Source organism: Streptomyces sp. AM6-12 (assembly GCF_044327085.1).
GTDB lineage: Bacteria > Actinomycetota > Actinomycetes > Streptomycetales > Streptomycetaceae > Streptomyces.
Map to the genome: position 1 here is coordinate 2,940,798 of NZ_JBIQWN010000001.1, position 57,671 is coordinate 2,998,468.

44 protein-coding genes and 1 pseudogene (1 of these 45 only partly in view) are annotated in these 57,671 nt (G+C 72.4%); 19 read left to right on the forward strand and 26 right to left on the reverse strand.

Translation table 11 applies throughout. The annotated features are described in order from the left end of the window. Positions 1-8: 8 nt before the first annotated feature. Positions 9-1,439, forward strand: a complete 1,431-nt coding sequence (locus ACE4Q9_RS13130) for a M23 family metallopeptidase (RefSeq protein ID WP_397984429.1) — start codon at positions 9-11, stop codon at positions 1,437-1,439. Positions 1,440-1,516: 77 nt separating this feature from the next. Here ACE4Q9_RS13130 and pcrA read toward each other — a convergent pair whose 3' ends face one another. After that, positions 1,517-4,021, reverse strand: coding sequence for a DNA helicase PcrA (gene pcrA / locus ACE4Q9_RS13135; RefSeq protein WP_397984430.1), 2,505 nt, complete (start codon positions 4,019-4,021; stop codon positions 1,517-1,519). Between the two features lie 173 nt (positions 4,022-4,194). Here pcrA and ACE4Q9_RS13140 point away from each other — a divergent pair, with 173 nt between their 5' ends. Next, a complete protein-coding gene (locus ACE4Q9_RS13140) occupies positions 4,195-5,184 on the forward strand; it encodes a tellurite resistance/C4-dicarboxylate transporter family protein (protein WP_397984431.1) in 990 nt (329 codons plus the stop codon). Here ACE4Q9_RS13140 and ACE4Q9_RS13145 read toward each other — a convergent pair. Continuing rightward, positions 5,162-5,515, reverse strand: a complete 354-nt coding sequence (locus ACE4Q9_RS13145; RefSeq protein ID WP_397984432.1) for a hypothetical protein — start codon at positions 5,513-5,515, stop codon at positions 5,162-5,164. The genes ACE4Q9_RS13140 and ACE4Q9_RS13145 overlap by 23 nt on opposite strands. A gap of 347 nt (positions 5,516-5,862) precedes the next feature. Between ACE4Q9_RS13145 and ACE4Q9_RS13150 the strand changes: the two genes are divergently transcribed. Further along, a complete protein-coding gene (locus ACE4Q9_RS13150) occupies positions 5,863-6,948 on the forward strand; it encodes an NlpC/P60 family protein (RefSeq protein ID WP_397987203.1) in 1,086 nt (361 codons plus the stop codon). Positions 6,949-7,090: 142 nt separating this feature from the next. On the opposite strand, the gene ACE4Q9_RS13155 is transcribed toward ACE4Q9_RS13150, so the two are convergent. Together ACE4Q9_RS13155 and ACE4Q9_RS13160 are read right to left on the reverse strand one after the other, a co-directional pair. Then, the gene (locus ACE4Q9_RS13155; RefSeq protein WP_397984433.1) at positions 7,091-7,837 is read right to left on the reverse strand and encodes a LuxR C-terminal-related transcriptional regulator; all 747 of its coding nucleotides are present in this window, start codon (positions 7,835-7,837) and stop codon (positions 7,091-7,093) included. Further along, positions 7,834-9,123: a PspC domain-containing protein gene (locus tag ACE4Q9_RS13160; protein WP_397984434.1), complete on the reverse strand. Its 1,290-nt coding sequence runs from the start codon at positions 9,121-9,123 to the stop codon at positions 7,834-7,836. Before ACE4Q9_RS13160 ends, ACE4Q9_RS13155 begins: the two co-directional genes overlap by 4 nt. Before the next feature lie 221 nt (positions 9,124-9,344). Between ACE4Q9_RS13160 and ACE4Q9_RS13165 the strand changes: the two genes are divergently transcribed. Beyond that, positions 9,345-10,988, forward strand: coding sequence for a PspC domain-containing protein (locus ACE4Q9_RS13165; protein ID WP_397984435.1), 1,644 nt, complete (start codon positions 9,345-9,347; stop codon positions 10,986-10,988). Then, positions 10,975-11,184: a hypothetical protein gene (locus ACE4Q9_RS13170; protein WP_397984436.1), complete on the forward strand. Its 210-nt coding sequence runs from the start codon at positions 10,975-10,977 to the stop codon at positions 11,182-11,184. Before ACE4Q9_RS13165 ends, ACE4Q9_RS13170 begins: the two co-directional genes overlap by 14 nt. A gap of 522 nt (positions 11,185-11,706) precedes the next feature. On the opposite strand, the gene ACE4Q9_RS13175 is transcribed toward ACE4Q9_RS13170, so the two are convergent. The 3 genes from ACE4Q9_RS13175 to ACE4Q9_RS13185 all read right to left on the reverse strand — a co-directional run bounded on the left by ACE4Q9_RS13175 (position 11,707) and on the right by ACE4Q9_RS13185 (position 14,656). Continuing rightward, complete coding sequence (locus ACE4Q9_RS13175; RefSeq protein ID WP_397987204.1) at positions 11,707-12,219, reverse strand: DoxX family protein; 513 nt, start codon at positions 12,217-12,219, stop codon at positions 11,707-11,709. A 165-nt stretch (positions 12,220-12,384) separates the two neighbouring features. Further along, positions 12,385-13,665: a hypothetical protein gene (locus ACE4Q9_RS13180; protein ID WP_397984437.1), complete on the reverse strand. Its 1,281-nt coding sequence runs from the start codon at positions 13,663-13,665 to the stop codon at positions 12,385-12,387. 196 nt (positions 13,666-13,861) lie between these two features. Beyond that, complete coding sequence (locus ACE4Q9_RS13185) at positions 13,862-14,656, reverse strand: class II aldolase/adducin family protein (protein ID WP_397984438.1); 795 nt, start codon at positions 14,654-14,656, stop codon at positions 13,862-13,864. A 141-nt stretch (positions 14,657-14,797) separates the two neighbouring features. Between ACE4Q9_RS13185 and ACE4Q9_RS13190 the strand changes: the two genes are divergently transcribed. Next, positions 14,798-15,265, forward strand: coding sequence for a pyridoxamine 5'-phosphate oxidase family protein (locus tag ACE4Q9_RS13190; RefSeq protein ID WP_397984439.1), 468 nt, complete (start codon positions 14,798-14,800; stop codon positions 15,263-15,265). 29 nt (positions 15,266-15,294) lie between these two features. Here the strand turns inward: ACE4Q9_RS13190 and guaA are convergent, their stop codons facing one another. Next, positions 15,295-16,869, reverse strand: coding sequence for a glutamine-hydrolyzing GMP synthase (gene guaA / locus ACE4Q9_RS13195; RefSeq protein WP_397984440.1), 1,575 nt, complete (start codon positions 16,867-16,869; stop codon positions 15,295-15,297). A 407-nt stretch (positions 16,870-17,276) separates the two neighbouring features. Here guaA and ACE4Q9_RS13200 point away from each other — a divergent pair, with 407 nt between their 5' ends. After that, complete coding sequence (locus tag ACE4Q9_RS13200; protein ID WP_397984441.1) at positions 17,277-17,585, forward strand: chorismate mutase; 309 nt, start codon at positions 17,277-17,279, stop codon at positions 17,583-17,585. A gap of 515 nt (positions 17,586-18,100) precedes the next feature. Here the strand turns inward: ACE4Q9_RS13200 and ACE4Q9_RS13205 are convergent. The 7 genes from ACE4Q9_RS13205 to ACE4Q9_RS13235 all read right to left on the reverse strand — a co-directional run bounded on the left by ACE4Q9_RS13205 (position 18,101) and on the right by ACE4Q9_RS13235 (position 32,943). After that, the gene (locus tag ACE4Q9_RS13205; protein ID WP_397984442.1) at positions 18,101-19,945 is read right to left on the reverse strand and encodes a GMC oxidoreductase; all 1,845 of its coding nucleotides are present in this window, start codon (positions 19,943-19,945) and stop codon (positions 18,101-18,103) included. A gap of 53 nt (positions 19,946-19,998) precedes the next feature. Continuing rightward, entirely contained in the window at positions 19,999-21,627 is a 1,629-nt protein-coding gene (locus ACE4Q9_RS13210) for a succinic semialdehyde dehydrogenase (protein ID WP_397984443.1), read from the reverse strand. A 990-nt stretch (positions 21,628-22,617) separates the two neighbouring features. Then, positions 22,618-24,330, reverse strand: a complete 1,713-nt coding sequence (locus ACE4Q9_RS13215) for a serine/threonine-protein kinase (RefSeq protein WP_397984444.1) — start codon at positions 24,328-24,330, stop codon at positions 22,618-22,620. Positions 24,331-24,452: 122 nt separating this feature from the next. Beyond that, on the reverse strand, positions 24,453-26,213 hold the full coding sequence (locus tag ACE4Q9_RS13220; protein ID WP_397984445.1) for a serine/threonine-protein kinase: 1,761 nt from the start codon (positions 26,211-26,213) through the stop codon (positions 24,453-24,455). 164 nt (positions 26,214-26,377) lie between these two features. Beyond that, on the reverse strand, positions 26,378-28,882 hold the full coding sequence (locus tag ACE4Q9_RS13225; RefSeq protein WP_397984446.1) for a protein kinase: 2,505 nt from the start codon (positions 28,880-28,882) through the stop codon (positions 26,378-26,380). A 169-nt stretch (positions 28,883-29,051) separates the two neighbouring features. Next, a complete protein-coding gene (locus ACE4Q9_RS13230; protein ID WP_397984447.1) occupies positions 29,052-31,004 on the reverse strand; it encodes a protein kinase in 1,953 nt (650 codons plus the stop codon). 229 nt (positions 31,005-31,233) lie between these two features. Further along, positions 31,234-32,943 (reverse strand): glycerol-3-phosphate dehydrogenase/oxidase, encoded by a 1,710-nt coding sequence (locus tag ACE4Q9_RS13235; protein WP_397984448.1) that lies wholly within the window; start codon positions 32,941-32,943, stop codon positions 31,234-31,236. Between the two features lie 281 nt (positions 32,944-33,224). Between ACE4Q9_RS13235 and ACE4Q9_RS13240 the strand changes: the two genes are divergently transcribed. The 3 genes from ACE4Q9_RS13240 to ACE4Q9_RS13250 all read left to right on the forward strand — a co-directional run bounded on the left by ACE4Q9_RS13240 (position 33,225) and on the right by ACE4Q9_RS13250 (position 36,674). Beyond that, positions 33,225-34,433, forward strand: coding sequence for a nucleotide sugar dehydrogenase (locus tag ACE4Q9_RS13240; protein WP_397984449.1), 1,209 nt, complete (start codon positions 33,225-33,227; stop codon positions 34,431-34,433). A gap of 162 nt (positions 34,434-34,595) precedes the next feature. Further along, positions 34,596-35,162, forward strand: a complete 567-nt coding sequence (locus ACE4Q9_RS13245) for a hypothetical protein (RefSeq protein WP_397984450.1) — start codon at positions 34,596-34,598, stop codon at positions 35,160-35,162. A 138-nt stretch (positions 35,163-35,300) separates the two neighbouring features. After that, positions 35,301-36,674, forward strand: a complete 1,374-nt coding sequence (locus ACE4Q9_RS13250; RefSeq protein WP_397984452.1) for an FG-GAP and VCBS repeat-containing protein — start codon at positions 35,301-35,303, stop codon at positions 36,672-36,674. 102 nt (positions 36,675-36,776) lie between these two features. Here the strand turns inward: ACE4Q9_RS13250 and ACE4Q9_RS13255 are convergent, their stop codons facing one another. The 4 genes from ACE4Q9_RS13255 to ACE4Q9_RS13270 all read right to left on the reverse strand — a co-directional run bounded on the left by ACE4Q9_RS13255 (position 36,777) and on the right by ACE4Q9_RS13270 (position 41,467). Continuing rightward, positions 36,777-37,901, reverse strand: a complete 1,125-nt coding sequence (locus ACE4Q9_RS13255) for a GuaB3 family IMP dehydrogenase-related protein (protein WP_037657642.1) — start codon at positions 37,899-37,901, stop codon at positions 36,777-36,779. A gap of 105 nt (positions 37,902-38,006) precedes the next feature. Then, entirely contained in the window at positions 38,007-39,509 is a 1,503-nt protein-coding gene (gene guaB / locus ACE4Q9_RS13260; protein ID WP_397984454.1) for an IMP dehydrogenase, read from the reverse strand. 151 nt (positions 39,510-39,660) lie between these two features. Then, complete coding sequence (locus ACE4Q9_RS13265; RefSeq protein ID WP_397984455.1) at positions 39,661-40,248, reverse strand: sigma-70 family RNA polymerase sigma factor; 588 nt, start codon at positions 40,246-40,248, stop codon at positions 39,661-39,663. A 607-nt stretch (positions 40,249-40,855) separates the two neighbouring features. Then, positions 40,856-41,467, reverse strand: coding sequence for a response regulator transcription factor (locus tag ACE4Q9_RS13270; RefSeq protein WP_003948568.1), 612 nt, complete (start codon positions 41,465-41,467; stop codon positions 40,856-40,858). 380 nt (positions 41,468-41,847) lie between these two features. Between ACE4Q9_RS13270 and ACE4Q9_RS13275 the strand changes: the two genes are divergently transcribed. Then, positions 41,848-42,177, forward strand: a complete 330-nt coding sequence (locus ACE4Q9_RS13275; protein ID WP_397984456.1) for a WhiB family transcriptional regulator — start codon at positions 41,848-41,850, stop codon at positions 42,175-42,177. A 104-nt stretch (positions 42,178-42,281) separates the two neighbouring features. Here ACE4Q9_RS13275 and ACE4Q9_RS13280 read toward each other — a convergent pair whose 3' ends face one another. Beyond that, complete coding sequence (locus ACE4Q9_RS13280; RefSeq protein WP_397984457.1) at positions 42,282-43,184, reverse strand: LysR family transcriptional regulator; 903 nt, start codon at positions 43,182-43,184, stop codon at positions 42,282-42,284. A gap of 80 nt (positions 43,185-43,264) precedes the next feature. Here ACE4Q9_RS13280 and ACE4Q9_RS13285 point away from each other — a divergent pair, with 80 nt between their 5' ends. The 3 genes and pseudogenes from ACE4Q9_RS13285 to ACE4Q9_RS13295 all read left to right on the forward strand — a co-directional run. Beyond that, positions 43,265-43,933: an MOSC domain-containing protein gene (locus tag ACE4Q9_RS13285; RefSeq protein ID WP_397984458.1), complete on the forward strand. Its 669-nt coding sequence runs from the start codon at positions 43,265-43,267 to the stop codon at positions 43,931-43,933. A 63-nt stretch (positions 43,934-43,996) separates the two neighbouring features. Beyond that, positions 43,997-44,770, forward strand: a complete 774-nt coding sequence (locus tag ACE4Q9_RS13290) for an SDR family NAD(P)-dependent oxidoreductase (RefSeq protein WP_397984459.1) — start codon at positions 43,997-43,999, stop codon at positions 44,768-44,770. 57 nt (positions 44,771-44,827) lie between these two features. Then, positions 44,828-45,343 (forward strand): annotated as a pseudogene (locus tag ACE4Q9_RS13295) (ester cyclase); the annotation flags it as partial. Between the two features lie 67 nt (positions 45,344-45,410). On the opposite strand, the gene groL reads toward ACE4Q9_RS13295, so the two are convergent. The 4 genes from groL to ACE4Q9_RS13315 form a co-directional block, all read right to left on the reverse strand. Then, entirely contained in the window at positions 45,411-47,042 is a 1,632-nt protein-coding gene (groL, locus tag ACE4Q9_RS13300; protein WP_397984460.1) for a chaperonin GroEL, read from the reverse strand. 125 nt (positions 47,043-47,167) lie between these two features. After that, the gene (groES, locus tag ACE4Q9_RS13305) at positions 47,168-47,476 is read right to left on the reverse strand and encodes a co-chaperone GroES (RefSeq protein ID WP_004955293.1); all 309 of its coding nucleotides are present in this window, start codon (positions 47,474-47,476) and stop codon (positions 47,168-47,170) included. A gap of 317 nt (positions 47,477-47,793) precedes the next feature. Beyond that, positions 47,794-48,417: a hypothetical protein gene (locus tag ACE4Q9_RS13310; protein WP_397984461.1), complete on the reverse strand. Its 624-nt coding sequence runs from the start codon at positions 48,415-48,417 to the stop codon at positions 47,794-47,796. Between the two features lie 133 nt (positions 48,418-48,550). After that, complete coding sequence (locus tag ACE4Q9_RS13315) at positions 48,551-49,468, reverse strand: polysaccharide deacetylase family protein (protein ID WP_397984462.1); 918 nt, start codon at positions 49,466-49,468, stop codon at positions 48,551-48,553. Between the two features lie 91 nt (positions 49,469-49,559). Here ACE4Q9_RS13315 and ACE4Q9_RS13320 point away from each other — a divergent pair, with 91 nt between their 5' ends. Beyond that, entirely contained in the window at positions 49,560-50,741 is a 1,182-nt protein-coding gene (locus ACE4Q9_RS13320; RefSeq protein ID WP_397987205.1) for a methyltransferase domain-containing protein, read from the forward strand. Positions 50,742-50,748: 7 nt separating this feature from the next. Here the strand turns inward: ACE4Q9_RS13320 and ACE4Q9_RS13325 are convergent, their stop codons facing one another. Together ACE4Q9_RS13325 and ACE4Q9_RS13330 are read right to left on the reverse strand one after the other, a co-directional pair. Continuing rightward, on the reverse strand, positions 50,749-51,744 hold the full coding sequence (locus tag ACE4Q9_RS13325) for an LCP family protein (RefSeq protein ID WP_397987206.1): 996 nt from the start codon (positions 51,742-51,744) through the stop codon (positions 50,749-50,751). 187 nt (positions 51,745-51,931) lie between these two features. Further along, positions 51,932-52,969 carry a LacI family DNA-binding transcriptional regulator gene (locus tag ACE4Q9_RS13330; RefSeq protein WP_397984463.1) on the reverse strand — a complete coding sequence of 346 codons (1,038 nt, stop codon included), beginning with the start codon at positions 52,967-52,969 and terminating at the stop codon, positions 51,932-51,934. Positions 52,970-53,074: 105 nt separating this feature from the next. Here ACE4Q9_RS13330 and ACE4Q9_RS13335 point away from each other — a divergent pair, with 105 nt between their 5' ends. The 4 genes in view from ACE4Q9_RS13335 to ACE4Q9_RS13350 are tightly spaced (at most 34 nt apart) and all read left to right on the forward strand, a layout consistent with a single transcriptional unit that may run on beyond the window. Beyond that, positions 53,075-54,409 (forward strand): ABC transporter substrate-binding protein, encoded by a 1,335-nt coding sequence (locus ACE4Q9_RS13335; RefSeq protein ID WP_397984464.1) that lies wholly within the window; start codon positions 53,075-53,077, stop codon positions 54,407-54,409. Further along, positions 54,406-55,284 (forward strand): carbohydrate ABC transporter permease, encoded by an 879-nt coding sequence (locus ACE4Q9_RS13340; protein ID WP_397984465.1) that lies wholly within the window; start codon positions 54,406-54,408, stop codon positions 55,282-55,284. Before ACE4Q9_RS13335 ends, ACE4Q9_RS13340 begins: the two co-directional genes overlap by 4 nt. A gap of 4 nt (positions 55,285-55,288) precedes the next feature. Beyond that, on the forward strand, positions 55,289-56,188 hold the full coding sequence (locus ACE4Q9_RS13345; RefSeq protein WP_397984466.1) for a carbohydrate ABC transporter permease: 900 nt from the start codon (positions 55,289-55,291) through the stop codon (positions 56,186-56,188). 34 nt (positions 56,189-56,222) lie between these two features. Next, positions 56,223-57,671, forward strand: the 5' portion of a protein-coding gene (locus tag ACE4Q9_RS13350) for a glycoside hydrolase family 3 N-terminal domain-containing protein (RefSeq protein WP_397984467.1). Its footprint extends 915 nt past the window's final position; only the first 1,449 of its 2,364 coding nucleotides appear in the window; it begins with the start codon at positions 56,223-56,225; the stop codon falls past the right edge of the window.

Consider the following 57,671-nt stretch of genomic DNA (forward strand, 5'->3'; position numbering starts at 1 on the left):
AGAAGTTGGTGAACGACCGTCACCCGTCGGGGACCCTGACCACCCCGGCCCCGGCTTCCGACGCCTCCGCGGCGCCCCCGGCGACGTACGGCACTCCGGAAGTCCCCTACGACGACTTCACCACGTACGGCGGCCACGACGCCACCGGTTTCAGCAGCGGCCCCGCCGGGGGTTTCGACCCGGACCCGCTTTACGGCCACCTCCCCGGCGAAACTCACGCCACGGGTGAATATGCCGGCGGCCCATGGCATGCCGACACCGGCCAGACCCCCGCCTACGGCGTGTACGCCCACCAGCAGCAGGCCGGTTACGACACGGGCGCCTACGACAGCACCGCCTGGACCTTCCCCGCGCAGGCCACCGGCGACGAGGTGAGCGGCCAGTGGGACACGGGTGCCTGGATGCACCCCGACCAGTCCGGCGCCGCCGACGCCACTCAGCAGTGGGAGTGGGGCACCCAGACCTTCGACACGGGCGCGTACGACGCCACGCAGTGGAACTCCGGCGGCCCGGCCGCGGCGACGGTCCCCGAGCAGGAGACCGTGCCCTTCGACCAGCAGGAGACCGCGACCTTCGAGGGGTTCGGGGAGCTGGACGGGACCGGCGAACTCGCCGCCGTACCGCATCTGTTGGAGGAACAGCAGGAGCCCGCGCCGGCTCCGGCCCCCTCGGGTGGGCGCGCGGGAGCGCGGGCCGGGGCGCGTTCCCGGCGTCGTACGCCCGCGAAGCGCTCCGCGCTGCTGACCGTGGCCGTTCCCTCGGCCTGTGTGATGGGGGTCGCCGGGATCGCCGCGGCCTCCGTCGGCGCCCTGCACGACGGCGGCTCCACCGACACCACCGCCTCCGCCTCGGACGCGCACGCGGTCCAGCCCTCGATCGCCAACAGCAAGCTGGACACCCAGCTCAGGGGGCTGTCGGCCGGCGCCGACGACTTCGCCGACCGGGCGAGCCGCACCCAGGAGCGGATCGACCTCAAGCAGCAGCAGGAACAGGAGAAGAAGAAGGCGGCCGCGGCGGCCGCGCTGAAGGAACGGCTGCGGCCCAAGTTCGTGCTGCCGGTCCTCCAGAAGGGGCTCAGCGCCTACTTCGGCCAGGCGGGCGTCAACTGGATGTCCGTGCACACCGGCATCGACTTCCCCGTCGCCTACGGCACCACGGTGATGGCCGCGACCGACGGCACCGTCGCCACCAAGTGGAACAGCGCCTACGGCAACATGCTGATCCTGACCGCGAAGGACGGCACGCAGACCTGGTACTGCCACCTCTCCCGCTACGTCGTCGCCCCCGGTACGACCGTCAAGGCCGGCCAGCCGATCGCCGACTCCGGCAACTCCGGCAACTCCACCGGCCCGCACCTGCACTTCGAGGTGCGGCCCGGCGGCGGAGCGGCGGTCGACCCGCTGCCCTGGCTGCGCAGCCACGGGCTCGACCCCACGTAGACAGAGGCACGGACGAAAGGGGCCCGCGCCGGTCGGCGCGGGCCCCTTTCGCCTGCCCGCTTATTTCTCCTGCCCGCTTACAGCTTCTCCACCGGCGCGTACCGCAGCAGTAGCCGCTTCGGCTTGGTGTCGCCGAAGTCGATCGTCGCCTCCGCGTTCGCGCCCGTGCCCTTGACCCCGACGACTGTGCCGAGCCCGAACTGGTCGTGGGTGACCCGGTCCCCGACGGACAGCCCGACCACGGGCTTCTCCGCGGTGCGCCGCGTGGCGAAGCCGGACGCGCCGGAGGCCGAGGAGCGCGAACGGGACGAGGACAGCGAGGCCGCGATCCCGGACGCGGGCCCGGAGGACACCGGCGCCGTCGCCCCCGTGCGCTTCCAGTCCACATGCGTGGCCGGGATCTCCTCCAGAAAGCGGGAGGGCGGGTTGTACGACGGCTGCCCCCAGGCGCTGCGCATCGCGGCCCGCGTGAGGTACAGCCGCTCCCGCGCGCGGGTGATGCCCACGTACGCCAGGCGCCGTTCCTCCTCCAGCTCCTTGACCTGCCCGAGGGCGCGCATGTGCGGGAAGACGCCGTCCTCCATGCCGGTCAGGAAGACGACCGGGAACTCCAGGCCCTTGGCGGTGTGCAGGGTCATCAGGGTGATGACGCCGTCGCCGTCCTCCTCGTCGGGGATCTGGTCGGAGTCGGCGACCAGGGCGACCTGCTCCAGGAAGTCGGCCAGCGTGGCCCCCGCGGCGGGGGCGTCCGGGGCCGCTTCGCTCTCGCCGCGCTCCTGTTCGAACTCCAGGGCGACGGCGGCGAGTTCCTGGAGGTTCTCGATACGGGTCTCGTCCTGCGGGTCGGTGGAGTTCTGCAACTCGGCCAGGTAGCCGGTGCGTTCGAGTATGGCCTCCAGGACCGTGGCCGGTCCGGCGCCGGACTCCACGATGGTGCGCAGGTCCTCCATCAGCGTGTTGAAGCGCTTGACCGCGTTGGTGGAGCGCGCGGCCATGCCGTACGCCTCGTCCACCCGCTTGAGCGCCTGCGGGAAGCTGATCTTCTCGCGCTGGGCGAGGGCGTCGATCATCGCCTCGGCGCGCTCGCCGATGCCCCGCTTGGGCACGTTGAGGATGCGGCGCAGCGGCACCGTGTCCTCGGGGTTGGCGAGGACACGCAGGTAGGCGAGGACGTCCCGGACTTCCTTGCGCTCGTAGAAGCGGACCCCGCCAACGACCTTGTACGGCAGGCCGACGCGGATGAAGACCTCTTCGAAGACACGGGACTGGGCGTTGGTGCGGTAGAAGACGGCGACGTCACCGGCGCGCGCCTCGCCCGCGTCCGTGAGGCGGTCTATCTCGTCGGCGACGAACTGGGCCTCGTCGTGCTCGGTGTCGGCGACATAGCCGGTGATCCGCGCGCCCTGGCCGGCGTTGGTCCACAGGTTCTTCGGGCGGCGGGACTCGTTGCGCTCGATGACCGCGTTGGCGGCGGACAGGATGGTCTGCGTGGAGCGGTAGTTCTGCTCCAGCAGGATCGTCGTCGCATCCGGGTAGTCCTCCTCGAACTGGAGGATGTTGCGGATGGTCGCGCCGCGGAAGGCGTAGATCGACTGGTCCGCGTCACCGACGACGCACAGCTCGGCGGGCGGCAGGTCGTGCTCGCCGGGCGGTACGTCCGGGTCGTGCTCGCCGGTGCCGACCAACTCGCGGACCAGCGCGTACTGGGCGTGGTTGGTGTCCTGGTACTCGTCCACCAGGACGTGCCGGAAGCGGCGGCGGTAGTGCTCGGCGACGTCCGGGAAGGCGCGCAGCAGGTTGACCGTCGTCATGATCAGGTCGTCGAAGTCGAGCGCGTTGGCCTCGCGCAGCCGCGACTGGTAGAGCGCGTACGCCTGGGCGAGGGTCTTCTCGAATCCGTCGGCCGCCTGGGCCGCGAAGTCCTCCTCGTCGATCAGCTCGTTCTTCAGATTGCTGATCTTGGCGCTGAAGGACTTGGGCGGGAAGCGCTTGGGGTCGAGGTCCAGGTCGCGGCAGACCAGGGCCATCAGGCGCTTGCTGTCGGCGGCGTCGTAGATCGAGAACGACGACGTGAAGCCGAGCTTCTTGCTCTCCCGGCGCAGGATGCGCACGCACGCGCTGTGGAAGGTCATCACCCACATGGCGTTCGCGCGCGGGCCGACGAGCTGCTCGACGCGCTCCTTCATCTCGCCCGCGGCCTTGTTGGTGAAGGTGATCGCGAGGATCTGGCCCGGATGCACATTCCGCGCGGCGAGCAGGTGGGCGATGCGGTGGGTGAGCACACGCGTCTTGCCGGAGCCGGCGCCGGCCACGATGAGCAGTGGGGAGCCGGCGTGCACGACCGCGGCGCGCTGGTTGTCGTTCAGCCCCTCCAGGAGGGCCGCCGCGTCGACCGGGGGGCGCGGGGCACCGTCGCGGTAGTGGGTGTCCCGGTCCGGCGGCACGTCGAACTTCCCGCCGAACAGATCCTCCGGAACCGGTTCCGGAGCGTGATCGTCCTCGGGCGGTGGCGGGTGTTCCTCCTCGGGCCCACGCGGGGCCTGGAGATCCGCCAGGAAGCTGTCGTCAAAGAGGCTGCTCATCGCCTTCCGAGTCTAGGGCGCCCCACCGACAACCGGTCCCGCTCCCCGGAACCCGAGGGTAAAGCCGGGGGAATCACGGATGCCGCCCCTGGTTCCGTCCCGTACGGGTGCTTTTGCGCTCCCGCGCGCGTGCCCGTGGCGCCCGGCTCGCGAGCCTGCCTAGCATCGGGCGCATGTCCGGTCTGCGTAGGTGGTGGGCGGGCCAGTCGCCGGCCACCGGGGCCGCCGTGATGGCGACCGCCATCGTGTCGACGGGGCTGCACCTGGTCGGCGCCGAGGCGCTCTCCCTGGCGGCGCTGGCACTGGCAGGCGCCGTCTGGGTGCTTCTGGGCATCGGTTTCGGGCGCCGGCTGGTCCTGGACCGGGGACGCTGGGCGGCCGAGGCGCGGAGCCCGGCGGCGCTCACGGCCGCCGCCGCGACCGCCGTCCTGGCCGCCCGGCTCGCGATCCTGGGCGGGCACCTCCTGGCCGAGGCACTGCTGGCCCTCGCGGCGGTGCTCTGGGCGGTGCTGCTGCCGATCGTCGTACGGCACTGGGACTCGCGCATGCCGGGCGCGGTGTTCCTGTGCTGCGTGGCCACCCAGGGGCTCGTCGTGACGGCAGCGGGGCTCGCGGGGGCCGAGCACACGGCGTGGCTCGCGCACACCGCGCTGGTGCTGTTCTGGCTGGGCCTGGCGCTCTACGCCCTCGCCCTGCCCCGCTTCGACGGGCGGCAGGTGCTGGAGGGGCCCGGAGACCACTGGATCGCGGGCGGGGCGCTCGCCATCTCGGCGCTGGCCGGGGCGGGGCTGCTCACCGCCGGGGACACGAGCGGGCTGTATCTGTGGAACGACGACGACCGCGACACCCTGCGCACGACGACGGTGCTGCTGCTCGCCCTGTCCCTGGCGGCCTATGTGGTACTGCTGGTCGCCGAGGCGGCCCGGCCCCGGCTCCGCTACGACCAGCGCCGGTGGGCGACGGTCTTCCCGCTCGGCATGACGGCCGCGGCGACGTTGTCCGTCATGACCGCCGTGGGGATTCCCTGGCTCAGGGGACCGGGGCACGTGCTGGTCTGGGTGGCGGTGGCGGGGTGGCTCTGGGTGGCCGCCGGCACGGTCGCCGACGCGGTGCGCACGGCCCGCGCCGGGTCCGGCGAGGTCAGGTCCAGAGCACCGCGATGAAGATGTTCGTCGCGGTCAGCGCGCCGACGAGCCCGAACTGCGCCTTGTCGATCCGCTCCTCGTCGCGCTTGACGTAGACCAGGCCGAGGATCACGATCAGCAGCGCCAGCTTGATGCCGATCTTGATGGTGTTGATGTGGGCGCCCTGCGCCTGGTTCAGTCCGACCAGGGCCACACCGGTGACCAGCATGGTCAGCGCGCCGTGCAGCATTCCGGGCACGAACCGCGCCGTGCCCTGGCCCATCGCCTTCATCTGGGTGAGGAAACCGCCGAGCAGCGCGGCGATGCCGATGATGTGCAGGCCGACGAAGAGATGGATGAGTACGTCCATGGAGCGGGAGCCTAACCAGCGCCCCGCGGCCTCCCGTCACCGCCCCCGGTCACGCGCATCCGGCATGAACGCACTCCCATAGCACCTCACCACCCCCTCTTCACCACTTATCGCTCTTTGATCACCACACCGCCCGAAGGTGACGCTTCGCACCTCGCGTCTCGGTCGCATCCGGACGCATGCCGCTCCATCCAGGTCAGTTCCGCACAGTGCGTTACCAACCCGTCACCGTCCGGCCTAGCGTCCTCCCCCAGGCACCCGGCTCTCACCGCCGGGTGCCATCCAATGCAACGGCCACATCGGTCACATCAGTTGCATCAGTCGTATGAAAGGACGTGACGGCAGAGGTGGCAGCGCACCGCAGGCCACGGCAGCACCCGTTCGGGGGTCATACGGCCCGGACGGCGGCCATCCTCGCCATGGCGGGGGCGGCCACCGCGACGGGCTTCGACGGCACCGGACAGGCCGAGCCCCGGCTGACGCCCACGCAGGTGAGGACCGAGGTGGACACCCTGTACCGGGAGGCCGAGACCGCCACGCAGAAGTACGACGGCGCCAAGGAGCAGGCGGACGCGGGCGAACGCCGGCTGAACGCGCTGCGCGACGAGGCCGCCCGCAAGACGCAGCAGCTCAACTCCGCCCGCGACGCGCTCGGCACCTTCGCCGCCGCGCAGTACCGCTCCGGAGACATCGCCCCTGCCTGGCAACTCGCCCTGTCCAGCGACCCGGACCGCTACCTGGACGACGCCGCCCTCGCCGAACGCGCCGGTGACCGGCAGACCGCCGCCGTGTCCCAGGTACGCCGGCAGCTCCAGGAGATCGAGCGGCTGCGCGGCGCCGCCCGCATCGAGCTGACGTCCCTGAAGTCCCATCAGGCGGAGCTGCGGCGGCAGAAGAAGACCGTCACCGGCAAACTGGCCGAGGCCCGGCGGCTGCTGGCCGAGCTGACCCCGTCGCAACGCGCCCAGGCGACCGGCGCAGACGGCACCGATGACACCGACGGCACCGCTCCGGGTAACGCGTCCGGGACGGCCGGGGACGGCCGGCAGGCGTCGACCCAGGCCGGGGGCGTCGCGGCCCCCGACTCCCGCGCCGCGGCGGCCGTCGCCTACGCCTTCGCCAAACTCGGCAGCCCCTATGTCTGGGGCGCGACCGGCCCCCACGCCTTCGACTGCTCAGGGCTCGTCCAGGCCGCCTACCGCTCCGCCGGGGTGTCCCTCCCCCGCACCACCTACGCCCAGATCGACGCGGGCCGACGCGTCTCCCGCTCCGAACTGCGCCCCGGCGACCTGGTGTTCTTCTACTCCGGCATCAGCCACGTCGGCCTCTACATCGGCAACGGCCGCATGATCCACGCCCCCAACCCCTCAGCCCCGGTCCGCGTGGCCCCGATCGACGAGATGCCGTTCGCGGGGGCGACGCGGGTGGTGTGAGGAGCCGGGTGAGGCGGGAGAGTGCGGGCCGTGGGAGGCGGGGGGTGCGGGCGAGGTGGGGGGCGGGCCATGTTGACGCGGGGGTGCGGGTCTGTGCCGGGGGCCTCCGGCCCCGGCTCTACGGGGGTCCGCTCCGCCGGGGTCAGACCAGGCGCCGCGCCGTCGCCCAGCGGGTCAGCTCGTGCCGGTTGGAGAGCTGAAGCTTGCGCAGCACCGCCGAGACATGGGACTCGACCGTCTTCACCGAGATGAACAGCTGCTTGGCGATCTCCTTGTAGGCATAACCACGGGCGATCAGCCGGAGCACCTCGCGCTCGCGCTGGGTGAGGCGGTCCAGGTCCTCGTCCACGGGCGGGGCGTCGGTGGAGGCGAAGGCGTCCAGCACGAAGCCGGCCAGCCGCGGGGAGAAGACCGCGTCCCCTTCCTGGACCCGGAAGATCGAGTCCACCAGGTCGGTGCCGGTGATGGTCTTGGTGACATAGCCGCGGGCGCCGCCGCGGATCACCCCGATCACATCCTCCGCAGCGTCCGACACGGACAGCGCGAGGAAGCGCACCGGCTGCTCGGCGTCCGCCATCAGCGCCGCACACCGGCGCAGCACCTCGACCCCGCCGCCGCCCGGCAGATGGACGTCGAGGAGGACCACCTCGGGCCGGGTCGCGGTGATGACGGTGACCGCCTGGTCGACGTCCGCGGCCTCGCCCACCACCTCGACACCGGTCGTGGCGGTCCGGCCGATCTCCGCCTGGACGCCGGTCCGGAACATCCGGTGGTCGTCCACCAGCACCACCCGTACGTGCCGCCCGCCCGCACCCCCGTCGGCGAGCCCGCCGATCTCGGCCGCCTGCGCCGTCTCCGCCGTGCCGTTCGCCTCGGTCGCGTCGCTCATGCCGTCTTCTCCGCCCTCTCCATCTCCAGCTCGACCTCCGTGCCGCCCCCCGGCACCGCCCGTAGTTGGGCCGTGCCGCCGTTGCGCTCCATGCGTCCGATGATCGATTCTCTGACGCCCATGCGGTCGGCGGGTATCGAGTCGAGGTCGAAGCCCGGACCACGGTCACGCACGGAGACGAACACCGTCCTGCCCTCGACCTCGGCGTAGACCTGCACGGCGCCGCCGTCGCCACCGTACTTGGCCGCGTTCACCATTGCCTCGCGCGCGGCTTGCATCTGCGCACCGATCCGGTCCTCCAACGGGCAGTCGCCGACGACGACCACCTCTATCGGCACCCCGTGCTTGTCCTCGACCTCGGCCGCGTTGCGCCGCACCGCCTCGGCGACCGTGTCCGGTTCGTCCGCCTCGTCCTTGCCGGTGCCCTCCGGCTTGTAGAGCCAGGTGCGCAGATCGCGCTCCTGGGCGCGGGCGAGGCGGCGGACCTCGCCCGCGTTGTCCGCGTTGCGCTGGATCAGGGTGAGGGTGTGCAGCACGGAGTCATGGACGTGCGCGGCGACCTCGGCCCGCTCCTGGGCGCGGATGCGCATCAGCCGCTCCTCGGAGAGGTCCTGGGTCATCCGGACCAGATACGGGCCGGCGAGCAGGGTGATCCCGACGAGGACGACGAGCGCGGCCTGGAGGACGGCCCCGAGGTGGGCGGCCGAACCCTGGAGGACGAAGATCGCCGAGACGCCGGCCGTGACCAGCAGGACACCGGCGGCCGCGCGCACCAGCGTCAAGGTGCGGCGGTGCCTGCCGACCTCGACCCAGCGGGCCCGGCGGGCGTTGTCCGCCTGGCGCCAGACGAGGGCGACACCGGCCGCGACGAGCACGGCGGGCACCAGATACGCCTTGGCCGCGCCGGTCGGATTGACGCTGCTCACGAAGACCATGGACACGATGACCATGAGGAGCAGCGCGACCATCTGGCCCCGGTCCGGCTTGCGGGCCACCAGTCTTCTGCGGCCGCCGGGCGTGGTCTCGGCGGTGATCGGAGACGTCTTCTGTTCCCCGACGCCACCGACACCGAGCGGGACGAAGAACCAGAACGCCGCGTACAGCAGCGCGCCCAGGCCGTTGGCCATGAACAGGCCGACGAACGCGAGCCGGACCCAGATGACGGGCAGCCCGAGATGCCCGGCGAGGCCCCGCGCCACTCCGCCGAGCCAGCGTCCGTCGCCGCTGCGGTAGAGCTTGCGCGGCGGCCGCGGGTCGTCGAGTGGCAGGCTTGCGGCTTCCGGCATGGCATCGATGGTCACACGCCCGGCCGGGGCGCGGCATCAGGGTCGGCCCCCGAGACGCCCCTGATCTTCCCCGGGGCCGGATCGGGAGCCTCGTTCCCGCACCGGCTCCGGCCGCTCCGCGCCGCTCGAACGCTTCCCCGGCCCGCGTCAGGGCCGATTTCAGGGTTCGCCCAGGGTTGTCCCGACTGCCGCCGCGCCGCACCGGCCGTCACCATGGACTCATGACGGATCACGAGCATGCCGCGACGGGTCCGGGACCCGGCGGCCCGCGCCCGGCCCCGGGCACCGGGCCGACGGATGCCGCGCCCGCCGCGACGGAAGGGACGGGCGCGGCCACCGGCGGCGCCGCCCCTCGCGCGCACAGCAAAGACGCGCACAGCACAGAGAAGACGGAGAGGACAGTCGGCGCGGAGAGGGCCGGCAGCGCGGACGCGGGCCCCCGCACCCACGCCGACGCGCGGGAACGGGGACAGGAGCAGGAGCGGGAGCAGGAAGGGGGTCAGGGCCTGGGGCACGAGAGGGGTGCTGGGCGGAAGGAGCGACAGCCGCAGGAATCCGCGCGACAGCCCGGTCCCGCCGGGAACGCCCCCGACCGGTTCCGGCGCGGGCGCCGGTACAAGATGATCGCGGGCGTGTGCGCGGGGCTCGGCCGGCAGGCCGACATGGACCCGGTGATATTCCGGATCACCCTGGCGGTCCTGTCCGCGACCGGCGGCTTCGGTCTCATCTTCTACGGCTTCGTATGGCTTCTGGTGCCGTACGAGGACGAGGAGGAGAACGAACTGCGCAAGCTGCTGACCGGCCGGGTCGACGGCCAGGCGCTGGCCGCGGTGCTGTTCGCCCTGGTCGGCTGCGGGACGTTCCTGACCATGCTGAGAAACGGCGGGGCGCTGGCCTTCGCCGCGGTGCTCTCGCTGATGCTCGCCGGCGCCGGGTACTGGTCGCGGCGCCGCGGCGCCCCCGACCCCGACCCGCTGGCCGCGCAGGCCGCCGCCGACGCACCGCCGGAGGCACAGGCGCCGCCGGTCGCCATCAGCTATCCCTCCTGGTGGCGGGACCCGATCGTCAAGGACGGCACGCATGTCGGCGGCACCGGCTATCTGTGGGGCCCCGGCGACGCCCGGGTCCGGGAGGGAGACCTGCTCTCGGTCGTCGACGTCCGCCTGGCATCCCCCTGGATCCATCCCGGAGCCGCATCGCGGCCGGCAGTCCCCGCGCCCCCGAAGCCGCGCGGACCGCGCTGGATAGGCGGCCCGGTGTTCTTGCTGGCGCTGCTGGCGGGCGGCCTGGGCTCCGGGCTGACCTGGCACACCGAGGCGCTGGGCACCAGCCTCCAGACCGGACTCGCCTGTGCGCTGGCCGTGTTCGGCCTGGGCATCGCGGTCAGCTCGTTCCTGGGCCGCACCGGCGCGGGCACGGTGTTCCTGGCGATCATCACGGCAGCCCTGCTCGGCGGGGCGGCGGCGATGCCCCGCGACATCACCACGCACTGGCGGGAGACGTCCTGGATACCCGGCGCCGCGGCGCAGCTCCGGCCGGCGTACGAGCTGGGGACGGGCCGGGGCACCCTCGACCTGACCCGGATACACCCGGCCAAGGGACGGACCGTCGCCACGGACGCGCACGTCGGGGCGGGCCGGCTGAAGGTGATCGTGCCGACCGACGCGACCGTGCGGATGGACATCAAGGTGGGCGTGGGCGACATCAAGCTGCCGGGTGAACACGGAAAGGACGTGGACGTGCTGGCGCAACAGCACCGCGAGGTGACCCTGACACCGGTCAAGGGCGGAAAGGACAGCGGCACTCTGGACCTCACCCTCCAGGTCGGAGCCGGAGAAGTGGAGGTGGACCGTGCTGCGCCATGAGTTCCGGCCCGGGAAGCTGGTCGCCGGGTTGTTCCTGGTCGCGACCGGGGTGGTGTACGCCGGGGACGCGGGCGGCCTCTGGCAGACCCCGTGGTTCGCGATCGTCCCACTGGTGGCGGGCGGCCTGTGCCTGGCCGGCGTCACGGCGGCACTCAACCGGGCGATACGCGGACGGGACGGGACCGAGCGGGGCTAGGCGGGGCTGGGCGGCGGGAGCTGGGCGACGCTCAAGGGCTGGGCGCGCTGCGGAGTCGGGCGGCGCTGAGAGGTTGGGCGGCGCTGGGAGGTCGGTGGGCTCCAGGACTCGCCGAATAACCGACGGGGCGGTGGCGAGCCACTACGGGCGGACGGACCGCCCCGGCGACACGGCGGCGAACCACTCTGCCTGCGGACAGTCCCATCGACGCCACGGCGGCAAGCCCTCTGCCTGCGGACAACCCGACCCGGCGCACGGCAGGACGGCGACACGGCCGGTGCACTGGCAGCCCGGTACCCAGCACCCACGGACAGCCGGCCCACGGCCGACTCCACAACTCCCGGCCGGCCCAACCCCCGGCCAGCCGAATGCGCGACCCCGGTCGGCCCGACGCCACGACTCAGCGCCGCACCCCGGTCGGCCGACTCCGTCGCCCAGCTCCGAAGCCCCGTTCCGCCCGCTCCCCCAGCCCCCCAACTGCCCGAGCCTCCCCATCCGGCCCCTCCCCCAGCCCCCATCCGCCTACAGATAACCGAAAGTCCGCCGTCGGCTCCGCGCGCGCCAGGCGGCGTCCAGGGAGAGATAGGGGGCGCCGGCGAGGATCAGGGGGAGCCAGGCCATCAGGTAGGCCAGGTCGTTGCCGTAGTAGTAGGGGGTCGTCGCCCAGCTCATGGTCAGCCACAGGCTGAGGGAGATCAGCGCGCCGCCCAGTGCGGCGAGGCGGCCGAACAGTCCGAGGAGGGTGGCGATGCCGACGGCGAGTTCGCCGAGGGCGATGGCGTAGCCGAAGCCGACCGGGCTCCTCAGGGCGAGGTCGATCAGGGCGGGGAAGGCGGCGGTGCCGCGGGCCGCGTGCATGGTGTCGCCGATCGAGCCGGCGCCGGCGGCCTTCATGAAGGTGCTGTCGGTGAGCTTGTCCAGGCCCGCGTAGAGGAAGGTGACGCCGAGGAAGACACGCAGGGGCAGCAGGGCGTAGTGGGCGGCGGTGTCCCGCCAGCCGTTGCGGCTGTTCAGCCGTGTGGTGCGCGTGTCCATCCGGATACCGGTCATCCTGCCCGCCGCCTCTCGCCCGCTGTCCCTGCTGTGCCTGCCCGTTCTCCCGACCATACGTATGACAAGGAGGAGACGCTCAATCATCTCCTGGGGATTTTTCCGGATTTCAGGCGTTCGTATGAGAGGAGGATCGCGAGCGGAGGACGCTCACTCGGTGATCTGGACCGTGTAGCGGTTGGTCGGCACTCCGGCCGCGGTCACCACCTGGACCTCCACCGAGCCGGGCTCGACGTCGGCCGGGACGGGGACGGTCAGGACGGTGTCCGTGGGGTTGCGGAAGCCGCCGGTGACCGGGACCAGCGGGACATGGACGTCGACGGCGCCGATGCGGACGACCATGCGGGAGAGCCGTTCGGCGCTCTGGGCGCCGGGCGGGACGAAGCCGGTGCCGCGGATCTCGATGTCGTCGCCGGTGCGGATCGGCCCGTCCAGGTCGCCGGGTTCGCGGGCGCGGACCACGGAGAGGATGACCGCGCGGCCGCCCTCCGCGTACTTGCCCGCCAGGTAGGTGGCGGCCGAGATCAGGACGACGACCGCGAGTCCCCAGGGCAGGTCGGGCAGTTGGTCGGGGCGGCGGGCGAGCCGTACGGCGGCGAAGACCAGGGCCACGGCGCTGATGGCGACGTACTGGATGTCGGTGAAGGCGCCCCGGCCGGCGTCGTCGGTGAGCAGGTCGGCGGCGCGCGGGCGGTGGGCCGGGACCTTCTGGAGCCGCTGGGCGAGTATGCGCAGGCCCACCACCCGGCGGACCAGGACGGCGATGCCGCACACCACGGCGAGGACGGTCACCACGCCGGCGCCGCGGCCGAGATCCAGGCCCGAGATGAGCGCGTCGCGTTCGGCGTGGCCGGAGGCGGCGGCCAGGCGGGCGGCGAGCAGCAGGACGGCGTAGCCGATGAACAGGACCCAGCAGACGGCGACGGAACGGGAGGTGGACATGCGATGGTCCTCGCCGATCACCGGGGCGAGGGCGCCGCCGCGCGCCCGGTGGAACCAGCAGGCGGCGCTCAGCGCGCCGGCCACGAGGAGGGCGGCGAGCAGGGCCGCGGTGCGGGCGGTGGTCCAGCCGGCGCCGATCGCGGTCAGCGCCTCACCGAGCAGCAGGGCGACGACCGCGCCCCACACCGCGCACAGGGTCCGCAGCCACAGCCGGGTGAGCCACATCTCGCCTTCGACGCGGCCGCGTTCGGCGACGGCCTCCGCGCGCTGGGTCAGTTCCTCGGAGACCCACTGGCGGGAGGCCGAGGGCGAGTAGGCCACGGCGGCGGGCAGGCCCTGGCCGGCGGCGAACTCGTCGCGGCGCCGCAGGAACGCGGCGACGGCCCGCCGGTGTCCCTCGCGGGCGCCGTGCGGGCAGTCCCCGCAGCCGCAGCCGCCCTCATGGACGCCCTCGGCGTCCGCGTCCTCTCTCGCCTCCTGCACCGCCACGTCCGACGCCCGCCTTCCCCGCGACCTCGCGGCACGGCCGCCGGCCCCTCGGTGAGCCGTCCCATTACCGTGCAACTCCCGTACATCAACAGCGAATTGTGCCCTACCGGGACCGGCCGGGGGCCGCCGACATGATTCTGGAGAGTGAACTGCCCGGCAAGGTGTTGACGCGAGCGATCCCGGCCGCCCCAGGGCCTCAGTCGAGCAGGTCGGGTTCGCTGCGGGTGACTTCCTGCCGCAGGGGCTGGTAGTTGATCCAGGCCACGAGGTCGCCGCCGAGTTGTTCGCGGGTGGCGACGGCGAGTTTGTGGTCGATGAGGACCGGGCGGCCGGCCGCGCGGGCCAGCAGCTGCACCCGGCAGCAGCGGTCCATGGACAGGAACCACCAGGCGGCGGCGTCCACGGAACCGCCGACGGTGAGCAGCCCGTGGTTGCGCAGCACCAGCGCCTTGCGGGAGCCGAGCGCGGCGGCGATGCGGCGGCCTTCCGCGGCGTCGACGGTGACTCCGGTGTAGGCGTCGTAGAGGGCGGCGTCCTCGTAGAAGGCGCAGCTCTCCTGGGTGAGGGGGTCGATGAGGTCGCCGAGAGCGGCGAGGGCGCGGCCGTGCACGGAGTGGCAGTGGGCGACGGCGACGACGTCCGGGCGGGCGGCGTGGACCTGGACGTGCACGGTGAAGGCGGCCTGGTTGACGTGGTAGCGGCCCTCGATGACCTGTCCGTCCTGGTTGGCGAGGACGAGGTCGCTGACGGTGACGTGCTTGAAGGGCATGCCGAAGGGGTTGACCCAGAAGCAGTCGCTGAACTCCGGGTCGCGGGCGGTGATATGGCCGGAGACGCCGTCCTCGAAGCCGTTCCGCCCGAAGATCCGCAGGGCTCCGGCGAGCCGTTCCTTGCGGTGCCGGCGCGCGTCCTCGACCGAGTCGTGCGTCGGCGGCATGGCGAACTGCAACTGGTGGGTGGGCAGCGGCAGCGGCGGGGTGGGCCCGCTCATAGGTCCTCCAGCGCTGGGGGTGCGGTACGGGCCGGAAGTTACCGCCGGTCAGCGCGGAAAGGCAGGGCTGTTCCGTAAAGATGACGCGCAGATGAGAAAGGTGACAGAAGATGTCAGGGTTGGGGAGCACACTCGGCCGGTATGAACTGGGCAGACTTCACCGCGACCGAACCGGACCTCGCCAGGGCCGTCGAGGAGCGCTTCGGCGCCTTCCGCCACCACGTCCTCGTCACCCTGCGCCGGGACGGCTCCCCGCGCGCCTGTGGTCTGGAGGTGGACTTCCGCGGCGGCGAGCTGTGGCTCGGCATGATGCCGGATTCGCTGAAGGCCCGCGATCTGCTGCGCGATCCGCGGTTCGCGCTCCAGGCCAATCCGGGCGGGGGGACCGACATGGCCGGCGGGGACGTGCGGATCAGCGGACGGGCTTACGAGGTCGGGGACGGGGAGACGAAGGCCGGGTATGTGGAAGAGGCGGAACCGCCGGAGCCGTTCCACCTCTTCCGCACCGAGCTGACGGAGGTCGTGAGGACCTCCGTCGAGGACGACCGGTATCTGGTCGTCCAGGTCTGGAAGCCGGGAGAGCCGGTGCGGACCCTCCGGCGGACCTGAGCCTCAGCGGAGCCGGGCTCCGCTCGGGCCTACTCCCACTCGATGGTGCCCGGCGGCTTCGAGGTGACGTCGAGGACGACGCGGTTGACGTCCCGGACCTCGTTGGTGATGCGGGTCGAGATACGGGCGAGGACGTCGTAGGGCAGCCGGGACCAGTCGGCGGTCATGGCGTCCTCGGAGGAGACGGGACGCAGCACGATCGGGTGACCGTAGGTGCGGCCGTCGCCCTGGACGCCCACGCTGCGCACGTCGGCGAGCAGGACCACCGGGCACTGCCAGATGTCGCGGTCCAGGCCGGCCGCGGTCAGCTCCTCGCGGGCGATGGCGTCGGCGTCGCGCAGCAGGTCCAGGCGCTCCTTGGTCACCTCGCCGACGATCCGGATGCCGAGGCCCGGACCGGGGAACGGCTGCCGCTGGACGATCTCGTCCGGCAGGCCCAGCTCCTGGCCGACCATCCGGACCTCGTCCTTGAACAGCTTGCGCAGCGGTTCGATCAGCTTGAACTCGAGGTCCTCGGGCAGACCGCCGACGTTGTGGTGCGACTTGATGTTGGCGGTGCCGGTGCCGCCGCCGGACTCGACCACGTCCGGGTAGAGGGTGCCCTGGACCAGGAACTCCACGGCCGGGCCCTCGTCCGCGATGATCTCGGCCTGCGCCTGCTCGAAGACGCGGATGAACTCACGGCCGATGATCTTGCGCTTCTCCTCCGGGTCGCTGACCCCGGCGAGAGCCTTCAGGAAGCGCTCCTCGGCGTCGACGACCTTCAGCTGCACGCCGGTGGCCGCGACGAAGTCCTTCTCGACCTGCTCGGTCTCGCCCTTGCGCATCAGGCCGTGGTCGACGTAGACGCAGGTCAGCTGGGAGCCGATGGCCTTCTGCACCAGGGCGGCGGCCACCGCGGAGTCCACGCCGCCGGACAGGCCGCAGATCGCGCGCTTGTCGCCGACCAGCTCGCGGATGGCCTCGACCTGCTCCTCGATCACATTGCCCGTGGTCCAGGTCGGCTCCAGGCCCGCGCCGCGGTACAGGAAGTGCTCCAGCACCTGCTGACCGTAGGTGGAGTGCATGACCTCGGGGTGGTGCTGGACGCCGTAGAGCTTCTTCTCGTCGTTCTCGAACGCGGCGACCGGGACCAGGTCGGTGGACGCGGTGACGGAGAAGCCCTCGGGGGCGGCGGAGCAGGCGTCGCCGTGCGACATCCAGACCTGCTGCTCGGCCGGGGTGCCCTCGAACAGGGTGGAGGAGCACTTGGAGACGTGCAGGTCGGTGCGGCCGTACTCACGGGCGCCGTTGTTGTCGACGGAACCGCCGAGGGTGAGCGCCATCAGCTGGAAGCCGTAGCACATGCCGAAGACGGGGACGCCGGCCTCGAAGATCTCGCGGTCGAGGGTGGGCGCGCCCTCCTCGTACACCGACGAGGGGCCGCCGGAGAGGATGATCGCCGCGGGCTTCTTGGCGAGCATCTCCTTGACCGGCATGGTGCTCGGCACGATCTCGCTGTAGACCCGCGCCTCGCGGACGCGTCGGGCGATGAGCTGGGCGTACTGCGCACCGAAGTCGACGACCAGGACGGTGTCGGGGGCAGTGGGAGTCGCTGATGACACGGGGTGCCTTCTGGTGGTCCGGGCGGGGGTCTGTACTACGAGTCTAACGGTGCGGGCGCGAAGCACTCCGTCGAGCCGGAAGCGCACTCCGCCGGGCCAGGAGGGCGATCCGTCGAGCCGGGGGCACACTCCGCCGGACCGGGAGCGCGCTCCGTCCGGCCGGGAGCGCCGTGACGGCGGGGGCGGCGCACCGGCCGTGGCATACTGGCGCCATGCTTCAGCACGCGACCTTCGTCTTTACCTATGGCATCCGGCCCGCCGGTTGCCATGGTCGTGCTGCTTAGCCGAACGCTTAAGCGACACCCCAGGCGCCCCGGGCCGACAAGGCCCAGGGGCGCCTGTCGTTTCTCCGGGTCACACGGTTCCAGGGCATCCGCACCCGTACGAAACGATCAGGAGCCCCCGGCATGACCACCACCACCCCCGAAGACACCACCACCTCCGGAGCGACCCCCGAGGGGCCCGCCGTGACGCCGGAGGCGGCCATCGCCGCCGCCCGTGAGCGCATCGACGCGATCGACGACCGGATCATCGGCCTCATCCAGGAGCGGACGGCCGTCTCCGCCGTCGTCCAGCAGACCCGCATCTCTTCCGGCGGCCGGCGGCTCAGCCTCAACCGCGAGATGGAGATCCTCTCCCGCTACCGCGAGGCGCTGGGCAAGCCCGGCACCGCGCTCGCCATGACCCTGCTGGAGCTGTGCCGGGGCCGGGTCTGAGTCACCCGATTATCCGACGTGAGTTCGGCCACCGTCTCACCCGTACGGCGCCGTGACCGCCCCGCGGGCGGCTTCGTTAGCGGGGTGTCCGTGCCAGCCAGGGGCGGGCCCGACAGAACCACGCGTGGCTCGCTGGAGCGATGAGGCGTACGGGTCGTGCCGTACGCCGTGGGACCTCGCTCCAGGGAAGTGACCGGACGGCAGGGGACAGCAGCCCGGTCACCAAGAGAACGGTCGGCTCCGGGGACGCCCGGAGCCGACCGGCGGAACACCGGTCCCCGTCCCCGCGCAGACCACGACAGCCCTCAGAACCCTCGGGCCCATGAGAACTCAGGACCCCTCGGGCCCATGAGAACTCAGGACCCCTCGGACCCATGAGAAGAGGGACCTGCATCCCCCTCCGAAGGCAGGTCCCTCACCACCGTCTTCTTGATCCGGTAGCAGGTTTGATCGGCGACGGCACGGAAGGGTTGCGCCGGACCCGGCCATCGGTCAGTGATCTGCGTCACACCTGGCTACTCCGCCTTCGGCGGCACCGCCGGCATCCCCAGGAACGGCAGCCGCAGTGCGCCGAACGCCTCCGCCGGGACCGCGGGCGACCGCGGCTCCACCGGCTTCAGCCGCTCGTACGCCGCTCCCGGCACCGGCCGCGGGTCCTCCTCGCCCTTGTTCGGCCAGAACGACATGGCCCGCTCGGCCTGCGCGGTGATCGTCAGCGAGGGGTTGACCCCCAGGTTCGCCGAGACCGCCGCGCCGTCCACGACCGAGATGCCGGGGTGGCCGTACAGCCGGTGGTACGGGTCGATCACCCCGGTGTCGGGCGAGTCGCCGATGGGGCAGCCGCCGAGGAAGTGCGCGGTGAGCGGGGTGCCCATCAGTTCGCCGACGTTGCTGCCGGGGAAGCCGTTGATCTCGGCGGCGAGCGCGGTGGCGGCCTCGGTGGCGGCCCTGATCTGCTTGGGATTGGGCACGCCGTGCCCCTGCCGCGCGGTGAGCAGGCCCTTGCCGACGCCGTCCGGCTTCAGGTACGTCGTCAGCGAGTTGTCCAGGGACTGCATCACCAGGCCGATGATGCTCCGTTCCGACCAGCGGCGGTTGGACAGCGAGCGCAGCACCAGGGCGGGGTGCCGGGCCGCGTTCGCCAGCCAGGCCAGCGCCCGCGAGGAGCCCTCGGTGTACGGCACCTGGAGGATGGACAGGCCGCCCATCGCGTTGGAGCCCTTGCCGTAGCGGACCGGCTCGATGTGGGTGTTCTCGTCCGGGTGGATCGAGGAGGTGATCGCGACGCCCCGGGTGAAGTCGGCCCGCGGGGCGCCGTGCGCCTTGCGGTAACGGCGGCTGTCGGTCTGCGCGCCCACCAGCGCCTCGGAGTTGGTGCGGGTCAGCACGCCCAACTTGGGTGAGAGGTACGGCAGGTGGCCGTTCGCCTTCATCCGGTGCAGCAGGGTCTGGGTGCCGTACGTGCCGGCGGCGAGCACGACGCGGCGCGCGGTGAACAGCCGTCCCGCGCCCTTCTTCCTGCGGTCCGTCGGCAGGGTGGCCACCGCGTACCCGCCGCGCGAGTCGTCGGTGACCGACACCACCGTGGTCATGGGGTGGACCACCGCGCCCGCCTTCTCGGCGAGGTGGAGGTAGTTCTCGTTGAGCGTGTTCTTGGCGCCGTGCCGGCAGCCGGTCATGCACTCGCCGCACTCGGTGCAGGCGGTGCGCTCCGGGCCCGCCCCGCCGAAGTACGGGTCGGGTACGCGCTGTCCCGGCGCCGCCTTGACCGTGCCGTCCGCGTCCTTGCCGTCCCCGAAGAAGACGCCCACCGGTGCGAAGTGGAAGGTGTCGCCGACGCCCATCCGCTCGGCGGCGGCCTTGAGATGGACGTCCGAGGGGGTCATCGTCGGGTTGAGCCGCACGCCGAGCATGCGCTTGGCCTGGTCGTAGTACGGCTTCAACTCCTCCTGCCAGTCGGTGATGTCCTTCCACTGGGGGTCCGCGAAGAACGCCTTCGGCGGGACGTAGAGGGTGTTGGCGTAGTTGAGCGAGCCGCCGCCGACGCCCGCGCCGGCCAGCACCATCACATTGCCCAGCAGATGGATGCGCTGGATGCCGTACAGGCCGAGCTTCGGGGCCCAGAGGTAGTTCTTCAGGTCCCAGGAGTTCTTCGGCAGGGACGTACGGGTGAAGCGGCGCCCGGCTTCGAGGACGCCGACCCGGTAGCCCTTCTCGGTCAGGCGCAGGGCCGACACCGAGCCGCCGAACCCCGAGCCGATCACGATGACGTCGTAGTCGTACCCGTCGTACCCGTCATGCGCGTCGTCGCCGTCGCGCCCGTTCTCGTTCCGGGTCTGGGCAGGGTTCTCCTGGGACACGTGCTCTCCTCGTCGGGAACAGGGGCTTCGAACGGGAACTTGGCACTGGGTCTCTAACGGAAGCGGAACGCCTTCAGCAGGCGCAGGCTCGTGGTCATCAGGCGGGCGTAGCCCTCCTCCGTCATGCCCAGCGAGGGCGCCATCGGCAGCAGCCGCTGCTGAGCGACCGTCTGGGCCTCGGTGTACTTGAGAATGCCTTCGGAGCCGTGGCGGCGGCCGAGGCCTGAGTCCTTCATGCCGCCCATCGGGGACTGGACGCTGCCGTAGGCGGGGGCGTAGCCCTCGTTGATGTTGACCGTGCCGGTGCGCAGCCGGGCGGCGACCCCGCGGCCGCGGCTCGAACTGGTGGTCCAGACGGAGGCGTTGAGGCCGTACGGCGTGGCGTTGGCGCGCTCGATCGCGTCATCCAGGTCCGAGAAGCGGTAGACGGAGACGACCGGGCCGAAGGTCTCCTCCTCGCAGACCGCCATGGAGTGCTCGACGCCGTCGAGGATGGTGGGCTCGTAGAAGTAGGGGCCGATGTCGGGCCGGGCCACGCCGCCCGCGAGCACCTTGGCGCCCTTGTCGACTGCCTCGCGCACATGCCGTTCGACGGTCTCCAGCTGGCGCTCGCCGACCAGGGAGCCCATCTCGGCGCCGTAGGCGAGGCAGTTGCCGAGCCGCATGGCCTTGGTGCGGGCGGCGAAGCGCTCCAGGAAGGCATCGGCGATCGACTCGTGGACGTACAACCGCTCGATGGAGATGCAGAGTTGGCCGGCGGAGGAGAAGCAGGCGCGTACGGCACCGGCGGCGGCCTTCTCGATGTCGGCGTCGTCCAGCACCAGCATGGCGTTCTTGCCGCCGAGTTCGAGGGAGACGCCGATCAGCCGGGCGGCGGCGCCCTGGGCGACCTCGCGGCCGGTGCGGGTGGAGCCCGTGAAGGAGACGTAGTCGGCGTGCTTGACCAGCTCGGGCCCGACGACCGGTCCTTCGCCGATGACGACCTGGAAGACGCCCTCGGGCAGCCCGGCCTCGATCAGCAGATCGCGGGCCCACAACGCGGTGAGGCAGGTCTCGGTGTCCGGCTTCATCACGACCGCGTTGCCCGCGACGAAGGCGGGCAGCGCGTCGCCGACGGACAGTTCCAGGGGGTAGTTCCAGGGCGCGATCTGGCCCACGACGCCGCGCGGGTGGCGCAGTTCGGTGACCTTCGTCAGGGTCGGCACGGCGCCGGTGTGCCGCTTCGGGTGGAGGTACGCGGGGGCCTTGCGGCCGTAGTGGCGGGCCGCGATGGCGACGGCCAGCACCTCCTCGTGCGCGTGCAGCCGGGCCTTGCCGGTCTCCAACTGGATCAGGTCGAGGATCTCGGCCTGGCGTTCGAGGATCAGGTCGTGGAAGCGGAGCAGGACGGCGGCCCGCTGCCGTACCGGGGTGCGCTCCCAGACGGCCTGCGCGGCGCGGGCCGCCTCGAAGGCGTCGAGCACGTCCGCGGGGGTGGACTCGGGCAGGTCGGCCAGCTTCTCGCCGGTGAACGGCGTGTGGTTGGCGGTCCGGCCGGAACCGGTGACGCCCTTGGCCAGCCGGGCCACCAGTTCCGGGGTGACCACGTCGGCGGCGGTGCGGGCACCCTCGGGTGAGGGCGCGAGGGGGTTGGTACCGGCGATGGCCGGGGCCTGCGTGTCCGGGGCCTGCGTGTCCGTCATGAGGCGCAGGGTATGCCGCGGCGAACGCTTTGTGTACCCGTCGGTAACGGGGATTCACCGAGTACTCACACCGCGCCAGTGTTCACTGGCATGAATGGCCTGATCGGCGGGTTGCCTGCTCGAACACCCGCCCGATCGGTCGCCCGCGGGTTTTTCGCCAGGAGGAGGGTGAGGGCGGCGGGGGGCGGGGGTGGAGGCCGGCTGGGGGTCGGGGGTGGGGGGCGGGTTCGGTGTTCGGGTGCGGCTCGGGGGCGGGCTTTGGGCCGGGGTTCGGGCGCGGGTGCGACTTCGGTAGCGGCTGCGGCTGCGGCTGTGAGTGCGCGTCCGGTACGACGCCGGGGTCCCGCCCGTCTCGTACGTTCCGCGCGTGTACGTCTCGTACGTCTCCTGCCTCGGCCGGCTCAGGTACGTCGGTCACCCCCAGGTACTCCCGCGGCTCCGCCGCCACCTGCTCCGCGCCCGGCCGGGCCTCGGGCCGCTCGGCGTGCAGCCGGTCCAGGAGGGAGGCGAGCGGGCCGGGGCCGGTGCCACCGAGGGCGGTACGCAGCAGGACGCCCAGGGACCACAGGCCGGAAGCGGGCCCATCACCGGGACCGGCCGCACGCTCGGGAGCTCCGAAGGAGACGCCCTCGCCGAGCCGACTCCCGCCGCCTACGGCACCGACTCCGCCCGACCCGCCTCCGCCACCCCCGGCACCACCGGCCCCGGCCCCACTCCCGCCAGGGCCGCCTTCGACCGACCCGCCTCCGCCGATCCCGGCATCACCAGTCCCGGCACCGCCCAACCCGCCACCACCGGCCCCGGAAGGCCCCTCTCCGGCCGGCCGTTCTTCACCGGCCTCGCCGACCCCGGCGCCGCCGGCACCAGCCCCGGCGCCACCGGCCCCAGCACAAGTCCCGGCACCAGCCCCACCGGCACCACAAGCACTACCGGCACCACCCGCACTGCCCGGTATCCGCGGCGGCCGGACGGCAGCCGGCGGAGTACGGCTCAGGACGCCGAGAACGTGTCCAGCGCGACGTCGAAGTACTCCCGCGCCTCCCGCACCTTCCCCACCGGCGCCGACACCCACACGTCGTACAGCCGCCCGGATTCCTCCCAGCACAGGTCGTACGTGTGCCGTGGTCCCTCCGCCGCGGTGTAGCCGTTCCAGGTGAACTCCCAGAGCGCGGCGGGGTGTCCGGCGTGCGTGGTGCGGGTGACCCGGCCGTCGTGGTAACCGGGGTTCGACACCGATCCGTCGGCCGCCTGACCCTTCATCACGGCCTGCGGGCCGCCGGGTTGGGGGGCGGAGACCCTGACCCCGAGGCGGTACGTGCCCTCCGGCGACAGGTAGAACACCCGCTCCCCCTGCGGGCTGCGGGTGAAGTCGTCGGGCACGGCGAGCGAGAACCCGGCGGGGTCGCGGGCGGTGCGGTAGCCGGAGGGCGCGGTGCCAGGGACCGGGACCGGCGGCAGGGACGGGGAGCCCGACCGGGACGGCGTCGGGGCCGGGGTCGTGGCCGAGGGCGAGGGCGACGGCCCGGTGCGCGTACCGCTCGCGCCCCCGGTCGCCGGTGTCGTCGCGGTACCCCCCGGACTCCCGCCGCCTCCGCCCTCGTTCCGGTTGATCAGCAGGGTCGCGGCCGAGCCGCCCGCCGCCGCGAGCGCCGCGATCAGCAGCGCCGCCACCAGCACCGAGCGCGTCGAGGAGCGGCCGGGCGGCGCCTCCGCCGTGACCGCGCCCGCGCCCGCGCCCGCCGCCGGGCCGGACAGCGGCTCGGGATCGCCCGGCAGGACGGGCGGCGGTGGCAGGGACCGCGGCGGGCGTCCCACCGCGAGCCGGTGCCCGCGCGAGGTGCCCGCCGGCTCCGGCGGCGTCTCGGGGGTCCGCCCGGTCTCCAGGTAGACGCGCAGCATCCGCTCGGCCTGTGCCGCGTCGAGCCGGCGGTCCGGGTCGCGCTCCAGCAGCCCCCGTACGACCGGCCCCAGCGGCTCGGCCTCGACGGGCGGCCGGATCTCGGCCGCGACCACGGCGTGCAGGATGCCGCCGAGCGAGTCGCGCCGGAACGGCGACTCGCCGCTGAGCACCGTGCACAGCAGCGCGCCCAGCGACCACAGGTCGGACTCCGGGCCGGTGCGCACCCCGGACATCCGCTCGGGCGCGGTGTACTCGGGCGAGCCGACGAAGGAGCCGGTCTCGGTGAGCGTGGTGGCGCCGGCGACCTGCGCGATGCCGAAGTCGGTGAGCACGACCCGCTCGGTGCCGGACTCGATCAGGACGTTCGCGGGCTTGATGTCCCGGTGCAGCACCCCGGCATCGTGCGCGGTGTCCAGCGCGCTGAGCAGGGCGATCCCGATCCGCGCGGCCTCGGCCGGGGTCACCGGGCCGTGCCGGGCGATCCGGTCGGCGAGCGAGCAGCCGTCGATCAGCTCCATGACCAGGTACGGCCGTTCGTCCTGCTCCACCACGTCGTGCACCACGATGATGTGCGGGTGCCGCAGCTGCGCGACCGCGCGCGCCTCCCGGAACGTACGGTCGCGGCGGCGCCGCGCGTCGTCCTCCGGGAGCGCGTCGTCCGCGAGGATCTCCTTGACCGCGACGAGCCGGCCCAGCAGCTCGTCGCTCGCCCGCCATACGACGCCCATGCCGCCGCGCCCGATACGCGCCTGGAGGCGGTACCGGCCGGCGATCACCCGGAAGTCGGCGCCCTCGGTCCCCATGGGGCCCATCATGCCGCAACGGACCCATCCGCTCCGGGGCTCCGATCGGCCAAGCCGCGCCGTTCAGTGACTCGTTTTCGGCCGTTTCACTCGCAAAGAGCACCCGTTCGGCGCAGCGCAGTTCATCCCGTCTGCCCCGGCTGCTGCCAGCTCTGGAGCACCCACTTGAACTGCTTGCCGGTCCCCGGCCAGTCGGCGGCGGGTCCGGACATGTAGATGGCGTACTCGGTGCCCTCGCGCGAGAAGTACGTCTCCTCGATCGCGTGCCGCGGGCCCGCCACGTGCGGCGGGTCCTTCTTCAGCGCGTCCCAGGTGTACTCCCACAGCGAGCCGCTGCGGTCGCGGTAGATGTTCTGCTTGAGGGTCACCCGCTGGTAGCCGACCAGCCGTTGGAGCTGCTGTTCCAGGTCCTTCTGGTGTTCGTAGGCGTCGACGAAGTCCGGCGAGCTGTCGATGGAGATGCGGACGAAGTGCTTGCCGCCGTCGGGGGTGTAGTCGATCTGTTTCAGCGGGCCGTTGATGCCGTAGACCTGGCGCTTCCAGCCCTTGGGCAGGGAGATGCTGAAGCCCAGCGGGTCGTGGTGGGTCTCCCAGCTGGCGGGCACCGTGCCGGTGTCCTGGTCGCCCGGGCTCGCCGAGGAGGCCGGGCCGGGGGTCGTACCGTGCGCCGCGCTGCCGTGCCGCGAGCTGTTCCACTCCTGGAAGCCCACCGCGGCGCCACCGCCGAGCACGGCCGCGACGGCGACGACGAGCGCGAGGGTGCGCAGCTTGCGCCGGGGGCGGACCGGCCGCCCGCCGCCGTGCCCGTCCGGCACGGGGCCCACGGCCGTGGACCCGACGGCCGACGGACCGGCCGGGTGCGGGCCGCCCGGCTGCGTGCCGGCCACGGCCGGGCCCGTCGTGGACGGGCCGTTCAGGGCGTGGCCGTTCGGGGCCTGGCCGTGCAGAGCGTGGCCGTTCGGGGCCTGGCCGTTCGTCGTCTGACCCTGCGTGCCGTAGCCGCCGCCGTCCCCCGGACCGTGCAGGCCGGAGGTCTGGGTCGGCACGTACGCCTGCGCGGCGCTCGGCCGGCGGCCCTCCGCGGCCTCGGCGAGCATCTGCTCGGCCTCCTCCGCGCTCGGCCGCCGCTCCGGCTCCTTGCGCAGCAGCGCGGAGATGACCGGGCCGAGCGGCCCGGCGTTGCCCGGCTGTTCGGCGTCCTCCTCGACGACCGCCTGCATGGTGCTCAGCGGCGAGGTGCGGCGGAACGGCGAACGCCCCTCCACCGCCGTGTACAGCGTCGCCCCGAGCGCCCACAGGTCGGAGGCGGGGCCGGGGTCGTGGCCGCGCACCCGCTCGGGCGCGAGGTAGTCGACCGAGCCGACGACCTCTCCGGTGCGGGTGATGGTGGAGTCGCCCTCGATCTGGGCGATGCCGAAGTCGGTGAGCAGCACCCGCCCGTCGCGGCCGAGGAGAACGTTGCCAGGCTTCACATCGCGGTGCAGCACACCGGCGGAGTGTGCGGCGCGCAGCGCCCGCAGCACCCACAGCCCGATCCGCGCGGCCTCCCGCGGCTCGATGCGCCCCTGCTCCTTGACCGCGTCGGCCAGCGAGTTGCCCTCGACCAGTTCCATCACGATCCACGGGCGGCCGTCGTGGTCGAGGACGTCGTGCACGGTGACGACCGCGGAGTGGTTGATGCGCGCCGCGGCCCGCGCCTCCGCACGGGTGCGGGCGAGCAGCACGGCCTGGTCGCTGTCGGAGACGTAGAGCGCGGCGGTCAACTCCTTGACCGCGACCGCCCGGTGCAGCACCTCGTCGTGGGCGCGCCACACCCGGCCCATGCCGCCGCTGCCGATGGATTCGGCAAGCCGGTAGCGGCCCGCTATGAGCAGGCCCTGCATCTGATTCACGTTGCCCCGCAATGCTTTTGTCAGGGGTCAGACTAAGGACCGGCCCGTTCGCAGGGAACAAGCGGGGTCCCAAGGAAACCGCACTGTGACGATGGTCATTTCCGCGTGAGAACGGGAACCGGCGCGCCGGGCCGGAGCCGTTGTGTACGCCGTGCTCAACCGGTGTAGCGGTACGTCGCGGTAGCTTCCTCGTACAGCCGGGTCACCTCGTCCCGGTCGGCGTCCGGGCCGCGGACCTGGAGGATGTGGTAGCGCCCGTCGAGCAGGATCGCCATGTTGCGTACGAAAAGGTCGCGGCCCTGCCCGTCGGCCCAGGTGAACTGTCCCTCGGCCATGGTCCGTCCGCCCACCTCGATGGTACGCAGCCCGGTGGCGGTGGCCCAGCTGGAGTCGCGGTACGGCTGGAGCTCGCGCTCCTTGTCCCGCTGATAGGCCATCGGATCGCCGCCGTACGCCGCCGAGCCGTCTCTTCCGGGTACGACCAGAAGCTCGAAGTCGCCGTGGGAGTAGACGATTTCACCGCTGCCGTTCTTCGGGGTGCGCGTCCAGCCCTTGGCGACGGCGATGTCGAAGCCCTCGGGATCCTTGCGCAGGGCGAAGCCGGCGGGGACGGAGGAAGTGCCGCCCGCCTGGGTGTCGGTGACGGAGGGACCCTGCCCGGAACCGGAGGGGGCGGGGCTCGCCGGGCCGGCCGAAGGGGTCGTACCGGCCCCGCCCTGCGCGTGGTGCGCGTGCTGCTTCGGCATGAAGAGCATCGCGTACGCGACCACGCCGGCCAGCAGCAGGAGGATCAGCACCAGCAGCAGCCGGCCCAGGCGGTGCGGCGAACTCCCCTCCTGGCGGTCCCGCTTGTGGCGGGCGTGCTCGGGCAGCCGGGCGCGACGTCGCCGCACCAGCTCGCCCCGGCGCCGGACGATGGGCAGCCGCCGGGGATCGGGCGGTACCGGCACCACATGGGTGCCGGCCTCCGGCTCGGGCGCGGACCGCACCAGCGAGCGCAGCCAGCCGCCCAGTTCCTCGAAGTCCGGCCGCTCGGTGGGGTCCTGGCGCAGCAGGGACTCCACCACCGGGCGCAGCGGCCCGCACTCCTCGGCGTACGCGGGCGGCTCCGCGCACACCAACTGCACCAGTTCGGCGCTGGATTCCTCCGGATAGGGCGCGTGTCCCTGCACGGCCCGGAACAGCAGCGCGCCCAGCGCCCACAGATCGGTGGCGGGTCCGACCGGCGCCGCGAGCTGCCAGTTCTCGTGCACGGGCCCGGCCTGTTCCGGCGCCCACCGCTCGGTCACCGGCCCCACCAGGGCCATCCGCGCCTGCCGCGCCCGCTCGGCGGCGAGCGCCCCGGCGGGCCACCGCGCACCGGCACCGGGCCCCGCCTCGTCCCAGCGGGCCTGCGCCTGCGGCGGTACGGCGGCCATCGCGGCCGGGGATTCGTGCCGCGCGGGTTCGAGACCGTGCGGGCCGGGGGCCGGCGTCCTGTGTGCCGCGCGGGCGTCGTGCGGCCCGTGTGCCTCAGGGGCGGGACGACCGGGGTACGGCGCCGACCGCGCCGTACCCTCGCCTTCGCTCCCGCTCCGGTGGACCGCGCCGGCGCCCGTGTCGCCCTCCGTGGGCCGCCGGGCGCCGGGCAGCGCGGCGCGTTCGCCCCGCTGGGCCTCCTGCACCCGCGCGGCGGCACGGGCCCCCGCCCGGTACGCCGCGATCGCCCCGGCCCGCGCGGCACGGATGTCGGCACCGCTCTCCAGCGCCCGCTGCCCCGCCGTACCGGGCGCCTCGGGGATGCCGGACACCCCGTTCGGCCCCGGAACTCCGGGGGTACCCCCAGCCCCTGGGACTCCCGGCGCACCCGGCATCCCGGGCGCCGTCGGCCCGCCCGCCGCCCGTGCCTGAATGGCGGCCCGCCGTGCGGCCTCGGGGTCCAGGGCGCCGGGGTCCACGGCGTCGGGCACAACGATGTCATCGCGCCGCCCGGCACCCACCGCGGCCTCACCGGCGCTCCCCGCACCGGGCGCGAAGCCGGGCGCCGCCGCGTCCTCCTCAGCCTCCGGCACCGGGTCGTATCCGCACAGCGCCTCCTCCGCGGCACCGGCGGCCAGGCCGGTCAGCATGACGCGGCCGTCGTCGCAGACGAGGACCGTGCGGGCGGTGACATTGCGGTGGACCCAGCCGTGGGCGTGCAGGACGCGCAGGGCCATGAGGACGTCGGAGGCGACCTCGGCGGCGCGGTAGGGCGTGAGGGGGCGCTCGGCGAGCAGCGCGGACAGCGGGCGGGCGGCGACCCACTCGCTGACGATCCACAGCGAGCCGCCCTCGGCGAAGACGTCGAAGACCTGGTCGAGACGCGGATGGTCGGGGATGCGGGCCGCCGCCTGCGCGGCCTCCACGGCGCGCCGCACCGCGGGCTCTGCAGGCCGGCGTGTCGCGGCCCGCGCGGCCGGTACGGAACGCGGCGCGCGTCCGTGCGCGGTGAACCCGTCGGGCAGCCCGTCCGCGTCGAGCACCTCGGCCTCGACGACCTCGGGCAGCGGCACCTGACGGACCAGCACCTCCTGGCCGCTGTAGGTGTCGAAGGCGCGGGTGACGGTCGGTTCGTACGCGTCGGACGGCGGCAGCGGCAGGCGGTAGCGGTCGGCCAGCACCCGGCCCGCGTACTCGTCCATTGCGCCTGCCCTCCCCCGGCCGCCCGGTCTGGTCACATCCGTTCGTCTCGTGGCCCGTTTCGGGGCCGCATCCGGCTCCGTACGGTCCTCAACCATTCACGATACGTGCCGGAGGCAACCCGCACCGCGCGGTTGCCCGATTCCGGCGCGGGGAACCGCCCTGGGGCGCCTAGGACTTGGGCTTGAAGGACGCCGTCAGCGTCTGCCAGGTGTCCTTGCGCGGATCGCCGTCCCAGTCGGCGGCCTTGGCGGTGTACATCAGCGCGTACCCGAGGTGGCCGTTCACCACGAAGCCGCGGTCGATGGTGCGGTACTGGGTGCCGCCGTCGACGTAGGTGAACTCCCAGTCGGCCGTGTTCCAGCCCCGGTAGTCCGCCTTCTCAATCCTGATCCGGTGGTACTGGGGGCGCACCATGTAGTGCTCCTGGTTCTTCCAGTCCGCCACCGGGTCGTCCTTGGGCGTGCCGGTCCAGGCCACCAGCAGCTTCTGCCCGCCGGGGCCGGTGTAACGGTCACCGGCCGATCCGTGCGACTGGTACGACCATCCCTTCGGCAGCCCGATCGAGTACCCCTGGCCGCTCGTGCGGGTGGAGACGGCCGGCGCGCTCGCGCTGACGTCCTTGCCGGTGGCGGCCCCGGACCCGGTGCCCGTGGCGGTCGGGGCCGAACTCCCGCCGTCCGTACGGGTTCCGCCGGTCGTGCCCTTGGTCCGTCCCGCCCCGGTGGACGCGTTCGGGGTGGCCGTGGTCCGGGCGGCGCCCTTGTCGTCCTTGCCGCCGCCGCTGAGGGCGACGGCCAGCACGGTGCCGATCACCGCGAGGGCCACCACCACGGCCACGACCACCAGCGTGCGCTTGGGCACCACGTCCGTGAGCGAGGCCTTCGGCGCCGGCCGCGGCGGCAGGTCCAGATCCGGCGGGGGCATCACGGGCCAGCCCGAACCCGCCTTCGCGGGACCGGAGTCGCCCGCCTTGCTGCCGGCGGGCTTTCCGGCGGAGGCAGGCCCGGCGGCCGTGCCCGGCGCCTTGGCGGAGCCGCCGGAAGCCGGCGCCGGCCCGCCGTTCTTCGGCCGCGCCGAGCCCGCCGCGGCACCGGTGGCGGCGCCCGATCCGGCCCCGGCCGCCCCCGCCGCCTTGCGCACCGAACGCAGCGCGCCGCGCAGCTTCTCCGCGGCCTCCTCGCTCCGCTTGCCCTCGCCGTCGCCCGGCCGCCCCGGCAGCGGTACGACACGGGTGGCGTCCAGCGGCTCCGGCTCGCGCGCGTGGATGACCTTGTCGAGCAGGGCCCGCGCCCCGGCGTCGTCGAGCCGCTCGGCCGGGTCCTTGGTGAGCAGGCCGTAGATGACGTCCCGCAGCGGGCCCGCGTTCTTGGGCTCGTCCAGCTGCTCGGTCATCACCGCGGTGAGCGTGGCGATCGCCGAGCCCTTGTCGTACGGCGGCACGCCCTCGACCGCCGCGTACAGCAGGCCGCCGAGCGACCACAGGTCGGCCGCGGGGCCCGGCTTGTGGCCGCGGGCGCGCTCCGGGGAGATGTAGGAGGGGGCGCCGACGAGCATGCCGGTCGAGGTGATGGACGGGTCACCCTCGACCTGCGCGATGCCGAAGTCGGTGAGGACGACACGGCCGTCGTCGGCGATGAGCACGTTGGACGGCTTCACGTCCCGGTGCAGGATGCCCTGGCGGTGGGCGGAGCGCAGCACGTCGAGGACGGCGAGGCCCACCTCGGCGGCGCGCCTGGGTTCCAGCACGCCGTCCTCGCGGATGACCTCGGCGAGGGACTTGCCCTCCACCAGCTCCATGACGATCCAGGGCCGGTCGTCCTCGTCGACCACGTCGAAGACCGTCACCGCGCTGTTGTTGCGGATCCGGGCGATCGCCTTGGCCTCGCGCAGGGTGCGCGTGATCAGGCGCCGCTTCTCCTCCTCGTCGATGTTCGACGGGAACCGCAGCTCCTTGACGGCGACGGTACGGCCGAGGGTCTCGTCCTCGGCACGCCAGACCGTGCCCATGCCGCCGCGGCCCAGCACGTCTCCCAGCCGGTACCGCCCCGCGAGGAGACGCCGTCCGCTCTTGTCCTGCCGAGTCTCCTGACGAGATGTCCCCGCCCGCTCCGCCTCCGACATGCGTCCCCTCATGCAACCCGCCCTGACAGAGCCTCCATTGTCTCTCACCCGGCGAGTGCTCCACGCCCTGGGGCCCTCACCGGGGCCCGCCCCCACCCACCGCGAACCTCCCCGAAGCCCCCCGTCCGCCCGGCGTCATGACGGCCCGTGAGACCCCGGCGACCCGTGGTGCCGACCCTTCGGTCACACCAGGTCAAACCGCTGCGCCGAAGCCCGGTCGGCGCCCCTCTCAGCCGAGCGGCACGATGTCCGGCGCGCCCAGCCGCGCCGCGTCCGCCGTCTGGTCGTCGGGCTGGAGTTGGGACTCGCGTTCGGCCTCGACCCGCTTCTCGTAGTGTTCGACCTCGCGTTCGATCTGGTCCTTGTCCCAGCCGAGGACCGGCGCCATCAGCTCGGCGGCCTCGCGGGCGCTGCGGGTGCCGCGGTCGAAGGTCTCGATGGATATGCGGGTGCGCCGGGTGAGGACGTCGTCCAGGTGGCGGGCGCCCTCGTGCGAGGCGGCGTAGACGACCTCGGCGCGCAGATAGTCGTCGGCGGCGCGCAGCGGTTCGCCGAGCGCGGGGTCCGCCTCGACGAGTTCGAAGATCTCCTCGGCCATCGAGCCGTACCGGTTCAGCAGGTGTTCCACCCGGACCGTGTGCAGTCCGGTGCGGGCCGCCGTGCGGGCCCGTGCGTTCCACAGCGCCTGGTAGCCCTCAGCGCCGAGCAGCGGGGTCTCCTCGGTGACGCAGTCGGCGACGCGCCGGTCCAGGCCGTGCACCGCCTCGTCGACGGCGTCCTTGGCCATCACCCGGTAGGTGGTGTACTTGCCGCCCGCCACGACCACCAGTCCGGGCGCCGGGTGGGCCACGGTGTGCTCGCGGGAGAGCTTGCTGGTGGCGTCGGACTCGCCGGCCAGCAGCGGCCGCAGCCCCGCGTACACCCCCTGCACGTCGTCGCGGCGCAGCGGCACGGCCAGCACCGAGTTGACGTGTTCCAGCAGGTAGTCGATGTCGGCGCTGGAGGCGGCCGGGTGCGCCTTGTCGAGGTCCCAGTCGGTGTCGGTGGTGCCGACGATCCAGTGCCGGCCCCAGGGGATGACGAACAGGACGGACTTCTCGGTGCGCAGGATCAGGCCGCTGGTGGAGTGGATGCGGTCCTTGGGCACGACGAGGTGGATGCCCTTGGAAGCGCGGACGTGGAACTGGCCGCGCTCGCCCACCATGGCCTGCGTGTCGTCGGTCCACACCCCGGTGGCGTTGACGATCTGCTGGGCGCGCACCTCGTACTCCCCGCCGCCCTCGACGTCCTGCACGCGGGCGCCGACGACCCGCTCGCCCTCGCGGATGAACCCGGTGACGCGCGCCCGGTTGGCCACCTTCGCGCCGTACGACGCCGCCGTGCGCACCAGGGTGGCGACGAAGCGGGCGTCGTCCACCTGGGCGTCGTAGTACTGGAGGGCGCCGACCAGGGCGTCCTTGCGCAGGCAGGGGGCGACGCGCAGGGCCTGACCGCGGCTCAGATGGCGGTGCACGGGCAGGCCCCGGCCGTGGCCGCGGGCCATGGACATCGCGTCGTACAGCGCGACGCCCGAGCCCGCGTACAGCCGCTCCCAGCCGCGGTGCTGCAACGGGTAGAGGAACGGCACCGGTTTGACCAGGTGCGGGGCGAGCCGCTCCAGGAGCAGGCCGCGCTCCTTCAGCGCCTCGCGGACGAGCGCGAAGTCGAGCATCTCCAGATAGCGCAGTCCGCCGTGGATGAGCTTGCTGGAGCGGCTGGAGGTGCCGGACGCCCAGTCGCGGGCCTCGACCAGGCCGGTGGACAGTCCGCGGGTGACGGCGTCCAGCGCGGTGCCCGCGCCGACCACTCCGCCGCCGATCACCAGTACGTCCAGCTCGCGCTCGGCCATCGCCGCCAGTGCCTCGGCACGCTGCACCGGTCCCAGAGTCGCTGTCCTCACCGCTGCCTCCCGCTGTCGCTGACTCGCTCGCGTCGGCCGCACCCGGAGGGCGAGGCCCGGTTCACCACCACCTCATGCCCAAATTCTGACCGGCTTGCCGGACTTCAGCCACCACGGGCCCGCGGCCTGTGGACAACCCGCGCACATCCCACGGGAGACACACGAACAGAATCCCACATAACGGTCATATTTACTCCTAGTGTGACAGTGCGCTCGCTCTTGCTGTCCACAGCGCTTGCGCATCCGTTCCGCTTCGGTTATTGGGAAGGACGGCCCACGCCATGCCCGCAGACCTCGCCGTCATCGGACTCGGCCCCTTCGGTTTGCCGCTGGCCCAGGCCGCGGTGGCCGCCGGCATCGCCACCCTCGGCTACGCCACCGGACCCGAGGCGGGGCCGCTGAGCCCCGCCGAGCTGCGCCGGATGCACGCCTCCGGGTTCCGGCGCGCCACCGACCCGGCCCAGCTCGGCCGGGTGCGTACGGCGGTGATCTGCGTGCCCACCCCCCGCGGCGCCGACGGCGGCGTGGACCTCGGCCAGGTCGAGGCCGCCGCCCGCACCCTGGCCGGATGGCTGCGCCCGAACACCACGGTCATCCTGGAGTCGCCCGTACTGCCGGGGACCACCGAGGACTTCCTGTGCCCCCTCCTGGAAGAGGGCTCCGGACTGCGCGCGGGCCGGGACTTCCATCTCGCCTACTCCCCCAGCCGGGTCGATCCCGGCAACCGCGCGCACACCCCGGCCGGCACCCCCAAGGTCATCGGCGGCCTCACCCCCGCCTGCACCGAGTCGGCCGCCGCCTTCTACGGACGGCTCACCGACAAGGTGGTCCGCGCGCGCGGGCTGCGCGAGGCGGAGGCGGTGCAGCTCCTGGAGACCAACTTCCGGCACGTCAACATCGCGCTGGTCAACGAGATGGCCGTGCTCTGCCACGAACTCGGCGTCGACCTGTGGGACGTCATCCGCTGCGCCGAGACCAAGCCGTTCGGCTTCCAGGCGTTCCGGCCGGGTCCCGGCGTCGGCGGCCACGCCGTCCCGCAGGACCTCACCGGCCAGGCGAGCCGCGGCCTGCGCATGGTGGAACTCGCCCAGCAGGTCAACAGCCGCATGCCCGCGTACGTGGTGCAGCGCGCCGCGGCGCTGCTGAACGAGCACGGCAAGTCCGCGCGGGGCGCGCGTGTGCTGCTGCTCGGCGTGACCTACAAGGCGGACCTCCCCGACCAGGAGGGCGCCCCGGCACGGGAGATCGCCGGGCGCCTGATGGAACTCGGCGCCTCCGTGAGCTACCACGACCCCTATGCGCCCGCGTGGAACGTCCTGGACCGCCCGGTCCCGCGCGTCGACTCCCTCTACGAGGCCGCCGCCGCCGCCGATCTGACGATCCTGCTCCAGCAGCACCGCACCTACGACCTCCAGGGCCTGTCGGTGAAGGCCCAACTCCTCCTGGACACCAGGGGAGCGACCCCCACGGGGGCGGCGCACCGGCTGTGAGGCGCGCCTGGTCCGAAACCCCCGTACCGGATCACGATAGGAAAACAAGCCGGGCGTCGTCGGCGCCGCCTGTTAATCTCCCCCGGACTTACCGCACACAGGTGCGAGCGAGTCTTCCGTTTCCACCGCATCCAGTTGTGCCACCACGGGGGGATTCCTGTCATGAGCCAGTCAGCACCGCCGCCACAGCAGCCGCAGCCCGGCCCGGTCGCCGCCAACCCGTACGCCAACCCGTATGCCCAGCAGGCGCCGGCCGGCCTGCCGTACCCGCCGCAGCCGGGCGCTCCCGGCGGCATGCCGATGGCCCCGGCCGCGCCCGCGCCGGTCCGCGACAACCCGGCCCTCGGCCTGATCGCCGCGGTGGTCGCCGCCGTGGTCGCGGCCGGTCTCTACGGCCTCATCATCGGCGCCACCAAGCACGAGATCGGCTACGCGGCCGTGGGCGTCGGCTTCGTCACCGGCCTCGCGGCGGGCAAGGCGGGCGGCCGCAGTGCCGTCCTGCCGGTCGCCTCCGTGGTGCTGGCGCTGGTCTCGGTCTACTTCGGCCAGCTGGTGGGCGAGGCCATGATCGGCGCCAAGGAGACCGGCCTGAGCTTCTCCCAGGTCTTCTTCGACCACTTCGACGTGGTCCAGAAGGCGTGGAAGCAGGACGCCGATCCGCTGACCTTCCTGTTCTTCGCGATCGCCGGTTTCGCCGCGTTCTCGGCGGCCAAGAAGGCCGCCCAGTAGCCACCGCCTTCCGCTCCGCCCGCCGACGACACCGATTCGTCGTACAACCGTTCGCACTCTCCGCCGGTCTTCTGTGCCGCGGCCCTGATCCGGAACAACGGGTTTCCCCGGGCTGACGCAGGACGAAGGGACGGATGTATGCGCGGAGTTCGGAGACTGGCCGCGCTGGCCACCGCCACGGCCGTGTCGGTGGGCGCGGTGGTCCTGGGCGCGGGAGGTCCCGCCGGTGCCGTCACGAACGCCAAGGCGCCTGCGACCGGCAAGAAGGCCGACTTCAACGGGGACGGCTACGGTGACCTGGCCATCTCGGGGAACGGCTACGTCACCGTGATGTACGGGACGAAGACGGGTCTCACCGCCTCCCGGCACCAGGTGCTGGCCGCCGGATCGGGCTCCACCGGCGCGGGGGCGTACTCCGCCTTCGGCGACTCGATGGCGACCGGGGACCTGGACGGCGACGGCTACGACGACCTGGTCGTGGGCTTCGATAGCGCCGGGGCGTCGATCATCTGGGGCGGCCCCATGGGGCTGTCCGGCCGCACGCCCCTGTCGTTCACGCCGAAGGCCGGCCCCAGCCCGATGGTTGTGGCCGACTTCGACGGCGACGGGAAGGACGACCTCGTCGCCGCCACGAGCACGAGCCTCGGCTACACGCAGACCGAACTGTTCCGTGGCCCCTTCGGCCGGGACGGCACGAACGCCTCGACGAGCCTCGTGCTCTCCGGGATCACGCCCGACAGTCTGGCGGCCGGGGACGTCAACGGCGACCACGTGCCCGACCTGCTCTCCGTGGGCAGACGCGGCGGAGCCGCCGACGCCTCCCTGGTACTGGGCTCGAAACAGGGCTTCGGGCCCGCCAAGTACTTCTCCACCAAGGTCAACTCCGGGAGCATCGCGGACGTCGACGGCGACGGCTACGGGGACGTCGTCCTCGGTGCCGGCCTCGAGGGCTACCAGCCCAAGGGCGTCGTGGGCGGTTCGATCGTCGTCCAGTACGGCGGCAAGGACGGCGTGAGCACCACCCGCAAGCCGGTCCGCATCAGCCAGGACACCCCCGGTGTGCCCGGCGCCGGCGAGAAGTACGACCGGTTCGGCTACGACCTGGCCACCGGCGACGTGAACGGCGACGGCTACGCCGACGTGGCGGTCGGCGTGATGCAGGAGAGCATCTCGGGCATCAGCACGACCGGCGCGGTGACCGTGCTGCGCGGGTCGGCCAAGGGGCTGACCGGGACCGGTGCCGTGTCCCTGGACCAGAACACCGCCGGGGTGCCCGGCGCCAACGAGCCGTACGACATGTTCGGCTCGCAGGTCTTGCTGGTCGACATGAACGGCGACGGACGCAGCGAGCTGGCCACCGGTACGGATCACGAGAACGGCACCGAGGGCAACGTCTGGTACTTCAACTCGGGCAGCAAGGGCCTGACGACGAGCGGGGTCGTCTCCATCGGCCCCAAGGCGGTCGGCCTCACCGCCAAGTACCGCTACTTCGCCCGCTGGATGGCCGGCTGACCGAGACGGTCCACGGCGTGGCGGAGGGGCCCGGCCACCGCATCGGTGACCGGGCCCCTCCGCGTCGTACAAAGGCTCGTACCAGGCCCTCGTGCCGTCGGGTCAGCGCTTGTGCTGGCTGTCCGCGACCGTCACCTCGACCCGCTGGAACTCCTTGAGCTCGCTGTAGCCGGTGGTGGACATGGCGCGGCGCAGGGCGCCGAAGAGGTTCATCGAGCCGTCCGGGGTGTGGGACGGGCCGGTGAGGACCTCCTCGATGGTGCCGACGGTGCCGAGGTCGACCTTCTTGCCGCGCGGCAGCTCCTCGTTGACCGCCTCCATGCCCCAGTGGTGGCCCTTGCCGGGCGCGTCCGTGGCGCGGGCCAGCGGGGAGCCCATCATCACCGCGTCCGCGCCGCAGGCGATCGCCTTGGGCAGGTCGCCGGACCAGCCGACACCGCCGTCCGCGATCACGTGCACATAGCGGCCGCCGGACTCGTCCATGTAGTCGCGGCGGGCCGCGGCCACGTCGGCGACGGCGGTGGCCATCGGGACCTGGATGCCCAGCACATTGCGCGTGGTGTGCGCGGCGCCGCCGCCGAAGCCGACCAGGACGCCGGCCGCGCCGGTGCGCATCAGGTGCAGCGCGGCGGTGTAGGTGGCGCAGCCGCCGACGATCACCGGGACGTCCAGCTCGTAGATGAACTGCTTCAGGTTCAGCGGTTCGTGCGAGGACGAGACGTGCTCCGCGGAGACCGTCGTACCGCGGATGACGAAGATGTCGACGCCCGCGTCCACGACCGCCTTGGAGAACTGGGCGGTGCGCTGCGGGGAGAGCGCGGCGGCCGTGACCACACCGGAGTCGCGCACCTCCTTGATGCGGGCGCCGATCAGCTCCTCCTTGATGGGCGCCGCGTAGATCTCCTGGAGGCGGCGGGTGGCGCGCTCGGCCGGCAGCTCGGTGATCTCGTCCAGCAGCGGCTGCGGGTCCTCGTACCGCGTCCACAGGCCCTCGAGGTTGAGCACGCCGAGGCCGCCCAGCTCGCCGATGCGGATCGCGGTGGCCGGGGAGACCACGGAGTCCATGGGAGCCGCCAGGAAGGGCAGCTCGAAGCGGTAGGCGTCGATCTGCCAGGCGATCGAGACCTCCTTCGGGTCCCGCGTACGGCGGCTGGGGACGACGGCGATGTCGTCGAAGGCGTACGCCCGGCGGCCGCGCTTGCCGCGCCCGATCTCGATCTCAGTCACGTCTGTGGCCTTTCCTGTTGCGTTTCAGCGCCTTCCAGTATCGCCGACGGGTACGACAAAGGCGGCCCCGGATGTTCCGGGACCGCCTTTGCGGCGCTCTGGCGGCTACTTGGCGCTGTAGTTCGGCGCCTCGACCGTCATCTGGATGTCGTGCGGGTGGCTCTCCTTGAGGCCCGCCGAGGTGATCCGCACGAAGCGGCCCTTGGACTCCATCTCCTCGATGGTGGCGGCGCCCACGTAGCCCATGGTCTGGCGCAGACCGCCGACCAGCTGGTGCAGCACGTTGGCGAGCGGGCCGCGGTAGGGCACCTGGCCCTCGACGCCCTCGGGCACCAGCTTGTCGTCGGAGGCCACCTCGGCCTGGAAGTAGCGGTCCTTCGAGTACGACCGGCCCTGGCCACGGGACTGCATGGCGCCCAGCGAGCCCATGCCGCGGTACGACTTGAACTGCTTGCCGTTGATGAACAGCAGCTCGCCCGGCGACTCCTCGCAGCCGGCCAGGAGGCTGCCCAGCATCACCGTGTCGGCGCCGGCCGCGAGGGCCTTGCCGATGTCGCCGGAGTACTGGAGGCCGCCGTCGCCGATCAGCGGGATGCCCGCCGGACGGGCGGCGCGGGACGCCTCGTAGATAGCCGTGACCTGCGGGACACCGATGCCGGCGACCACACGGGTGGTGCAGATCGAGCCCGGTCCGACACCGACCTTGATGCCGTCGACACCGGCGTCGATGAGCGCCTGGGCGCCGTCGCGGGTGGCGACATTGCCGCCGATCACGTCTACGTTGACGCTGGACTTGATCTTGGCCATCCAGCTGAGGGCGTTGCTGTTGTGGCCGTGCGAGGTGTCGACCACCAGGAAGTCCGCGCCGGCCTCGGCGAGCGCCTGGGCGCGCTCCAGCGCCTCCGGGCTCGCGCCGACGGCGGCACCGACGAGCAGCCGGCCCTCGGCGTCCTTGGCGGCGTTCGGGTACTGCTCCGCCTTGACGAAGTCCTTGACGGTGATCAGGCCCTTGAGGACGCCCGCGTCGTCGACCAGCGGCAGCTTCTCGATCTTGTGCTTGCGCAGCAGCTGCATGGCCTCGGGGCCGGAGATGCCGACCTTGCCGGTGACCAGCGGCATGGGGGTCATGACCTCGTGCACCTGGCGCGTGCGGTCGCTCTCGAAGGCCATGTCACGGTTGGTGACGATGCCGAGCAGCCGGCCGACCGGGTCGGTGACCGGGACACCGCTGATGCGGAACTTGGCGCACAGGGCGTCGGCCTCGGCGAGGGTGGCCTCCGGGTGCACCGTGATCGGGTCGGTGACCATGCCGGACTCGGACCGCTTCACCAGGTCGACCTGGTTGACCTGGTCCTCGACGGAGAGGTTGCGGTGCAGGACGCCGACGCCGCCCAGCCGGGCCATGGCGATCGCCATGCGCGACTCGGTGACCTTGTCCATCGCCGCCGACAGCAGCGGGATGTTCACCCGGACGTTGCGGGAGATGCGGGACGAGGTGTCGACCGCGTTGGGGAGCACCTCGGAGGCCCCCGGCAGCAGCAGCACGTCGTCGTAGGTCAGCCCGAGTGTCGCGAATTTTCCGGGCACTCCGTCGACGTTGGCAGTCATGACACCTTCCCCAAATGGCCTTGCTCGGTGCGGATGTCCATGCTAACGGGAAGCGCGGCCCCCGAATTCCACGACAGAAGATCACCTTCTGCTTCGTATGTTCATACGGACGTTCATACGGAGTTTGCGGGAATGCCCTACGACGAAGCCGCTACTGCTCGGCCAGCGCCCGCAGCCGGCTCAGCGCCCGGTGCTGGGCGACCCGGACCGCTCCGGGTGACATTCCCAACATCTGTCCGGTTTCCTCCGCCGTGAGGCCCACCGCGATGCGCAGCAGCAGCAGTTCGCGCTGGTTCTCGGGGAGGTTGGCCAGCAGTTTCTTGGCCCACTCGGCGTCGCTGCTGAGCAGGGCGCGCTCCTCGGGGCCGAGCGAGTCGTCCGGCCGCTCGGGCATCTCGTCGGAGGGCACGGCGGTCGAACCCGGATGGCGCATCGCGGCGCGCTGGAGGTCGGCGACCTTGTGGGAGGCGATGGCGAAGACGAACGCCTCGAAGGGGCGGCCGGTGTCCCGGTAGCGGGGCAGCGCGAGCAGGACGGCGACACAGACCTCCTGGGCGAGGTCCTCCACGAAGTGGCGCGCGTCGCCGGGCAGCCGCGAAAGCCGGGTGCGGCAGTAGCGCAGCGCCAGCGGGTGGACGTGCGCGAGCAGATCGTGCGTGGCCTGCTCGTCGCCCTCGACGGCACGAAGCACAAGGGCACCGATCGCCCCGTGGGCCGTGCCCGCCTCGTCGTCGCGCATCGGTCCATGGTGCCCTGCGGCCGTCCGGTCCGTCGCATCGTGCTGATGGTTGTGCACCGAAGCGTTATGAGCAGGTGCGCCGGCACTCATCCCCTGCGCCCTCCCCTTCCGCTCGACCGACTCGTCCCCGAGAGACTCCACACCCCCAAGGATGCGGCATGCGCGCCGAAACGAGCAGCGCCCGTCCGGTGGGCCGCCTCGCACGCCGCCGCACGGCGCGTCCCGGCGGAGCGTACGCGGTGCCTTCCGGCCGGCTCCGGCCTGCCGGGAGACCGCCGGCACGTGCACCGGGGTGCGGTAACGCCGGTGCGGGAGCCGCCAGGGGTACGACGCGGACGGCACCGCCGGGAGCGGGGCACGCCCCGTAGACCGGAGGCCGCCGCGCCGGCCGGAGGTCGCCGCAGCGACCGGGGGTGCCGCGGTCGGCGGGGTTCGGGGGTTTGCCGCGGATCCGCTCGCCAAGCGGGCGAGGATGCCGGGCACCAGGGCACCTTCACGGCGGTCCCGGAGGACTGCTCCGAAGGGGCCGCTCCTGGAGCCGCCGCGCACGGGCAGCTCCGCGGGACCTGCCCGGCCCCGCGCGGTTGGCGCGCGGGGCCGCCGGGTCCTACCTGACCAGGCCCCAGCGGAAGCCGAGGGCCACCGCGTGGGCACGGTCCGAGGCGCCGAGCTTCTTGAACAGGCGCCGGGCGTGGGTCTTGACGGTGTCCTCGGAGAGGAACAGCTCACGGCCGATCTCGGCGTTCGAGCGGCCGTGGCTCATGCCCTCCAGGACCTGGATCTCGCGCGCGGTGAGCGTGGGCGCGGCGCCCATCTCGGCCGAGCGCAGCCGGCGCGGGGCGAGCCGCCAGGTCGGGTCGGCGAGGGCCTGCGTCACCGTGGCCCGCAGTTCGGCGCGCGAGGCGTCCTTGTGCAGATAGCCGCGGGCACCGGCGGCGACCGCGAGGGCCACGCCGTCCAGGTCCTCGGCGACGGTGAGCATGATGATGCGCGCGCCGGGATCGGCGGACAGCAATCGGCGCACCGTCTCGACGCCGCCCAGGCCGGGCATGCGGACATCCATCAGGATGAGGTCGGAGCGGTCGGCGCCCCAGCGGCGGAGGACTTCCTCGCCGTTGGCCGCCGTCGTCACACGCTCTACACCGGGCACGGTCGCGACCGCGCGGCGGAGCGCTTCTCGGGCAAGCGGGGAGTCGTCGCAGACGAGGACGGATGTCATGACCGCCCTCCGCAGCTGATGCGCGTCACCTTGAGCCTCCAGGCTGGTACGGAATCTCACCTGTGCGGTCGACCGTCTCGGACGCCTGCCCGAGCTCTTGTGTTTTCAACCGCCTCCGCACTCTCAACGACGGTCACTCGAAAGAGTTACGGGGCTGCACACCGTCATCGGCACTCTACGTGAGGGCACCGACACGGTGCAGACATGCCCAACGGACTCTCAACTTTTCATCACAACCCATGCCCCATTCAGATGCTTTTCTTCCCGTTTCGCGGTGTTCGGGGCTAGATTCGCAATGAGTCATATTTACATCTCCTTAGACCGGAGATGTACGGTCGTTGGCACCGTATCCGCCCAGAACGGCTACAAGGGGTCACGTAATGGCAGATTTCTCCCGCCTTCCAGGACCGAACGCGGACCTGTGGGACTGGCAGCTGCTGGCTGCCTGCCGCGGGGTGGACAGCTCGCTTTTCTTCCACCCGGAGGGCGAGCGCGGGGCGGCACGGAGCGCTCGCGAGAACTCGGCCAAGGAGGTCTGCATGAGGTGCCCGGTCCGCGCGGAGTGCGCGGCACACGCGCTCGCCGTGCGCGAGCCGTACGGCGTCTGGGGCGGACTGACCGAGGACGAGCGCGAGGAGCTGATGGGGCGGGCACGCAACCGTCTGGTGACGGCCTCGACCTCCGGCGGCGACAACGCCGAGAGTCACTGAAGGAACGTTTCTTCATCCCACCCGCGGCGCCGCGCCCACGACGCCGCATCCGCGGTAGCGCGTCCGCGGGCGGCTTCTTCAGTGGGCTTCGTCGCGGCGCGGTGTCACACCGCGCGCCCGGCCGCCCGCGCCAGCTGTTCCAGCGTCGCCGCCACCGCGGGCACCTGTGCCAGGTCGGGCAGGGTGAGCGCGACGATCTCCCGCCGCACCGCCGGCTCCAGCCGGACCGTGCGCACCCCCCGCGGCCGTACCGACTCCACCGCGAGCTGCGGCAGCACGGCCACGCCCAGACCCGCGCCCACCAGGCCGGCGACCGCCGGATAGTCGTCGGTGGCGAAGTCGATGCGCGGCGCGAACCCGGCGCCCTGGCAGACCTCCACCAGCTGGCCGCGGCAGCGCGGGCAGCCCGCGATCCAGGGTTCCTCGGCCAGTTCCCCGATGGCGACGCTCTCCGCGCGCCCGAGCCGGTGCCGCTCGGGCACCAGGGCCACCAGGCGGTCGGTCAGCAGGGGACGTACGACCAGGTCGTCCCAGTCCTCGGTGACCGCCGCGCCCTCGTAGCGGAAGGCCAGGGCGAGATCGCAGTCGCCCTCGCGCAGGAGTTCGACGGAGCGCGGCGGCTCGGCCTCCTCCAAGGAGACGCGGGTGCCGGGATGGGCGGCACGCAGGGCGGCCAGGGCGCTCGGGACCAGGGTGGAGCTGCCGCTCGGGAAGGAGACGAGGCGGACCCGGCCGGCCCGCAGACCCGCGATGGCGGCGACCTCCTCCTCCGCGGCGGTGAGCCCGGCGAGGATGCCGGAGGCGTGCCGGACCAGGGCCTCGCCGGCCTGGGTCAGCCGCATCTCGCGGCCCGCGCGGATCAGCAGCGGGGTGCCGACCGAGGTCTCCAGGGCCTTCATCTGCTGGCTGACGGCGGGCTGGGTGCAGCCCAGTTCGCGCCCGGCCGCCGAGAAGGAGCCGGTGGCGGCGACGGCGCGCAGGACACGGAGATGACGGGCCTCGATCACCCCTCAAGCATAAGGCCTCCTTGGGGCCGGCGCCCGAAATCGGCTCGACGCTTTGAGTGACGATCCCGTACGGTGCGGGCATGAAGCTTCTCTCCGTCAATGTGGGGCAGGCACGCCCGGTGCCGTACACCAGCCAGCCAGAGGGCCTGACGGGCATCGACAAGAGGCCGGTCGAGGGGCCCGTCCGGGTGTCCGCGCCGGGTCCGAAGGGGACCGCCGGGAGCGGGCTGGCCGGGGACGCGGTGTGCGACCTGCGCCATCACGGCGGCGACGACCAGGCGGTGTACGCGTTCGCGCGCGAGGACCTGGACGAGTGGGAGCGCGAGCTGGGCCGCACCCTGGCCAACGGCTGTTTCGGGGAGAACATCACGACCGCCGGGCTCGACGTCTCGGAAGCGCTGATCGGCGAGCGCTGGCGGATCGGTCCTGCGGTGGTGCTCCAGGTGACCGCGGGCCGTATCCCGTGCCGCACCTTCCAGGGCCATCTGGGCGAACCGGGCTGGGTCCGCAGGTTCACCCGGAAGGGCGCCACGGGCGCCTACCTCCGGGTGATCGAACCCGGCGAGATACGCGCGGGCGACCGCGTCGAGATCCTGCACCGGCCCGGCCACGGGGTGACCGCGGCGATGGAGTTCCGCGCGACCACCACCGAGCGGGAACTGCTGCCGCACCTGCTCGCCGCGGGCGAGGACCTGCACCCGGAGGCACTGGCCGCGGCCCGCGCGCACGTCGCCGCGCAGACCCGCTGAGGCCCCGTCGCCGCCTGGCGGACAGCTCCTGCCCGCAGCGCCCGCGATCACTACCCTTGGGCCATGGCAACGGCTCTGATTACGGGATCGACCGCGGGCATCGGCGCCGCCTTCGCGCGGCGGCTGGCGGCTGACGGGCATGACCTCGTCCTGGTGGCGCGGGACGCCAAGCGGCTGCGCGAACAGGCGACCGAGCTGCACGACCGGCACGGCATCGAGGCGGAGGTGCTGCCCGCCGACCTCTCCACGGACCAGGGCATCGAGACCGTCGCCGACCGGCTCGGCGACCGCAGGAACCCGGTCGACCTGTTGATCAACAACGCCGGTTTCGGCAACAAGGGCCGTTATCTGGACGTCTCCATGGCCGATGAGCTGACGATGCTCAAGGTGCACTGCGAGGCGGTGCTGCGGCTGACCTCGGCGGCGGCCGGGGCGATGCGCGAGCGGGGCCGGGGCGGGGTGGTCAACGTCGCCTCGGTGGCGGCCTTCGTGCCCCGCGGCACCTATGGCGCGTCCAAGGCGTGGGTCGTGCAGTTCACCCAGGGCGTGGCGCGGGACCTGGCCGGCACCGGTGTGCGGCTGATGGCGCTGTGCCCCGGCTTCGTGCGCACCGAGTTCCACCAGCGGGCCGGGATGGGCACGGACAACATCCCCGGCTGGATGTGGCTGGACGCCGACAAACTGGTCGCGGCGGCCCTCACCGACCTGGCCCGCGGCAAGTCCCTCTCCATCCCGGACCCCCGCTACAAGGCCCTGATGAGCCTGGTCAAGATCACCCCCCGCGGCCTCCTCGGCGGCGTCACCTCCCGCACCGGCCGCAAGTACGGGCCGCAGTAGGCCCAGGCCACGTGTGGGTGCCGTCGGGGACCCGATGACTGGATCGCGCGGGCCGGGGGGCGGCGGACGGCGACCCACACCCTGGTCGGCCAGGACCGCTCCGACGCCGCGCACCTGGTGGAGGTCGTGGAGTTCCCGTCGTACGAGGACGCGGTGCGTGACGCCGGCGGCCCGGAGACCGACCGGGACTTCCGGGAGATGGCCGCCCTGTGCGACGAGGCGCCCGTGTTCATGGACCTCGACGTCGTACGGGCCGACCGGCCGGCCGAGGACACGGTACGGCGCTTCTTCACCACCCTCGCGGCCCCCGGCGAGCTTTCCCCGCTCAACGATCTGCTGGACGAAGACGTGCACAGGCCACGATCCGGTGAACCCGCAGGACACCGCTGGACCTGGCGGGCCACCCACCAGGGCGACTTCCTCGGCATCGCCCCCACCGGCCGCCACGTCACCATGCCCGGCATCACCCTCTTCCGGTTCGCCCTCGACGGCAAGATCGCCGAGACCTGGTGGCAGCACGACCAACTGGGTCTGATGGAGCAGCTGGGCGCGCTGGAGGAACTGGAGCGCTAGGGCGGGACACGCCGAAGGCCCGGCGCCCCCTGAGGGGTTGCCGGGCCTTCGGCCGGAGCGGTGGGGCTCAGTGGGCGTGGCCGTGGCTGTGGCCGTGGCCCGCGGCGGCCTCCGGCTCCTCTTCCTTCTTCTCGACGACCAAGGTCTCGGTCGTGAGCAGCAGGGAGGCGATGGAGGCGGCGTTCTCCAGGGCGGAGCGGGTCACCTTGACCGGGTCGATGACGCCGGCCTTGATCAGGTCGCCGTACTCGCCGGTGGCGGCGTTGTAGCCCTGACCCTTGTCCAGGTCCTTGACCTTGGAGACGATGACGTAGCCCTCCTGGCCGGCGTTCTCGCCGATCCAGCGCAGCGGCTCGACGACCGCGTTGCGGACCACGGCGACACCGGTGGCCTCGTCGCCGGTCTTGTCGAGGTTGCCCTCGAGGACCTTGGAGGCGTGCACCAGGGCGGAGCCACCACCGGAGACGATGCCCTCCTCGACCGCGGCGCGGGTCGCGGAGATGGCGTCCTCCAGACGGTGCTTCTTCTCCTTCAGCTCCACCTCGGTGGCGGCGCCGACCTTGATCACGCACACGCCGCCGGCCAGCTTCGCGAGGCGCTCCTGGAGCTTCTCGCGGTCCCAGTCGGAGTCGGTGTTCTCGATCTCGGCCTTGATCTGCGCGACGCGGCCGTTCAGGTCCTCGGCCTTGCCGGCACCCTCGACGATCGTGGTGTCGTCCTTGGTGACGGTGACGCGGCGGGCGGAGCCCAGCACCTCGAGACCGACCTGGTCGATCTTGAGGCCGACCTCCTCGGAGATGACGGTGGCGCCGGTGAGGACGGCCATGTCCTGGAGCATCGCCTTGCGGCGGTCGCCGAAGCCGGGGGCCTTCACCGCGACGGCGTTGAAGGTGCCGCGGATCTTGTTGACGACCAGGGTCGACAGGGCCTCGCCCTCGACGTCCTCGGCGATGATCAGCAGCGGCTTGGAGGAGCCGGCCTGGATGACCTTCTCCAGCAGCGGCAGCAGGTCCGCGATGGCGGAGATCTTGCCCTGGTTGATCAGGATGTACGGGTCGTCGAGGACGGCCTCCATACGCTCCTGGTCGGTCACGAAGTACGGCGACAGGTAGCCCTTGTCGAAGGCCATGCCCTCGGTGAAGTCCAGCTCCAGACCGAAGGTGTTGGACTCCTCGACGGTGATGACACCGTCCTTGCCGACCTTGTCCATGGCCTCGGCGATCAGCTCGCCGACCTGCTGGTCCTGGGCGGACAGCGCGGCGACGGCGGCGATGTCGGACTTCTCGTCGATCGGGCGGGCCGTGGCGAGCAGATCGTCGGAGACGGCCTTGACGGCGGCGTCGATGCCCTTCTTCAGGGCGGCCGGGGAGGCACCGGCGGCGACGTTCTTCAGGCCCTCGCGCACCAGCGCCTGAGCGAGCACGGTGGCGGTGGTGGTGCCGTCACCAGCGATGTCGTTGGTCTTGGTCGCCACCTCCTTCACCAGCTGCGCGCCGAGGTTCTCGTACGGGTCCTCGATCTCGACCTCGCGGGCGATGGTGACGCCGTCATTGGTGATGGTGGGGGCGCCGAACTTCTTGTCGATGACGACGTTGCGACCCTTGGGGCCGATCGTCACCTTCACCGTGTCGGCCAGCTTGTTGACGCCGCGCTCGAGGGCGCGACGGGCGTCCTCGTCGAACTTCAGGATCTTCGCCATGACAGCGGGAGCCCTCTCGAAATCTGTGGGTGAAAAAAGACGAACTGCGCCCCGGGCGCCCGGCTTCGTTATCGGTTGCGGGGGGCCAGGGGCGCAGTTCAGAGCAAAGGTTCGCTCGGGGTGAATTACTTCTCGATGATCGCGAGCACGTCGCGAGCCGAGAGGACGAGGTACTCGTCGCCGTTGTACTTCACCTCGGTGCCGCCGTACTTGCTGTACAGGACGACGTCGCCGACCTTGACGTCGAGCGGCAGGCGCTCGCCGTTCTCGAAGCGACCCGGACCGACGGCGAGGACGGCGCCCTCCTGGGGCTTCTCCTTCGCGGTGTCCGGGATGACCAGGCCAGAGGCCGTGGTCTGCTCGGCGTCCAGCGGCTGGACCACGATGCGGTCCTCGAGCGGCTTGATGGCAACCTTGGAGCTGGCGGTCGTCACGATCCGACCTCCCCCTTCGGAGATCTCACGGGGTTAACTGTCTGAGGTGGCGACCAGGTCGATCCGTCGTCGCGGGTGCCGGACCTGCCCGTCGCGTTGTTGGCACTCTCCAGTGGGGAGTGCCAGACCCGAGACTATGGCGGGGATTAGCACTCGGTCAAGCGGAGTGCCAATGCCGTGCGGCGCGTCGGCCGAAATCGGGGGTGCGGCGGCGTTCGGAGGCGGGTCGGTGGCGGTGGTGCCGCTCCCTGGGGCCGCGCCCCAGAGCCCCATCGGCCTGCGACCCCCGGCCTCAAGCGCCGGACGGGCCGACGTGGCTACAGGTAGTCCTCAAGGCGGGCCGGCGTCAGGTTTCGGCGGCGGATGGTGGCCAAGAGGCCGGCCGTGGGGGCGCCGGGGGTCAGCCGGATGATGTCGCCGCGGCGGAGGTGGTGCGGGCCCCGCGGGTAGGTGAGGCCCGCCGGGGTGAGGGTGACGCGCCACAGGACGACGGCGGTGGCGCCGCAGTCGGCGGCCGCGCGCAGGGTCGTGCGGTCGTACGCGCCTCGCGGCGGGCGCAGGAGCCGGGCGCGGTGGGCGCAGAGCGTGGCGCGCTGGGTGGCGTACGGCGCTCCCGCCAGGGTTCCGCGCGCCGGGGTGAACCGGCTCACCGGGACGCGCGGTTCGCGCGGCACGGCGGTGGAGCGGGGGTCGCGGTCGTCGGCGTCGTAGGTGAGGAAGACGACCCGGTCGCGGGTGCGGACGTGGTCCACGACCGGGGGCAGGGCACGGCCGGACGGGGGCGCCGCGAGGGGGCGTCCGTGCGGGCGCACTCCCTCCGCCGCCTTCTCGCCGAGGCGTTCGAGGGGTACGACGGGCTGGGCGCACCCGGCGAGGACCAGGGCCAGGGCCATCACCCCGGCCACCAGCAGGACGGGCCGCCGCGACGCCCCGTGTCTCACCGGTGTCCTCCGCGCCCCGCGTCCCGCCTTCACCAGCCCGGCCATCCGCCTCGCACCACCTTCCGGCCGTACACCTCACCACCGGCCAGCCGGCCGTCTCACCGACTGCCCCGCCGCGGACCCCGAGGTCCGTTCACAGGTAGTCCTCCAGCCGGGCCACCGCGTAGCCCTCGCGGGTCACCTTGTTCAGGAAGCGGCGCATGTCGTCGACCATCGTGCCGTCCCAGTCGCTGCGGCCCCGGAAATGGGTGAGGACGATGTCGCCGCGGCGCAGCTGCTGGTCGTCCTCGCGGAACTCCCAGTGGTCGACGTACACCTCCTCGTTCCAGATCGGGGCGTACTTGATGCCGCAGGACTTGGCGGCGACCAGGGTGTCCTGGTTGTAGTTGCCGTAGGGCGGGCGCAGGACGGTCGGGCGTCTGCCGAACTGCTTCTGCATGATGTCCTGCATGTCGCAGATCTCGTGCTTCTGCTCCTCGTAGGACAGCCCCGGCAGGTAGGGGTGGGTGAGGGTGTGGTTGTTGAGGGTGTTGCCGTAGGACTGGGCCTTGCGGAAGTAGCCGTAGTCGTCCTTGACCAGGTAGTTGCTGAGGAAGGCGGTGTACGGGATCTTCAGGTCCCGCATCATCTGGAGGAACCGGGGGTCCTTCTCCGAGCCGTCGTCGATGGTGAGGAAGACGACCTTGTTCCTGGTCGGGACCGTGGTGAAGACCGGCGGCAGGTCCCAGTCGACCTGGTGGTCCACCTCGAAGCCGGGGCGCGCGGTGATGTGGGGCTTCACCTTGGGCGGCGCCGGGGGCGCGAGCGGGACCTCGTCCAGGCCCCAGCGCTTCGCCGCCGCCACCATGCGGGCGTGTTCGGCGGCCTGGGCGGCGCGGGGGTCCGGGGCGGCGTGGCCGGTCGCGCCCTGGCCGGCCGCCGGGCGGGCGGTGTGCGGGTCGGAGCCGGCGCCGGAGCAGCCGGTGACGAGGGCGGTCGAGGCGAGGACGGCGGCGGCACAGCCGAGGGCGACCCGCGCCCGACTTTTGTCATTTTGTACTACTAGTCGCATGGTGCTGGATCTTCGCAGGCCCCGCCCCCGCTCCCCCGCCGACAACGCCGCCGTGCCGCGCACCATCCACCGACTGGCCCACAATGACCCGGTGAACGACCTCGCTCCTCTCCTCACCCCCGAAGGCCGGGCCCTCCTCGAAGAGGTCCGCGGCACCGCCCCGGCCGACGAACTCGCCGTCGCCACCCGGCTGCGCCGCGACCACCCCGCCGAGCTGGTGTCGGCCGCGCTCGGCCAGGCCCGGCTGCGGCAGCGCGCGGCGGCCAAGTTCGCGGCGGCGGACGCGGAGCGGATGTTCTTCACTCCGAACGGCGTCGAGCAGTCGACGCGGGCGAGCGTGGCGGCGTACCGGGCGCGGCGGCTGACCGACCTCGGGGTGACCTCGGTGGCGGACCTGTGCTGCGGGATCGGCGGGGACGCCATCGCGCTGGCGCGGGCCGGGATCCGGGTGCTCGCCGTGGACCGGGACCCGCTCACGGCGGCCGTGGCGCGGGCGAACGCCGAGGCGCTGGGGCTCACCGGCCTGATGGAGGTGCGGGAGGCGGACGTCACGGAGGTGGACACCGCCGGGTACGACGCCGTGTTCGTGGATCCGGCGCGAAGGGGCGGAAGGGGCAGGATCTTCGACCCGGAGGCGTACTCGCCGCCGCTGTCGTGGGCCGTGGCGGCCGCGCGCCGGGCGCCGGGCGCCGCGCTGAAGATCGCGCCCGGCATCCCGCACGAGGCGGTGCCGCCGGAGGCCGAGGCGGAGTGGATCTCGGACGGCGGCGATGTGAAGGAGGCGGTGCTCTGGTTCGGGACCGGGGCGCCGGGCGCGGTCCGCGCCACCCTGCTGCCCGGCCCGCGCACCCTGCTGGGGCGGGGCCTGCCCGATCCGGAAGTACGGTCGGTGGGGCGGTACTTGTACGAGCCGGACGGCGCCGTGATCCGCGCGCATCTGGTCGCCGAGGTGGCCGAGGAGGTCGGCGGCGGGCTGATCGACGCGACCATCGCGTACGTCACCGCCGACGAGCTGCACCCGACCCCGTACGCCACCCCCTACGAGATCACCGACAAACTCCCCTTCAACCTGAAGAAGTTGAAGGCCCTGCTGCGTGAACGCGAGGTCGGGACGCTGACCGTGAAGAAGCGCGGCTCGGCGGTCGAGCCGGAGGAGCTGCGGCGCAAGGTGAAACCGCAGGGGCCGAACGCGGCGACGGTGTTCCTCACCCGGGTCGCGGGGGCGCCGACGATGCTGGTCGGCGGTCCCGCCCGGCCGCCCGAGGGCCCCTGACCGGCGGTCAGCGCAGGCTCGCCCACAGGTTCCCGGCGTCCGGCTCCTTCGCGATCACCCGGTTGGGATCCGAGGGTGCCGTGACGACCGGCATCATCACGGTCTTCACCCGGTCCGCGCCCAGCCCCTTCAGGCTCTTGCCGAACCCGGTCAGCTCGGTCAGGGAGTCGAGGCCGGTGTCGGTGGTGAGGCTCTTGGTGGCCGCGTCGGCGACCTGGTAGAGCCGGGCCGGGTCGGTGAGCAGGTGCGTGCCGGATATCCGCTCCAACAGGGCCTGCACCAGCAGCTGTTGGAGACCTATGCGGCCGAGGTCGCTGCCGTCGCCGATGCCGTGCCGGGTGCGGGCGAGGGCCAGTGCCTGCTTGCCGTCGAGGTGATGGGCGCCGGCCGCCAGGTGCAGATGACTCTTGTCGTCGTCGATGTCCTGAGTGGTGGTGACATCGACCCCGCCGAGCGCGTCGACCAGCTTGGCGAAGCCGGAGAAGTCGATCTCGACGAAGTGGTCCATGCGCACCCCGGTGATCGACTCGACCGTCTTGACCGCGCACACCGGACCGCCCACCGAGAAGGCGCTGTTGAACATGGAGCCGTACGCCACCGCCGTCGAACCCCCGTCGGGCAGCGGGCAGGAGGGGCGGGTGACGAGGGTGTCGCGCGGGATGCTGACCACGGTGGCGCGGGTGCGGCCCGCGTCCAGGTGCACCACCATCGCGGTGTCCGAGCGTGCGCCCGAACTGTCGCCGCCGCCCAGTTCCTTGTCCGCCTTGCCGCTGCGCGAGTCCGAGCCCAGCACCAGGATGTTGAGGGAGGTGGCCGGGAGCGGAGCGGCCGTGGAGGCGCTCGGGGAGGGCGTGATCACCGCGTGCGCGGGGCGGTCGTCGCCGAGCGCGCTGTCGATGTCGACGCCCTTGATGTTGTGGTTCAGATGCCAGTAGGCGTAGCCGGCCGTGGCCGTCCCCAGCACCAGGGCCGCCGCCAGGGTGAGTCCGGCGATCCGCAGCACTCTCGAACGCCGGCCGTGCTCCTCGTGTCGCGTCACGGCAGGAACGTAAGTCCGAATTATTAGGGGACTGTTAGCGGAAGCCGTGGGACGGGATTTTCTTCCGGAATTCTCATCGGCGGCGGACCGGGGGCCACCGGCGGACATCGGGGCACCGGGGAGCACCGGGGGCGTCCTTCGAAAGTTTCGGTCAGGCGGTCGCCCCGCGCGGCTCCGCCGTGCTGGAGCGCTCCACCAGGCTGGTCGCCAGCTCCAGCCGGGTCGTGGCGCGTTCCCCGTGCCCGCCGCCCAGTTCGAGCACCAGGCGGGCCGCGGCCTCGGCCATCTCGGTCAGCGGCTGCCGTACGGTCGTCAGCGGCGGGCCCACCCAGCGGGCCACCGGCAGATCGTCGAAGCCGACCACGCTGAGGTCCTCCGGGACGCGCAGCCCCAGCTCCCGCGCGGCCTCGTACAGCCCCAGGGCCTGGAGGTCGTTGCCCGCGAAGACCGCGGTCGGCCGATCGGGGCGGCGCAGCAGCTCCAGGCCCAGGCGGTAGCCGGCGTCGTGGTGGAAGTCCCCGGCCACCACGAGCGAGGGGTCGGCGGGCAGCCCGGCCGTCTCCAGCGCGGCGCGGTAGCCGTCGATGCGGGCGCGGCTGCACATCATCCGGGACGGGCCGCTGATCGCGCCGATCCGGGTGTGGCCCAGCTCGACCAGGTGCCGGGTGGCCGCGAGCCCGCCCTGCCAGTTGGTGGCGCCGATGGACGGCACGTCCGGGCCCGGATCGCCGGCCGGGTCCACCACCACGAACGGGATGGACCTGCTGGTCAGCAGCGCCTGCTGGGCGGCGTCCAGCTCGGACAGGACGAGGACGACGCCGTGCGGGCGGCGGGCGGCCACCTGGTCGGCCCAGGAGCGGCCGGGGGTGAGCCGCCCGGCGGACTCGGACAGCACCACGCTGAGACCGGCCGACTGCGCCACGTTCTCCACGCCCCGGATGACCTCCATCGCCCAGGCGCTCTCCAGCTCGTGGAAGACCAGGTCGATCAGCGGGGAGCGGGACGACTCGGCGCGCCTGCGCCGGTAGCCGTGGGCGCGCAGCAGCTCCTCGACACGGGTGCGGGTCGCGGCCGCGACATCGGCTCTGCCGTTGAGGACCTTCGAAACAGTCGGAGCGGACACCCCGGCCTCACGGGCGATCTCCGCGAGCGTAGCGGTCTGCGTTTCCACGGGCTTCCCAGGCTTCATGCCGCGATCGTAATCCCTGCGCGAACCCTTGACGACGCCCCTCTTCCGCCATAGGTTCCCGGAACATTCGGAACTGCACTCGAAACATTGCGAGAGGCCAGGGTCATGGAGTCCACCACGTCCAACGGCGGGCGCGCGTTCAGCAGGCGCTGGGTGCTCGGCGCCGGTGCCACCACACTTCTCGCCGCCGGCACCGCCGGACTCACGGCCTGCGGCTCCTCCGGCGGGTCCGGGGACGGCACCCTGACCGCGTTCGTGTACGGCGACGACGCGGCCAAGATCCAGGTGGCGGCCGTAGACCGGTTCAACGCCTCGGCCGCGGCGAAGAGGACCAAGGGGAGGATCAAGCTGGAGAAGGTGCCGGGCGACCAGTACCCGGCGAAGCTGCGCACGGCGATGGGCTCGCCCAACGCGCCGGACGTCTTCTTCAACTGGGGCGGCGGCTCCATCAAGGCGTACCGGGACGCCAGGCAACTGGTGGACCTCACCGACGTCATCGCCTCCGACCCGGTCCTCAAGGGCGGCTTCCTGCCCTCGGTGCTCACGGCCGGCGGCATCGGCGGGCGCGAGTACGGCATACCCATGCGCGGCATGCAGCCCGTGATCCTCTTCTACAACAAGACCCTGTTCGCCGAGCACAAGCTCCGGCCGCCCACCACCTGGGACCAGTTGCTGGACATCAACACCAGGCTGAAGAAAGCCGGGATCACCCCGTTCGCGCTGGGCGGCGCGGACATCTGGCCCGAGCTGATGTGGCTGGAGTACCTGGTCGACCGGATCGGCGGCCCGCAGGTCTTCGACCGGATCAAGAACGGCGACGCCGCCGGCTGGGGCGACCCGGCCGTCCTGAAGGCCGCCCGGACGGTCAGGCAGCTCATCGACGACGGCGCGTTCGGCAAGGGCTTCAACTCGGTCGCCTACACCAACGGCGGCGCCCCGGCCGTGTTCGCCAAGGGCAGGGCCGCGATGCACCTGATGGGCTCGTGGGAGTACTCCACCCAGCTCGGCAAGTTCCCGGACTTCGCCCGCAAACACCTCGGCTGGACCGCGTTCCCGACCGTCGAGGGCGGCGCGGGCGACATCCGCAACGTGGTCGGCAACCCCACCAACTACTGGTCGGTCAACGCCCGTACGGCCGACAGGGACGCGGCGCTCGCCTTCCTGCGCGACTGCGCCTCCGAGACGTACGCCAAGGCGCTGATCGCCAACGGCGACATCCCGGCCACGACCAACGCCGAGAACCTGCTCGACGCCTCGCCGAACCCGCAGTTCGCCACGTTCCAGTACAAGATGGTGCAGGAGGCACCGGCGTTCACGCTGAGCTGGGACCAGGCCGTCGACCCCGACGTGTCGACGCCGATGCTCACCGAGGTCAACAAGCTGTTCGTCGGCAAGTCCTCGCCGGGCCAGTTCGTCTCGGCGCTCCAGGGACTGAAGTGAGCGCCGGGCCGACCCGGAGTACGGGGGCGGACGCGGGCCGCCCGCATACCGCCCTGGCGCTGCCCGCCGTACTGTTCTTCGCCTTCTTCGCCGTCGTCCCCATGGTGCTGGTCTTCTGCCTGTCCTTCACCCGGTGGAACGGCCTCGGCGACCCCGAGCCGGCGGGCCTCGCCAACTGGCACAAGCTGCTCGACGACGACCGGCTCGTCCAGTCCCTCACCGTCACCGTGCTGCTCACGGTGGTCAGCTGGGCCTTCCAGACGGTGGTCTCCCTGCTGCTCGGTGTCTGGGCGGCGGGCAGGCAGCGCAACCGGGCGATCCTGTCGGCGGTCTTCTTCGTGCCGTTCCTGCTCTCCTCGACGGCGATCTCGCTGCTGTTCTACGCCCTGCTCGACCCGAACTTCGGCATCGTGCCCGGCGACACCCTCGGCACCACCCACGGCGCCTTCCTGGCCCTCGTCTTCGTCGGCGGCTGGCAGTTCATCCCCTTCCACACCCTGATCTACCAGGGCGGGGCCCGGCAGATCCCGGAAGTCCTCCACCAGGCGGCCGCGATCGACGGCGCTGGCCGCTACCGCCAGTTCTTCTCCATCACCCTGCCCCAGCTGCGCAACACCGCCACCACCTCGGGCGTGCTGATGGTCGTCGGCTCGCTGACCTACTTCGAGACCGTGCTGATCCTCACCCAGGGCGGCCCCGGCACCGACACCGCGACCCTGCCGTACCTGATGTACGAGGCCGGCTTCAAGACGTACGACTTCGGCTACGCCAGCGCCATCGCCTCCTTCCTGGTGGTGGCGGCGACCGCGCTGTCGCTGCTGCTGGTGCGGCTGTCCGGCTTCGGCGCCATGCGCAGCACGCGGGAAGGAATGTGACACGGTGTCCCACGACACGCTGCCCCACCCCGTGAAGACCGGCAACGCGCCCACGGCCCGGCCGGACGGGCGCCGCCACCGGCACTGGACCCGGCGGCCCAACCCGCTGGCCGGCCTCGGCTCGCTGCTCTGGCTGGTCGTCGTCATCGTCCCGGTCTACGCGGTGATCACGGCCTCGCTCACTCCACGGGACGAGGCGCTGGGCCACAACGCCCTGAAACCGCCGGGCCGTCCGACGCTCGCCAACTACGGCACCGTGCTGCGCAACGGGCTCCCCCACTACCTGGGGAACACCGTGCTGGCGGCGGCCGCCGTCGTGGTGATCGTGCTGGTGCTGTGCGTGCCGCTCGCCTACGTCGCCGTGCGCTCCCGCGGCTTCTGGTCCGGGGCGGCCTTCCGGCTGTTCCTGCTCGGCGTCGCCATCCCGGCGCAGGCCGTCGTCGTACCGCTGTATCTGATGATCACCAAGCTCGGCCTCTACGACAGCCTGCCCGGCATCATCCTGCCGACGGCCGCGTTCGCCATGCCGGTGGCCGTCCTGGTGCTCACCGGCAGCCTCCGGGACATCTCGGAGGAGGTGTACGAGGCGATGGCCCTGGACGGCGCCTCGCCGCTGCGGATGCTGTTCCAGCTCGTCATCCCGCTGTCCAAGGGCGCCATCGGCACCGTCGGCATCTACTCGGCGCTCCAGGCGTGGAACGGCTTCCTCTTCCCGCTGATCTTCACCCAGTCCGAGGGGCCGCGGGTGCTGACCCTCGGGCTGTTCGACTACGTGAGCCAGTTCGGTGTGGACATCCCCGCGCTGCTCGCCTCGGTCGTCCTCTCCGGCATCCCGATCTTCGCCGTGTATCTCGTGGCCCGGCGCGCCCTGGTGGGCGGCCTGATGGGTGTGGGCGGCAAGTGACCCGCGTCCGCGCCCCCTTCCCGACAGGAGTTTCATGAGCACCACCCCCGGCACCGCGCCCGGCGCCACTCCCGGCACCTCCTCGGGCGCCTCCCCCCGCACCGCCCCCTGGCGCGACCCCGCCCTGCCTCCCACCGTCCGGGTCGACGACCTCCTGGCCCGGATGACCCTGGAGGAGAAGACCGCCCAGCTGTACGGCGTCTGGGTGGGCGCGGCCACGGACGGCGCCGGGGTCGCGCCGTTGCAGAGCGAGATGTCCGCGGACCACGACTGGGACGAGCTGATCGCCCACGGCCTCGGCCAGCTCACCCGCTCCTTCGGCACCGCCCCGGTGGAGCCGGCGCTCGGCGCGCGGGCGCTGGCGCGGGCCCAGCGGCGGATCGCCGGGGCGAACCGCTTCGGCATCCCGGCCGTCGCCCACGAGGAATGCCTCGCTGGCTTCACCGCATGGCAGGCGACCTCGTACCCGGTGCCGCTGGCCTGGGGCGCGACCTTCGATCCGGCGCTCGTCGAGGAGCTGGGCGGGCGCATCGGCCGGGACCTGCGCGCCGCCGGCGTCCACCAGGGCCTCGCGCCCGTCCTGGACGTGGTGCGGGATCTGCGCTGGGGCCGGGTGGAGGAGACCATCGGCGAGGACCCGTACCTGGTCGGCACCATCGGCACGGCGTACGTCCGGGGCCTGGAGTCGGCCGGGATCATCGCCACGCTCAAGCACTTCGCCGGGTACGCGTCCTCGGCCGGCGCCCGCAATCTCGCGCCGGTGCGCGCGGGCGGGCGGGAGCTGGCGGAGGTGACGCTGCCGCCGTTCGAGATGGCGCTGCGCGAGGGCGGCGCCCGCTCGGTGATGGCGGCCTACACCGAGACGGACGGCGTCCCTGCCTCCGGCGACCCCCGGCTGCTGACCAGGCTGCTGCGCGAGGACTGGGGGTTCACCGGCACGGTCGTCTCCGACTACTTCGGCATCGGCTTCCTCCAGTCCCTGCACCGGGTGGCCGGCAGTCCCGCCGAGGCCGCGCACCTCGCGCTGGAGGCGGGCATCGACGTCGAGCTGCCCACGCTGAGCTGCTACGGCAAGCCGCTGGTGGACGCCGTGCGCGCCGGGCGGGTGCCCGAGGCGCTGGTGGACCGGGCCGCGCGCCGGGTGCTGCTGCAGAAGTGCGAGCTGGGCCTGCTGGACCCGGACTGGCGGCCGGAGCCCGGCGCGGAGACCGACCTGGACTCGGCCGGGAACCGGGCGCTGGCCCGGCAACTCGCCGAGGAGTCGGTGGTGTTGCTGGACAACCCGGACGGGGTGCTGCCGCTGGCGCCGAACGCGCGGATCGCGGTCGTCGGGCCGCGCGCGGCGGACGCGCTGGCGATGCTGGGCTGCTACTCCTTCCCGTCCCATGTGCTCACCCACCACCCCGAGGTGCCGCTGGGCATCGACATCCCGACCGTGCTGGAGGCCGTACGGGCCGAACTCCCGGACGCCGAGGTCACGTTC

Coding starts and splice junctions, on each gene's coding strand:
- pcrA (WP_397984430.1), bottom strand. CDS start 4,021: ATGAGCAGCCTCTTTGACGACAGCTTCCTGGCGGATCTCCAGGCCCCG.
- ACE4Q9_RS13140 (WP_397984431.1), top strand. CDS start 4,195: ATGTCCGGTCTGCGTAGGTGGTGGGCGGGCCAGTCGCCGGCCACCGGG.
- ACE4Q9_RS13145 (WP_397984432.1), bottom strand. CDS start 5,515: ATGGACGTACTCATCCATCTCTTCGTCGGCCTGCACATCATCGGCATC.
- ACE4Q9_RS13155 (WP_397984433.1), bottom strand. CDS start 7,837: ATGAGCGACGCGACCGAGGCGAACGGCACGGCGGAGACGGCGCAGGCG.
- ACE4Q9_RS13160 (WP_397984434.1), bottom strand. CDS start 9,123: ATGCCGGAAGCCGCAAGCCTGCCACTCGACGACCCGCGGCCGCCGCGC.
- ACE4Q9_RS13165 (WP_397984435.1), top strand. CDS start 9,345: ATGACGGATCACGAGCATGCCGCGACGGGTCCGGGACCCGGCGGCCCG.
- ACE4Q9_RS13175 (WP_397987204.1), bottom strand. CDS start 12,219: ATGGACACGCGCACCACACGGCTGAACAGCCGCAACGGCTGGCGGGAC.
- ACE4Q9_RS13185 (WP_397984438.1), bottom strand. CDS start 14,656: ATGAGCGGGCCCACCCCGCCGCTGCCGCTGCCCACCCACCAGTTGCAG.
- ACE4Q9_RS13190 (WP_397984439.1), top strand. CDS start 14,798: ATGAACTGGGCAGACTTCACCGCGACCGAACCGGACCTCGCCAGGGCC.
- ACE4Q9_RS13200 (WP_397984441.1), top strand. CDS start 17,277: ATGACCACCACCACCCCCGAAGACACCACCACCTCCGGAGCGACCCCC.
- ACE4Q9_RS13210 (WP_397984443.1), bottom strand. CDS start 21,627: ATGACGGACACGCAGGCCCCGGACACGCAGGCCCCGGCCATCGCCGGT.
- ACE4Q9_RS13215 (WP_397984444.1), bottom strand. CDS start 24,330: ATGGGGACCGAGGGCGCCGACTTCCGGGTGATCGCCGGCCGGTACCGC.
- ACE4Q9_RS13220 (WP_397984445.1), bottom strand. CDS start 26,213: ATGCAGGGCCTGCTCATAGCGGGCCGCTACCGGCTTGCCGAATCCATC.
- ACE4Q9_RS13225 (WP_397984446.1), bottom strand. CDS start 28,882: ATGGACGAGTACGCGGGCCGGGTGCTGGCCGACCGCTACCGCCTGCCG.
- ACE4Q9_RS13230 (WP_397984447.1), bottom strand. CDS start 31,004: ATGTCGGAGGCGGAGCGGGCGGGGACATCTCGTCAGGAGACTCGGCAG.
- ACE4Q9_RS13240 (WP_397984449.1), top strand. CDS start 33,225: ATGCCCGCAGACCTCGCCGTCATCGGACTCGGCCCCTTCGGTTTGCCG.
- ACE4Q9_RS13245 (WP_397984450.1), top strand. CDS start 34,596: ATGAGCCAGTCAGCACCGCCGCCACAGCAGCCGCAGCCCGGCCCGGTC.
- ACE4Q9_RS13250 (WP_397984452.1), top strand. CDS start 35,301: ATGCGCGGAGTTCGGAGACTGGCCGCGCTGGCCACCGCCACGGCCGTG.
- guaB (WP_397984454.1), bottom strand. CDS start 39,509: ATGACTGCCAACGTCGACGGAGTGCCCGGAAAATTCGCGACACTCGGG.
- ACE4Q9_RS13265 (WP_397984455.1), bottom strand. CDS start 40,248: ATGCGCGACGACGAGGCGGGCACGGCCCACGGGGCGATCGGTGCCCTT.
- ACE4Q9_RS13270 (WP_003948568.1), bottom strand. CDS start 41,467: ATGACATCCGTCCTCGTCTGCGACGACTCCCCGCTTGCCCGAGAAGCG.
- ACE4Q9_RS13275 (WP_397984456.1), top strand. CDS start 41,848: ATGGCAGATTTCTCCCGCCTTCCAGGACCGAACGCGGACCTGTGGGAC.
- ACE4Q9_RS13285 (WP_397984458.1), top strand. CDS start 43,265: ATGAAGCTTCTCTCCGTCAATGTGGGGCAGGCACGCCCGGTGCCGTAC.
- ACE4Q9_RS13290 (WP_397984459.1), top strand. CDS start 43,997: ATGGCAACGGCTCTGATTACGGGATCGACCGCGGGCATCGGCGCCGCC.
- groL (WP_397984460.1), bottom strand. CDS start 47,042: ATGGCGAAGATCCTGAAGTTCGACGAGGACGCCCGTCGCGCCCTCGAG.
- ACE4Q9_RS13315 (WP_397984462.1), bottom strand. CDS start 49,468: ATGCGACTAGTAGTACAAAATGACAAAAGTCGGGCGCGGGTCGCCCTC.
- ACE4Q9_RS13330 (WP_397984463.1), bottom strand. CDS start 52,969: ATGAAGCCTGGGAAGCCCGTGGAAACGCAGACCGCTACGCTCGCGGAG.
- ACE4Q9_RS13335 (WP_397984464.1), top strand. CDS start 53,075: ATGGAGTCCACCACGTCCAACGGCGGGCGCGCGTTCAGCAGGCGCTGG.